Source organism: Streptomyces sp. NPDC048623, from assembly GCF_040650755.1.
Classification (GTDB): Bacteria; Actinomycetota; Actinomycetes; order Streptomycetales; family Streptomycetaceae; genus Streptomyces.
In genome coordinates this window covers 170,879-228,549 of record NZ_JBEZHV010000002.1, presented here as the reverse complement: position 1 = coordinate 228,549, position 57,671 = coordinate 170,879, and the positions used below count along the sequence as shown (strand labels likewise).

The 57,671-nt window shown below is 71.1% G+C and carries 47 protein-coding genes and 1 pseudogene (2 of these 48 running past the window's edge); 24 read left to right on the top strand and 24 right to left on the bottom strand.

Annotation, left to right across the window (positions count from 1 at the left end; translation table 11 throughout):
- Positions 1-530: the 5' portion of a lysozyme gene (locus AB0C73_RS04070; RefSeq protein WP_362524277.1), read on the bottom strand. Its footprint begins 328 nt before the window's first position; the window shows 530 of its 858 coding nt (coding positions 1-530); its start codon is at positions 528-530; the stop codon falls past the left edge of the window.
- A gap of 302 nt (positions 531-832) precedes the next feature.
- On the opposite strand from AB0C73_RS04070, the gene AB0C73_RS04065 reads away from it, so the two are divergent.
- Positions 833-1,267: a MarR family transcriptional regulator gene (locus AB0C73_RS04065; protein WP_362524275.1), complete on the top strand. Its 435-nt coding sequence runs from the start codon at positions 833-835 to the stop codon at positions 1,265-1,267.
- 133 nt (positions 1,268-1,400) lie between these two features.
- On the opposite strand, the gene AB0C73_RS04060 is transcribed toward AB0C73_RS04065, so the two are convergent.
- Positions 1,401-2,183, bottom strand: a complete 783-nt coding sequence (locus tag AB0C73_RS04060; protein ID WP_362524273.1) for a hypothetical protein — start codon at positions 2,181-2,183, stop codon at positions 1,401-1,403.
- Positions 2,184-2,555: 372 nt separating this feature from the next.
- Between AB0C73_RS04060 and AB0C73_RS04055 the strand changes: the two genes are divergently transcribed.
- From AB0C73_RS04055 to AB0C73_RS04035, 5 genes are read left to right on the top strand one after another with little or no spacing between them, the layout of a single operon-like run.
- Positions 2,556-5,447 (top strand): nitrate- and nitrite sensing domain-containing protein, encoded by a 2,892-nt coding sequence (locus AB0C73_RS04055; protein ID WP_362524271.1) that lies wholly within the window; start codon positions 2,556-2,558, stop codon positions 5,445-5,447.
- Positions 5,444-5,935 (top strand): roadblock/LC7 domain-containing protein, encoded by a 492-nt coding sequence (locus AB0C73_RS04050; protein ID WP_362524269.1) that lies wholly within the window; start codon positions 5,444-5,446, stop codon positions 5,933-5,935. Before AB0C73_RS04055 ends, AB0C73_RS04050 begins: the two co-directional genes overlap by 4 nt.
- Entirely contained in the window at positions 5,932-6,345 is a 414-nt protein-coding gene (locus tag AB0C73_RS04045) for a DUF742 domain-containing protein (RefSeq protein ID WP_362524267.1), read from the top strand. The genes AB0C73_RS04050 and AB0C73_RS04045 overlap by 4 nt, the downstream gene beginning before the upstream one ends.
- A gap of 46 nt (positions 6,346-6,391) precedes the next feature.
- Complete coding sequence (locus AB0C73_RS04040) at positions 6,392-7,030, top strand: ATP/GTP-binding protein (protein ID WP_362524713.1); 639 nt, start codon at positions 6,392-6,394, stop codon at positions 7,028-7,030.
- Positions 7,031-7,068: 38 nt separating this feature from the next.
- On the top strand, positions 7,069-8,334 hold the full coding sequence (locus tag AB0C73_RS04035) for a styrene monooxygenase/indole monooxygenase family protein (RefSeq protein WP_362524265.1): 1,266 nt from the start codon (positions 7,069-7,071) through the stop codon (positions 8,332-8,334).
- Here AB0C73_RS04035 and AB0C73_RS04030 read toward each other — a convergent pair.
- The 4 genes from AB0C73_RS04030 to AB0C73_RS04015 form a co-directional block, all read right to left on the bottom strand.
- Entirely contained in the window at positions 8,277-9,485 is a 1,209-nt protein-coding gene (locus AB0C73_RS04030) for a C40 family peptidase (RefSeq protein WP_362524263.1), read from the bottom strand. The genes AB0C73_RS04035 and AB0C73_RS04030 overlap by 58 nt on opposite strands.
- A gap of 86 nt (positions 9,486-9,571) precedes the next feature.
- Complete coding sequence (locus AB0C73_RS04025; RefSeq protein WP_362524261.1) at positions 9,572-9,862, bottom strand: hypothetical protein; 291 nt, start codon at positions 9,860-9,862, stop codon at positions 9,572-9,574.
- A 25-nt stretch (positions 9,863-9,887) separates the two neighbouring features.
- Complete coding sequence (locus AB0C73_RS04020; RefSeq protein ID WP_362524259.1) at positions 9,888-10,610, bottom strand: TetR/AcrR family transcriptional regulator; 723 nt, start codon at positions 10,608-10,610, stop codon at positions 9,888-9,890.
- 561 nt (positions 10,611-11,171) lie between these two features.
- Positions 11,172-12,107, bottom strand: a complete 936-nt coding sequence (locus AB0C73_RS04015) for a diiron oxygenase (RefSeq protein WP_362524257.1) — start codon at positions 12,105-12,107, stop codon at positions 11,172-11,174.
- Between the two features lie 213 nt (positions 12,108-12,320).
- On the opposite strand from AB0C73_RS04015, the gene AB0C73_RS04010 reads away from it, so the two are divergent.
- Positions 12,321-13,394 (top strand): ferritin-like domain-containing protein, encoded by a 1,074-nt coding sequence (locus AB0C73_RS04010; RefSeq protein ID WP_362524711.1) that lies wholly within the window; start codon positions 12,321-12,323, stop codon positions 13,392-13,394.
- 81 nt (positions 13,395-13,475) lie between these two features.
- On the opposite strand, the gene AB0C73_RS04005 is transcribed toward AB0C73_RS04010, so the two are convergent.
- Positions 13,476-16,667: a DNRLRE domain-containing protein gene (locus AB0C73_RS04005; RefSeq protein WP_362524254.1), complete on the bottom strand. Its 3,192-nt coding sequence runs from the start codon at positions 16,665-16,667 to the stop codon at positions 13,476-13,478.
- A gap of 610 nt (positions 16,668-17,277) precedes the next feature.
- On the opposite strand from AB0C73_RS04005, the gene AB0C73_RS04000 reads away from it, so the two are divergent.
- Both AB0C73_RS04000 and AB0C73_RS03995 read left to right on the top strand, forming a co-directional pair.
- Positions 17,278-25,248 carry a ricin-type beta-trefoil lectin domain protein gene (locus AB0C73_RS04000; RefSeq protein ID WP_362524252.1) on the top strand — a complete coding sequence of 2,657 codons (7,971 nt, stop codon included), beginning with the start codon at positions 17,278-17,280 and terminating at the stop codon, positions 25,246-25,248.
- Positions 25,245-25,853 carry a hypothetical protein gene (locus AB0C73_RS03995; protein WP_362524249.1) on the top strand — a complete coding sequence of 203 codons (609 nt, stop codon included), beginning with the start codon at positions 25,245-25,247 and terminating at the stop codon, positions 25,851-25,853. The genes AB0C73_RS04000 and AB0C73_RS03995 overlap by 4 nt, the downstream gene beginning before the upstream one ends.
- A 133-nt stretch (positions 25,854-25,986) precedes the next feature.
- On the opposite strand, the gene AB0C73_RS03990 is transcribed toward AB0C73_RS03995, so the two are convergent.
- From AB0C73_RS03990 to ligD, 7 genes are all read right to left on the bottom strand, one after another.
- The gene (locus AB0C73_RS03990) at positions 25,987-27,468 is read right to left on the bottom strand and encodes a penicillin-binding transpeptidase domain-containing protein (protein ID WP_362524247.1); all 1,482 of its coding nucleotides are present in this window, start codon (positions 27,466-27,468) and stop codon (positions 25,987-25,989) included.
- 24 nt (positions 27,469-27,492) lie between these two features.
- The gene (locus AB0C73_RS03985) at positions 27,493-28,893 is read right to left on the bottom strand and encodes an FtsW/RodA/SpoVE family cell cycle protein (protein WP_362524245.1); all 1,401 of its coding nucleotides are present in this window, start codon (positions 28,891-28,893) and stop codon (positions 27,493-27,495) included.
- Between the two features lie 27 nt (positions 28,894-28,920).
- Positions 28,921-30,312: a HAMP domain-containing sensor histidine kinase gene (locus AB0C73_RS03980; protein WP_362524243.1), complete on the bottom strand. Its 1,392-nt coding sequence runs from the start codon at positions 30,310-30,312 to the stop codon at positions 28,921-28,923.
- A complete protein-coding gene (locus AB0C73_RS03975) occupies positions 30,309-31,079 on the bottom strand; it encodes a hypothetical protein (RefSeq protein WP_362524708.1) in 771 nt (256 codons plus the stop codon). The genes AB0C73_RS03980 and AB0C73_RS03975 overlap by 4 nt, the downstream gene beginning before the upstream one ends.
- An 815-nt stretch (positions 31,080-31,894) precedes the next feature.
- Positions 31,895-33,982 carry a PBS lyase gene (locus tag AB0C73_RS03970; RefSeq protein WP_362524241.1) on the bottom strand — a complete coding sequence of 696 codons (2,088 nt, stop codon included), beginning with the start codon at positions 33,980-33,982 and terminating at the stop codon, positions 31,895-31,897.
- 359 nt (positions 33,983-34,341) lie between these two features.
- Positions 34,342-35,313, bottom strand: coding sequence for a DNA ligase (locus AB0C73_RS03965; protein ID WP_362524239.1), 972 nt, complete (start codon positions 35,311-35,313; stop codon positions 34,342-34,344).
- 326 nt (positions 35,314-35,639) lie between these two features.
- Positions 35,640-36,533, bottom strand: coding sequence for a non-homologous end-joining DNA ligase (gene ligD, locus AB0C73_RS03960; protein WP_362524237.1), 894 nt, complete (start codon positions 36,531-36,533; stop codon positions 35,640-35,642).
- A gap of 67 nt (positions 36,534-36,600) precedes the next feature.
- Between ligD and AB0C73_RS03955 the strand changes: the two genes are divergently transcribed.
- The 3 genes from AB0C73_RS03955 (at position 36,601) to AB0C73_RS03945 (ending at position 40,482) form a co-directional block, all read left to right on the top strand.
- Entirely contained in the window at positions 36,601-37,683 is a 1,083-nt protein-coding gene (locus AB0C73_RS03955) for a Ku protein (RefSeq protein ID WP_362524236.1), read from the top strand.
- Between the two features lie 94 nt (positions 37,684-37,777).
- On the top strand, positions 37,778-38,500 hold the full coding sequence (locus tag AB0C73_RS03950) for a 4'-phosphopantetheinyl transferase superfamily protein (protein WP_362524234.1): 723 nt from the start codon (positions 37,778-37,780) through the stop codon (positions 38,498-38,500).
- A 485-nt stretch (positions 38,501-38,985) separates the two neighbouring features.
- Positions 38,986-40,482 (top strand): M4 family metallopeptidase, encoded by a 1,497-nt coding sequence (locus AB0C73_RS03945; protein ID WP_362524706.1) that lies wholly within the window; start codon positions 38,986-38,988, stop codon positions 40,480-40,482.
- A 95-nt stretch (positions 40,483-40,577) separates the two neighbouring features.
- Here AB0C73_RS03945 and AB0C73_RS03940 read toward each other — a convergent pair whose 3' ends face one another.
- Both AB0C73_RS03940 and AB0C73_RS03935 read right to left on the bottom strand, forming a co-directional pair.
- Positions 40,578-41,999, bottom strand: coding sequence for a hypothetical protein (locus AB0C73_RS03940; protein WP_362524231.1), 1,422 nt, complete (start codon positions 41,997-41,999; stop codon positions 40,578-40,580).
- Between the two features lie 224 nt (positions 42,000-42,223).
- Positions 42,224-42,691, bottom strand: a complete 468-nt coding sequence (locus AB0C73_RS03935) for a GtrA family protein (protein WP_362524228.1) — start codon at positions 42,689-42,691, stop codon at positions 42,224-42,226.
- Between the two features lie 133 nt (positions 42,692-42,824).
- Here AB0C73_RS03935 and AB0C73_RS03930 point away from each other — a divergent pair, with 133 nt between their 5' ends.
- The 5 genes from AB0C73_RS03930 to AB0C73_RS03910 all read left to right on the top strand — a co-directional run bounded on the left by AB0C73_RS03930 (position 42,825) and on the right by AB0C73_RS03910 (position 48,157).
- Positions 42,825-43,829, top strand: coding sequence for a glycosyltransferase (locus AB0C73_RS03930; RefSeq protein WP_362524226.1), 1,005 nt, complete (start codon positions 42,825-42,827; stop codon positions 43,827-43,829).
- Positions 43,830-44,171: 342 nt separating this feature from the next.
- The gene (locus AB0C73_RS03925) at positions 44,172-44,546 is read left to right on the top strand and encodes a hypothetical protein (RefSeq protein WP_362524223.1); all 375 of its coding nucleotides are present in this window, start codon (positions 44,172-44,174) and stop codon (positions 44,544-44,546) included.
- A 14-nt stretch (positions 44,547-44,560) separates the two neighbouring features.
- Positions 44,561-46,870 carry a hypothetical protein gene (locus AB0C73_RS03920; protein WP_362524221.1) on the top strand — a complete coding sequence of 770 codons (2,310 nt, stop codon included), beginning with the start codon at positions 44,561-44,563 and terminating at the stop codon, positions 46,868-46,870.
- Positions 46,871-47,013: 143 nt separating this feature from the next.
- Positions 47,014-47,403 carry a hypothetical protein gene (locus AB0C73_RS03915; RefSeq protein ID WP_362524218.1) on the top strand — a complete coding sequence of 130 codons (390 nt, stop codon included), beginning with the start codon at positions 47,014-47,016 and terminating at the stop codon, positions 47,401-47,403.
- A gap of 22 nt (positions 47,404-47,425) precedes the next feature.
- Positions 47,426-48,157: a GNAT family N-acetyltransferase gene (locus tag AB0C73_RS03910; protein WP_362524215.1), complete on the top strand. Its 732-nt coding sequence runs from the start codon at positions 47,426-47,428 to the stop codon at positions 48,155-48,157.
- A gap of 118 nt (positions 48,158-48,275) precedes the next feature.
- Here AB0C73_RS03910 and AB0C73_RS03905 read toward each other — a convergent pair whose 3' ends face one another.
- Positions 48,276-48,605, bottom strand: coding sequence for a rhodanese-like domain-containing protein (locus AB0C73_RS03905; RefSeq protein ID WP_362524213.1), 330 nt, complete (start codon positions 48,603-48,605; stop codon positions 48,276-48,278).
- Between the two features lie 94 nt (positions 48,606-48,699).
- On the opposite strand from AB0C73_RS03905, the gene AB0C73_RS03900 reads away from it, so the two are divergent.
- Positions 48,700-49,164: a MarR family transcriptional regulator gene (locus AB0C73_RS03900; RefSeq protein ID WP_362524211.1), complete on the top strand. Its 465-nt coding sequence runs from the start codon at positions 48,700-48,702 to the stop codon at positions 49,162-49,164.
- Here the strand turns inward: AB0C73_RS03900 and AB0C73_RS03895 are convergent.
- The 5 genes and pseudogenes from AB0C73_RS03895 to AB0C73_RS03875 form a co-directional block, all read right to left on the bottom strand.
- Positions 49,109-49,633: a DUF5954 family protein gene (locus tag AB0C73_RS03895; RefSeq protein ID WP_362524208.1), complete on the bottom strand. Its 525-nt coding sequence runs from the start codon at positions 49,631-49,633 to the stop codon at positions 49,109-49,111. The genes AB0C73_RS03900 and AB0C73_RS03895 overlap by 56 nt on opposite strands.
- A 67-nt stretch (positions 49,634-49,700) precedes the next feature.
- Positions 49,701-49,877: pseudogene (locus tag AB0C73_RS03890) on the bottom strand (DUF5954 family protein); the annotation flags it as partial.
- Positions 49,878-50,352: 475 nt separating this feature from the next.
- Positions 50,353-50,913: a PIN domain-containing protein gene (locus tag AB0C73_RS03885; protein ID WP_362524206.1), complete on the bottom strand. Its 561-nt coding sequence runs from the start codon at positions 50,911-50,913 to the stop codon at positions 50,353-50,355.
- A 3-nt stretch (positions 50,914-50,916) separates the two neighbouring features.
- A complete protein-coding gene (locus tag AB0C73_RS03880; protein ID WP_362524204.1) occupies positions 50,917-51,378 on the bottom strand; it encodes a helix-turn-helix domain-containing protein in 462 nt (153 codons plus the stop codon).
- Between the two features lie 592 nt (positions 51,379-51,970).
- The gene (locus AB0C73_RS03875) at positions 51,971-52,609 is read right to left on the bottom strand and encodes a hypothetical protein (protein WP_362524202.1); all 639 of its coding nucleotides are present in this window, start codon (positions 52,607-52,609) and stop codon (positions 51,971-51,973) included.
- 109 nt (positions 52,610-52,718) lie between these two features.
- On the opposite strand from AB0C73_RS03875, the gene AB0C73_RS03870 reads away from it, so the two are divergent.
- Together AB0C73_RS03870 and AB0C73_RS03865 are read left to right on the top strand one after the other, a co-directional pair.
- A complete protein-coding gene (locus AB0C73_RS03870; protein ID WP_362524200.1) occupies positions 52,719-53,165 on the top strand; it encodes a winged helix-turn-helix domain-containing protein in 447 nt (148 codons plus the stop codon).
- 11 nt (positions 53,166-53,176) lie between these two features.
- On the top strand, positions 53,177-53,746 hold the full coding sequence (locus tag AB0C73_RS03865; RefSeq protein ID WP_362524198.1) for an HD domain-containing protein: 570 nt from the start codon (positions 53,177-53,179) through the stop codon (positions 53,744-53,746).
- Here the strand turns inward: AB0C73_RS03865 and AB0C73_RS03860 are convergent.
- Both AB0C73_RS03860 and AB0C73_RS03855 read right to left on the bottom strand, forming a co-directional pair.
- Positions 53,734-54,207 carry an NUDIX domain-containing protein gene (locus AB0C73_RS03860; RefSeq protein WP_362524195.1) on the bottom strand — a complete coding sequence of 158 codons (474 nt, stop codon included), beginning with the start codon at positions 54,205-54,207 and terminating at the stop codon, positions 53,734-53,736. The two genes, AB0C73_RS03865 and AB0C73_RS03860, sit on opposite strands and share 13 nt — an antisense overlap.
- Complete coding sequence (locus tag AB0C73_RS03855) at positions 54,204-54,974, bottom strand: helix-turn-helix transcriptional regulator (RefSeq protein ID WP_362524193.1); 771 nt, start codon at positions 54,972-54,974, stop codon at positions 54,204-54,206. Before AB0C73_RS03855 ends, AB0C73_RS03860 begins: the two co-directional genes overlap by 4 nt.
- A gap of 710 nt (positions 54,975-55,684) precedes the next feature.
- On the opposite strand from AB0C73_RS03855, the gene AB0C73_RS03850 reads away from it, so the two are divergent.
- The 4 genes in view from AB0C73_RS03850 to AB0C73_RS03835 are tightly spaced (each overlapping or abutting the next) and all read left to right on the top strand, a layout consistent with a single transcriptional unit that may run on beyond the window.
- Positions 55,685-55,978, top strand: a complete 294-nt coding sequence (locus AB0C73_RS03850; protein WP_362524191.1) for a hypothetical protein — start codon at positions 55,685-55,687, stop codon at positions 55,976-55,978.
- The gene (locus AB0C73_RS03845) at positions 55,975-56,988 is read left to right on the top strand and encodes a DUF2637 domain-containing protein (RefSeq protein ID WP_362524189.1); all 1,014 of its coding nucleotides are present in this window, start codon (positions 55,975-55,977) and stop codon (positions 56,986-56,988) included. Before AB0C73_RS03850 ends, AB0C73_RS03845 begins: the two co-directional genes overlap by 4 nt.
- Entirely contained in the window at positions 56,985-57,635 is a 651-nt protein-coding gene (locus AB0C73_RS03840; protein WP_362524187.1) for a GGDEF domain-containing protein, read from the top strand. Before AB0C73_RS03845 ends, AB0C73_RS03840 begins: the two co-directional genes overlap by 4 nt.
- Positions 57,635-57,671: the beginning of an RRQRL motif-containing zinc-binding protein gene (locus tag AB0C73_RS03835; protein ID WP_362524185.1), read on the top strand. The gene runs 350 nt beyond the window's last position; 37 of the gene's 387 nt are visible here — the first part of the coding sequence; it begins with the start codon at positions 57,635-57,637; its stop codon lies beyond the right edge, outside the window. Before AB0C73_RS03840 ends, AB0C73_RS03835 begins: the two co-directional genes overlap by 1 nt.

The following is a 57,671-nucleotide window of genomic DNA, read 5'->3' as shown; positions in this document are numbered from 1 at the left end:
TTCCACTCGATGTCCAGCGCGCCGGGCAGCGTCTTGCCGTCCTTCGACCAGCCGCCGCCGTTGTTCACGAAGTAGTCGGCCTGCGCCGCGCCCGTCGTGGTGTCCGGCGTCGCGAAGTGGTACGAGCCGCGGATCATGCCCACGTTGTACGAGCCGTTGTACTGCTGCGCGAAGTAGGTGTTCTTGTAGTACGTGCCTTCCGTCGCCTTGACGTAGGCCCACTTCACCCCGCTGTTCCATAGGGTCGACCAGGCGACGTTCCCCTGGTGGCTGGAGACGTCGACGCCCTCGGTCTGGACGGCCTGGATCGAGACGCCGCCGGGCGCCGCGCCCTGGCCGTCGTGCGCGATCACGCCCATGCCCATGTACGCGGAGCCGCGGGCGGGGACCTGCTGACCGGTCTTGGCGCCCGCGCCCGCGCCCGGGTCCGGGGCGGCGCTGGCGGTGCCGGAGAGGGTGAGGGGGAGGACGAGGGTGAGGGCCGCGAGAGCGGCGCCGGCGAGAGTCGTTCCGGATCTGTGCACACGCATTGCGTGCCTCCGAGGGGCTCGGTGGGGGGGAGCGGGAACGGGGGAACCAGGACGGAGCTGCCCGCGTCAAAGATGGCGCGGACATGTCATGCGGTGTCGCCGGACACGACGCTACGCACGTAGACCCACCGGACGGAAGAGGGCCCGGGGGCTGCCGTTGGTCTACTCCTGCGAAATACTGAAAGAGCTGCGGCGATGGCCGCCGCCGTAAGAAACTTTCAGCGAGCGGAAAGCGCGCGAGGGGTGCTGACGTGCACGTAAGCGGTACGGGGAATGAAGCCGGACCCAAGAGTGGGAGTGGTGTGGACCAGGAATTCCTCGCCCTGGAGCGCGAACTGTCGGTCTTTCTGCGTCGCGCCCGCGCCCAGTCCGGCGAGATGGCCCGCGAGGTCCACCCCGAACTGGAGCCCGCCGCCTACGGTCTCTTCGTCCGGCTCGACGAGGCGGGGCCGCAGCGCGCCACCGATCTGGCCGGCTGGTTCGGCGTCGGCAAGGCCACGATGAGCCGCCAGCTGCGCGCCCTGGAGGACCTCGGGCTCGTCGCCCGCGACCCGGACCCGGCCGACGGCCGCGCCTCCCTGGTCCGGCTCACGGAGGAGGGCCAGGGCCGCTTCCGGCACGTCCGGGACGCGCGCCGCGAGCGGTACGTCCGCAAGCTCGCCGACTGGGACCGCGCCGAGGTCGCGGAACTGGCCCGCCTCCTGCACCACTTCAACATCCGTTCCGCGGAAGGGTGACCCCCCGGGCGAGTGAGCCGAAGGGGCGCGGCCGGGGGAACAGTGACGAGCGCGCGCAGTCCCCGAGGAACGAGGGGGCGAGCACGTACGGCGCTGTGAGTCCGGCTCAAGCGCCCCGGAGGCGAACCGAGCCTCAAAAAAGGGCGTACACGGCCGTCGCGTCGTCGTGGAGCTTCCAGCGGTGCGCGCCGCCCGCCTCCGCGTCCGCCGTCTCCAGCGCCCGGACCCGCCGCAGCAGGCCGTGCGCGCCCTCCTTGTCGAGGACCGCGAAGAGGTCCGTCCAGTCGCCCGCCCGGAACAGCTCCACCCAGCGGGTCGCGCCGTCGCTGAGCGCCGCCACCGCCCGTACCGCGGACCTCGGGCTCGTCCCGGTCACCGCGCGGGCGGCGACGGACGGGTCCGCGGCCGCCGTGAAGAAGCCGCCCTCCCGGTTGCGGAGCCGGTCCGTCGCCGCGAGCGAGCGCCGCACCTCCTCCGGCACCCGGTCGAGCCGGTCGTCGAGCACCGCCCGTACCGCGCCGTCCGGAGCCGCCAGGAGCAGGGCCGCGTCGGACAGCACCAGGTGCTCCACCACGGCCTCGTCCCAACGCGCCAGGGCCACCGTCGCCTGAGGAGTACGCACGTGAGAAAGGTCACAGGTGTTTCGATGGGCGTCCGCGGTGCGCCGGATTGCCAGCGACAGAATCCCGGCCAGCGTCAGATCGCGCCGCGAAGCGGACAGTTCCGTCAAAGCGCCACCCAGCCGGGCGGTGAACCAGGGCACCCCGTGCACACAACCGTCGTCGCCCGCCGGAGGGGTCACCCCGTCCAGGACGACGATCGCGCCACCCGCCCCCGAGGCGGGCAGAACTGCGGCCGCCCAGTCCTCATTGGGGCGTTCGGGACTGCCGGGGAGGGTCGCCGCTTCCGTACGCATGATCCGCAGTCTGCCCCCGGGCGGCCCGGTCTGCATCTCTTCTTCACATGCCCTCCAAACGGCCGAAAATGGCCTGTACCAAAGGGGTCTGACGGTGCCCGAGGGGCGGAAGTGAAGGATCCGGGAAGCTGTGGGCGGGCATCCTGCCAAAGCCCGCGCGGAAGATCCAACCGGCGGTACGCGAGGCACACCCGCGCCCGCGGGCGGGAGTTGTTCGCCAACTCGGGAGTGTTGTTCACTCGTTCGGGTGGCGGAGCGGCACATGCCAGTCCCCTGACCAGAACCGCTGAAATGGTCGTGAGACACACCAGGGGTGGGGGCTCTTACATGTGACCGGTCGTCACCTCTGCTTCATGGGCGGACGAGTCAAGAATGCGAGCACCGGTGCAGAAGAAGCGGCCTCGGAGCAAGAACGGCGCGCGGAGCCAGACCCCCGGTGACCCGCAGAGCTCCGGGCTGCCCGGACACCCCACGGCGCAGGAGTCCGCGGCGCAAGAGCACGCGGCCCAGGAGCCGGCGGCCCCCGCCGGCCGTACCAAGCGGGTCCGCAGTCGGCTCGTCGCCGGAGTCGCCCTGGTCGGCGTCACCGTGCTCGCCGCCGGCGCCCCCATGGTCCTGACCGCCTCCGCCGACCTCGACGAGTCGGTCAACCTGGTGACCCTCGCCGAACTCGACCGCCAGGCCGTCACCCTCGCCCACTCGCTCTCCGACGAGCGCGACGAGGTCGTCGCCTACATCGCCGCCGGCCGCGACGAGCAGAGCGGCGACGCCAAGGACAAGCGCCGGATCACCGACGCCCGCTCCGCCCGGGTCGACCGCCAGATCGACGAGATCCGCGCCGCCGCCCCCGTCGAGCTGCGCCGCGACCTGGCCGGCGTGCCCTCCATCCGGCGCACCGCGCTCACCGGCAAGGGCAGCGCCCTGGAGGCCCACAAGGCCTACACCGACGTCATCGCCAAGCTCCAGGCCCTCGCCGACCAGCTCGCCGAGCGCACCCCGCCGCGCGCCGCCGAGGCCCTGCGCGCCCCCGCCGCCCTCGGCCGCGCCACCGAGCAGGCCTCCGCCGAGCGCGGCCTGCTGCTCGCCGCGCTCGCCGTCCCCCGGCCCGACTCCGACGGCAGCACCCACTACGACCCCACCACCGGCACCTACGTCACGGACCGGCCCGCCGGAGCCGAGGACGCCGACCGCGCCCGTAACGCGCTCACCGCCGCCGCCCAGCAGTCCCGGGTCCGGGAACTCGCCGCCCTCGCCGACTTCGACCAGGCCGCCACCGCCCCGGCCCGCGACTCCCTCGCCGCCACCGTCACCGGCCCCGACGTCAAGAACGCCGAGCGCCAGCTCGCCCGGCTCACCGACCGGCCCGAGCTCTCCGAGTCCGAGCTCGACACCGACCCGGTCAAGCTGGACGCCGCGCTCTCCGCCCGTATCGAGCAGATGCGCGGCGTCGAGTCCACCCTCGCCACCCAGCGCGTCGAGCACCTCTCCGCGCTCCGCGCCGACGACGTCACCGCCCTGGAGATCCGCATCGCCTTCCTCGGCGGCTGCCTCCTCGTCGCCGTCGGCATCGGCACCTACGTCGCCCGCACCATGACCCGGCCGCTCGCCGTGGTCCGCCTCGGCGCGGCGCGCCTCGCCGCCTCCGGCGAGCCCGAGCGCGAGGAGCCGATCCGCTTCACCGGCCGCAACGACGAGTTCGCCCAGGTCGTACGGTCCCTCAACGCCCTCCAGGGCCGGCTCGCCGCGCTCTCCGCCCAGGTCGGGCGGCTCGACGGCGAGCGGGCGGACCTGGCCGGCGCCCGCGAGGCCGTCGCCGCCGAGCTCGCCGCTCAGCGCGCCGAACTCCAGGGCCAGAACGCGCTGCTCACCGCCGAGCTCGAACGGCTGCGCGGCACCGTCCAGCACACCTTCGTCAACCTCTCGCTGCGCAGCCTCGGCCTGGTCGAGCGCCAGCTCGGGGTCATCGAGAAGCTGGAGGAGCGCGAGCAGGACCCGGACCGGCTCGCCACCCTCTTCAAGCTCGACCACATGGCGACCGTCATGCGCCGCCACAGCGAGAACCTCCTGGTCCTGGCCGGCCACGAGCACCACCACGGGCACCCCGGCCCGGTGCCGCTCGTCGACGTGCTGCGCGCCGCCGTCAGCGAGATCGAGCGTTACGAGCGGGTCAGCATCCAGTCCCTGCCGCCGCACGCCCAGGTGGCCGGCTTCGCCGCGGACGACCTCAGCCATCTGATCGCCGAACTCCTGGAGAACGCCACCTCCTTCTCGCCGCCCGACACCCAGGTCCAGCTGTCCGGCTGGCTCCTGGAGTCCGGCGAGGTCATGCTCTCCGTCCAGGACGGCGGCATCGGCATCTCCGCCGCCCGCACCGCCGAGCTCAACGCCCGGCTCGCGGACCCGGCCGGCAGCGGCGCGGACGGCGAGGGCCTGGGCATCCGGGTCACCGCGCTGCTCGCCGCGCGCCACGGCGTACGGGTCGAGCTGCGCGAACACACCCAGGGCGGCACCACGGCCGTCGTGGTCCTCCCGCTGCCGCTGCTGCCCTCCGCACCGCCGGCCACCGTCCCGCCGACCGTCACGGTCGCCGCGGGCGGACAGCCGCAGGTACTGACCCTCCCGGGCTCGGTCGCCGAAGCCAACTCCAACGCCCTGCCCTCGCGCCACCGCGACCCGCTGGTCGAGGCCGCGGAGCGGGCGATCGCGGAGGCGGAGGCGGAGGCCCCGGTTCAGCCGGCCCCGGCCCCGGCGCCCGCCCCGGCGCCCGCCCTCGGCCTCGGTGAGTCCGTCTCCGAGGCGACGCTCCAGGTGCGCCTGCCCGACCCGCCGCCCGAGCCCGACGCGCACGAGCGCGCGGCCGAGGCAGAGGCCCCGGTGCTCCAGGAGCCCGCGCCCGCGTACGTACCCGAGCCCGTGTACGTACCGGAGCCCGAGCCCGCGTACGTACCCGAGCCCGCGCCCGACGCCGAGGCCCAGGACGAGCCCGAGGACGAGTCCGTCGCCGGGCCGCGGTCCGGCCGGTGGGAGCGGATCACCGACAAGGGACTTCCCAAGCGCACCCCGCGGATAGTGCGGCAGGCCGGTGCCCCCGCCGCGCCGATACGACGCGGTGGCGTGGACGCGGAGGCGCTGCGCAGGCGCCTCGGCGGCTTCCAGCGAGGAGCCGAGAACGGCCGCCGCGACGTGGCGGCCGAGATCCGCGCCGCTGACTCAGCACGTACCGAGGAGAAAACGGGGGACACAGTCGAGGAGGCACGCAGTTGACTGCGACCGGAACATTCGGACTGAGCAGTGAGGCCCGCAACCTGCAGTGGCTGCTGGGCAATCTGGTCGAGGAGGTGCCCGGCGTCCGCTCCGTCGCCGTGGTCTCCTCCGACGGCCTGCCGCTGCTCTCGTCGGACCCGGACGCCCCGGCCGGGCCGCCCGTGGCCGGCCGGGCCGAAGGGCCGAGCGGCTCCAGCGCCGATCTCGCCACCATCGTCTCGGGCATCGGCAGCCTCACCGTCGGCGCCGCGCGTCTGATGGACGGCGGCGGGGTCAAGCAGACGATGGTCGCGATGGAGGAGGGCAGCGTCTTCGTGATGTCGATCAGCGACGGCTCGCTGCTCGGCGTCCACGCCACGCCGGACTGCGACATGAGCGTCATCGCGTACCACATGGCGCTCTTCGTGGGCCGGGCCGGGCATGTGCTCACCCCGGAGCTGCGCAGCGAACTGGCCAAGTCCGCCCAGTCCGTGGAGAGCGCGCGGTGACCGCCGCGTCGTCCGCCCACCGGCTGCCGATACGCGGGGAGGGGCGCCGCCCCTCCCGGGTCCGCCCCTACTCGCTCACCGGCGGCCGCACCCGCTTCGGCCACGTGCTCCTCGTGGAGACCTTCGTGGCCGCCCTGGAGGCCGCCCCCGCGCGCAGGGTCCTCACGGACGGCGGTCCGGCCGCGCGCGGTCTGATGCCGGAGATGCGGGCCATCGTCGAGATCTGCCGCCGGATGCGGACGGTGGCGGAGATCTCGGCGCTCCTGAAGATGCCGTTGGGAGTCGTCCGGGTGCTGCTCAGCGACCTGGCCGACCAGGGAAAGATCCGTGTGTACGGGACCGGTCACGGCACCGGCCAGCCCGACCGCGCGCTGCTCGAAAGGGTGCTGAGTGGACTCCGCCGTCTCTGAGGCGACTGCCGTCTCCGACGAAACCGATGCGCCGGTGCTCACCGGCATCCCCGCCCAGCCCACGGCCGCCGAGCCCGAACCCGCGGCCGAGCCGGATCCCGACGAGGGCGCCCAGGACTGGCAGCTGGATCACACCCGTGCCCCGATCGCGACCAAGGTCGTCGTCGCGGGCGGCTTCGGCGTCGGCAAGACCACCTTCGTCCGCGCGGTCTCGGAGATCACCCCGCTCCAGACCGAGGCGCTGATGACGCAGGCGAGCGAGGAGACCGACGACCTCACCGCGACGCCCGACAAGATGACCACGACCGTCGCGATGGACTTCGGGCGGATCACCCTCGACGACGACCTGGTGCTCTACGTCTTCGGCACGCCGGGGCAGCAGCGCTTCTGGTTCATGTGGGACGACCTGGTGCGCGGCGCGATCGGCGCCATCGTCATGGCCGACACGCGACGCCTCACCGACTGCTTCCCGGCGCTCGACTACTTCGAGAGCTGCGGACTGCCGTACATCGTCGCCGTCAACCACTTCGAGGGCACCGAGCGCTTCGAGGTCCCGGACGTCCGGGACGCCCTGACCATCGCCGAGCACGTGCCGGTCCTGATCATGGACGCGCGCAAGCGCTACAGCGTGGTCGAGACGCTGCTCGCGATGGTCGAGCACTCCCTCGAAGCCACCCCCGAATAGCCCCCACTGTTCGAAAGTTCGACAGGAGCCTCCCCGCCATGCGGAAGATACTCATCGTCGGGGCCGGTCAGTCCGGCCTCCAGCTCGCCCTCGGACTGCAGTCGAAGGGCTACGAAGTCACCCTGATGTCCAACCGCACGGCGGACGAGATCCGCGCCGGGCGGGTCATGTCCACCCAGTGCATGTTCGACACGGCGCTCGGCCACGAGCGCGACCTGGGCCTCAACTTCTGGGAGTCGCAGGCCCCGCGGATCGAGGGCCTCGGCGTCTCCGTCGCCGCGCCCGACTCTTCCCGCGCCATCGACTGGGTGGGGCGGCTCGGCGGCTACGCGCAGTCCGTCGACCAGCGGGTCAAGATGGCCGGCTGGCTGGAGACCTTCGCCCAGCGCGGCGGCCAGCTGGTCATCCACGGCGCGGCCGTCGGCGACCTCGACTACTTCGCCCGCGGTTACGACCTGGTGCTCGTCGCCGCCGGCAAGGGCGAGCTGGTCTCCATGTTCGGCCGGGACGCGGAGCGTTCCCCGTACGCCGAGCCGCAGCGCGCGCTCGCCGTCGCGTACGTGCACGGGCTCGGCCCGCGCCCCGAACACCCGGACTTCGACGCGGTGCGCTGCAACCTGGTGCCGGGCGTCGGCGAGTTGTTCGTGATGCCGACCCTCACCACCTCCGGCCGCGCCGACATCCTCTTCTGGGAGGGTGTCCCCGGCGGCCCGGTCGACGCCTTCCGCGGCGTCAAGGACCCGGCGGACCACCTGGCGCTCACGCTTGAGCTGATGGAGAAGTTCACGCCGTGGGAGTACGCGCGTGCCACGAAGGTCGAACTGACCGACGCGGGCGGCACGCTGGCGGGCCGTTACGCCCCGACCGTACGCAACCCGATCGGGCGTCTGCCCGGCGGCGGCCTGGTGCTCGGTGTCGCCGACGTGGTCGTCGCGAACGACCCGATCACCGGCCAGGGCGCCAACTCGGCGGCCAAGTGCGCCGCCGCGTACCTCGCCTCGATCGTCGAGCACGGCGACCGCCCCTTCGACGAGGCGTGGATGCAGGCCACCTTCGACCGCTACTGGGAGACGGCGCGGCACGTCACCAAGTGGACGAACGCGATGCTCGGCGTCCCGCCGGAGCACGTGCTCAACCTGATCGGCGCGGCGGGTCAGCTGCAGCCGGTCGCCGACCGCTTCGCGAACGGCTTCGACAACCCGGCGGACTTCGAGAACTTCTTCTTCGAGCCGGAGAGGACGGCGGCCTACCTGGCGTCGGTGGCGGGTGCAGGTTCCGGTTCCGGTTCCGGTTCCGGGGTCTGATCGCCGGAGAAACCCTCGCCCGAGACACCTTCGTCCGCGCCGTCCGTGGCTCCCGCCGGGAGCTCGGGCGGCGCGAACGTGTCCAGGGGCGGGGCCGCCGGGTCCGGGCGGACCGCGCCGAGCAGGGGGTTGGCGGCGATCGGGGAGACCTTGACCCGGGCGCCGGGGCGCGGGGCGTGCACGACCAGGCCGTCGCCGAGGTAGAGGGCGATGTGGGTGGCCTCGGGGAAGTAGACCACCAGGTCGCCCGGGCGCAGATCGGCCAGGGCCACGTGCGGGAGGGTCTCCCACTGCTCCTGGCTGGTGCGGGGGATCTCCTGGCCGGCCACCGCCCAGGCCTGCTGGGTGAGCCCGGAGCAGTCGTACGTGTCGGGGCCCTCCGCGCCCCACTCGTACGGCTTGCCGATCTGCTCGACGGCGAAGCGCAGCGCCTCGGCGCCGGCCGCGGAGGGGGTGGTGAGGGCGTGGTCGAGCGCGCCGGAGCCGAGCAGGGCGCTCTGGGCGCCCGCGGTCTGCTGCGTCTCCAGGGAGGAGAGCCGGGCGAGCTGGTCGGGGGAGAGCGCGGCCAGCAGGCCCTCGACCTCGCGGAGCTTCCCCTCGACCGTCTCCTTCTGCTTCTGCTGCCCGCCGAGCAGCGCCTTGCGGCGGTCGACGGCGGTGCGGGAGGCGGCGGCCAGGGCGTTGGCCTTCTTCTCGGCGGTGCGGAGGCGGGTGACGGCGGCGCTGCGCTCGCGGGCGGCGCGGGCGAGCAGCCGGTGCTCGTCGAGGACCTGCCCGGGGTCGGCGGCGAGCAGCAGTCCGAGGTACGGGGAGAGGTCGCCGCGGCTGCGGTACTGCAGGCGGGCGAGCCGCCCCACCTCGTCGCGGCCCTTCTGGAGGGCGGCGCGGGCGGCGGTCAGTTGGGCGCCGGTCTTCCGGGCCTCGGCGGTCTGCTTCTTCAGCGCCTCGTCGGCGGCGTTGTAGGCCTCGGTGGCGCGTTCGGTCTCCTGGTAGAGGGCGCGGAGCCGGGTGAGGAGGCCGCCGACGGAGCCGGCGCCGGCGGGTCCGGTGGGGTCGGGCGCGGCAGTGGCTGTTCCGGTCAGCGTGGTCGTCAGGGTCAGGGCCGCCGCGAGGGCTCCCGTACGGACCATGCGCAGCAGTCGTCCCGGCACGTCATCACCTCCAGGTGGATCTCCAGGTGGATGATGACGTGCCGAATGGTGTGATTACCGGACGAGTGGGTCGGTGTTCGGTGTGCTCACTCGTCCGGAGCAGCAGATCCCGGTGACGGCTTCGACCACGGCCACTTCAGCTCGCGCCGCTCGCGCCCGTCCGGCGCGTACTCGTACACCCAGCCGCGCTGGAGCCCGAGCCGCTTGGTGTAGCCGGCCGGCTCGCGGCGGTACGCGTGGACCGTGGCCGGGTGCCCGTCGTGGGCCGGGACCGGCACCTCGTACCACTTCGGGGGGTGCCCGGTCGGTCCGACGAGCACGGGCAGCACCCGGCCGTCGAGGGGGCCGCCACGGAAGGGGGTGTTCTCGCTTCTCACCCCACCAGTGTCCCCTCTGCCTGGTTCAGAGGAGGTGCGCGGCCTGGCTCACCACCGGGATCACGCTCCGGGCGAGGCGTCCCACCGGGCCCGCGGCCCGTTCCTGGGCGAGCAGCCGGGTCACCACGTCCGCGGTCTCGGCGTCCCCGGTGGCGGTGACCGCGAGCAGGGCGACCAGATGGTCGACGAACCAGTCCCGCAACTCCGCGGCCGGCGGCCGCTTGCCCTCGTCGACCCAGATCAGCGAGCCCGCCTCGACGGCCGCGATCCAGGTGCGCACCATCATCCCGAGCCGCGGCCCGGGCGCCTCGGCGCCCAGGTGGAGGAGGATCTGCTCGGCGGCGGCCCGCCGCACCTCGTCCACGATCGCGCTGGTCCGGGAGGTCTCGGCGACGCTGCCGCCGCGCAGCAGGGCGGCGAAGCCCGCGTCGTGCTGGTCGACGAAGGCGAGGTAGCGGTCCAGGACCCGGGCCAGACGCTCGGTGGGCGGTCCCTCGGGCGGCTCGGCGAAGCAGCGCTCCAGGGCGTCGGCGGAGGAGCGCAGGGCCGCCTCGTACAGCTGCTGCTTCCCGCCGGGGAAGTAGCGGTAGACGAGCGGCCGCGAGACGCCCGCGGCCTCGGCGACGTCGTCGAGCGACACGTCCTCCGGCGGCCGGTGCGCGAACAGCGACAGCGCGGCGTCGAGCAGCTGCACCCGCCGCGCCTCGACACTGAGCCGGCGGTAGGCGGGCGAGGCGGCACTGGTCATGCGGGCAGCGTAACGCGGTGGGGTGAGCGGCAGGGGGGCCTGGCGTGGCCCCGGTGCGGTGCCCGCCCGTTGCGGGGCGCCTCGCCGCCCCCCCCGTTGTGGTCCTGCGCCCGCTGGGCGGTGCTCACCCGTACGGGCTGCGCCCCTGCCACCCCCGTTGTGGGCATACGTTCCGCAGGGGCGGAACGGGTGGGCACAACGGACGGCGCCCCTTGCCGGGCCTAGGCTCCCTGTGCCTGGACGTTCACCGGTTGGGCGCCGCGCTGGTGGTGCGGGTCCAGGCACAGGTGCGGAACGCGCCCGCATGGGCGCCGTCCCGTGTGCCCACCCGTCCCGCCCTGCGGGACGAATGCCCACACGGGGGGTGGCGACGGGCCGCAGCCCATGCAGCGCGCAGGCCCACACGGAGGTGACGACGGGGCACCGCCCCGTGGGGGGAGGACCGTGCGGGGGTGGGCGGGCGCCGTCCCGTGTGCCCACCCGTCCCGCCCCTGCGGGACGAATGCCCACACGGAGGTGACGACGCGGCACCGCCCCGGCTTCGGCCGGCTCGCACCGCCCTCAGGGCAGCAGGCCCGACGACTGCCACAGGCGTCGTCCCGCGCCCCGTAGGACGCCGATCTCGTCCAGGAAGTCCGTCAGGCGCTTCGCGGCCGACTGCATCACCTCGCGGCGGTGGGTGCTCGCCTTCACCTGGGACAGCGCCTCGCGGCGGTCGAGGCCCACGTGGTCGTACACCGACGGGTTGATGAAGCAGGTGGAGAAGACGCGGGCGGCCTCGCCGCAGCTGAGGCGGGTGAACTCCTGCTCCCAGCGCGGCGCGGTGATCATCTGGCGGCGCAGTTCCTCGCGCGCGTAGCGGACGTGCCGGGCCTCCTCGACCACGTGGATGCGGGTGACCCCGCGCACCAGCGGCTGTACCCGTTCGTCCGGGAAGGTCAGGCGCTGCATCCAGTCGAGGATCTCCTCGCCGAGCAGGGTCGCGGCGAAGGAGCCGGGGGTGGTGGAGACGGTCTTCAGGACGCGGCCGAGGTTGTGGTAGATCCGCGGCACCGGGTACTCGAGGGCGCCGCCGCGCCGGATCAGCCGGGCGAACATCATCGAGTGCCGGCACTCGTCGGCGATCTCGGTGAGCGCGTAACGGACATGACTGCTGGTCAGCGGCTTGTCGTAGATGTGCCGGACGAGCAGCTGCATGAGGATGACCTCGAACCAGATGCCGAGCGAGGCGAGCGATGCGGCCTCGTGCCGCGACAGGTCGATCCGCTGCTCCTCGGACATCCGGCGCCACAGCGGGGTGCCGTAGAGCGAGACGAGCTCGGGCGGCCAGAACCACTTGCCGTCCTCGAAGGGCGCGTCCCAGTCGAGCTCGGTCTCGGGGTCGAAGGAGTGCTTGAGCGAGGACTCGAGGAGCCGCTCGGCGACCTGCTCGCGGTCGCGCAGCGGACCCAGGGCGTCCCGGAGGAGGCTGAAGTCGGGCTCGGTGAGACGGGGCATGACACTTATGAGACTCCCCGTCAGTAACGTGGTCAATCCCTTGCGCACGACTTGTTGACCCTGCGTCTACCAACGTGTGAGCCTGTGGAAAACCGCCGGAAGGAGCCGTCAGTGTCGACGCAGGACCTGTACGTCCAGCCCCCTGGGCAGACCCCCGGCCAGACCCCCGGCCGGACTCCCGGCCACGTCCCCGGGCAGCCTCCCGAGCCGCCGATCTGGCCCGTCGAGGCCTCCGGCGCGGCCCGCTTCACCTGGGAGTACGACGGGGGACGCGACCGCCTCCTCGCCCTCTACCAGAAGGGCAAGGACAAGCAGTGGGACGGTGCCCGGCGCATCGACTGGGACCTGGAGGTCGATCCGTACGACCCGCTGGGCACCCCCGACGAGATGACGGTGCTCTACGGCTCCACGTACTGGCCCAAGCTGACCGACAAGGACAAGGCCGAGCTGCGCCGGCACTACACCTCCTGGCAGTTCAGCCAGTTCCTGCACGGCGAGCAGGGCGCGATGATCTGCGCCGCCCGGATCGTGGAGTCCGTGCCCGATCTCGACGCCAAGTTCTACTCGGCCACCCAGACCATGGACGAGGCCCGGCACGCCGAGATCTACGGGCGCTTCCTGCACGAGAAGATCGGGATGCTCTACCCGATCAACGACGACCTGCAGAGCCTGCTCGGCGACACCCTGCGCGACTCCCGCTGGGACATGCCCTACCTCGGCATGCAGGTGCTCATCGAGGGCCTCGCGCTCGCCGCCTTCGGGCTGATCCGGGACACCACGCCCAAGCCGCTGCCCAAGCAGATCCTGGCGTACGTGATGCAGGACGAGGCCCGGCACGTGGCCTTCGGCCGGATGGCGCTGCGCGACTACTACAAGCAGCTCACCGACGCCGAACTGCGCGAGCGCGAGGAGTTCGTGATCGAGGGCTGCTACCTGATGCGGGACCGGCTGAGCGGGGTCGAGGTCCTGGAGAACTTCGGCATCGCGCGGAAGGAGGCCCAGGAGCTCAGCGAGCAGAACGAGTTCCTGCACCTCTTCCGCAAACTGCTCTTCAGCCGGATCGTGCCCTGTGTCAAGGACATCGGCCTGTGGGGCCCGCGGCTCCAGCGGGCCTATCTCGACCTGGGCGTCTTCGAGCTCGGCGACTCCAACCTCGACCTCCTGATGACCCAGGACGAGGAGATCGCGGAGGCCCTGGACCGCGAGCGCTTCGCCGCGGAGGAGGCCCAGCGGGTCGCGGAGGTGGCGGAGGCCATCGCGGAGGGGGAGTCGGGGGAGTCCGCGTGACAGGTGCGGGAAAGGGGCGAGCCCCGGCCGCCTGCCAGGAGGCAGGTGACCGGGGCTCGCTCTCTCAGCGGGCGGCGGGGATCAGCCGAACGCCTTGACGGTGGTCCAGTCGGTGGACAGGACCGTCTTGACGGGGGAGTTGGTGTTGGTGGTGGACGGGTAGTACAGCTTCATGGTGCCGGTGGCGCCGTCGCGGGCCCAGATGTCCGGGATCCCGTCCTTGTTGACGTCGGGGATGCCGATAGCGGCCGAGATGTTGGTCTCGGTCCAGCCGGTGCCGAAGGCCACGTCGCCGTCGACCGCGTTCGCCGCCAGCTTGATCGACTCCAGGTCGACGCTGCCGGAGACGGTGCCGGGCTTGCCGTGCCGGACGTACATGTTGCCGTTGTCCAGGTTGCGCCAGAGCAGGTCGGGCGTCCCGTCTTTGTTCATGTCCGCGATGTTGACGATGTCGCGGCGGGCCCAGGCGGTGCCCTCCATGAGCGTGGCGGTCTGGAAGGTGGCTCCCGAGTAGCCGGACAGGACCCAGAACGCGGTGCCGGCGCGCAGGGCGAGGTCCGGGTGCTTGTCACCCGTGACGTCGCCGATCGCCTTCATCGCCGTCCACGTGGACGGCGCGGGGGCGTTGGCGGGCAGCCGGATCCTGATGCGCTGGTCCACGTTGAAGGTGCCGTAGCCGTCGCCCGGGTAGAGCCAGAACTGCTTGTCCGGGGTGACGGCGAACAGGTCGGTCGACCCGTCGCCCGGGTAGGCGTCGTCGTAGTGCGCGATCAGCGAGGGCGTGCCGGCCGTGTCGATCCAGTGGTTCGGCGGATCGATCTTCTTGCCGGCGGTGACGTAGGACCCCGCCAGGCAGTTGTAGAGCTCACCGCCGGTGCCGGGGACGGCCGGGTCGGCGGGGGCGCCGACGCAGTTCTTCAGCCTGCCGTCCGCGTAGAGGACGAGCAGGTCGGGGATGTCGTCGCCGCCCGTGTCCATCGGGCCGTCGGCGGTGTCGCGCGGCTGCAGGTAGAACTTGTAGTCCCCGCGGATGCTCTGGTTGCCGTTGGAGTCGTAGGCGTAGACGTTGACCGTGACCGGGCCCGCGTGCGGCGGGGCGACACCGGTGAGGGTGACCTTGCCGTTGACCGGCGTCGGCGTGTCGACGTAGCCCTGGCCCTCGAAGGCGTACCGGAACCTCGACGCACCGGCGGCGGTGAAGGTGAGGTCACCGCTCTCGCCGAACTTCACCTTCGCCCACGTCTTGCCGTCGTCCGTGGCCTCGGTGAACACCGTGCTGGTGATGTCCGGCTGCGGCGGGGCGGTCGGGTCGACGGTGAGCTGGCAGGGCTCGGTGCCGTCCGGGAAGAAGGTCGAGGTGGAGCCCGTGTCCGGGTACGTGGAGTCCTCGGACCGCACGTCCCACTTGTAGAGGGTGTTGGTGGTGATGCCGGTGAGCAGTGCGTCGCTCGACGGGATGACGGCGCTGGCGTAGCCGGTGGAGTCCGGCGTGGCCAGGATCTCCTTCTTGGTGGTGTCCGTGGACTTCCAGAACCGGAAGCGCAGCTTGGACAGGTTGCCGTCGGCGTCGTAGCCCTTGGCCTTCAGGGTGATCGTCGTACGGCCGATCAGCGCGCTGTTCGTCGGGCCGGCCACACAGGCGCCGCCCGGGGAGGAGGTGCCGGAGGTCGGCTGGTTCGGCGCGCGGTTGAACTCGCCCGTGAGGGTCGCGCCGGTGGCGGCGAACTTGCGCCAGGTCTGCGTGTCGCTCTCACTGGTGGCACGCATGCCGAAGGTGATGTTCGACCAGCCCTTGTCCGCCGCCTCCTGGGCGGCGGAGGTCACGGTGAAGGACTCGTACTCGTCGGGGCAGGAGCTCGACCAGCCGTGGGCGAAGGACTTCTTCTGCAGGACCCGCGACCAGCTCGGCTGCGCGTTCCACGTCGTGCCCGAGGAGATGCCACCGGTCAGCCAGAACTCCATCTGACGGTCGGTGCAGGACCACGAGTGGTTGTTCTTCACCTTGAAGGTGGCCCAGCTGAACTGCGCGCCCTTGTAGCTGGAGGAGAAGTTCATCCGCCAGAAGGAGCGGGCCAGACCGCCGGTGTCGCTCTCGTAGCCGACGCGGGCGTCGGAGGTGCCCGAGGAGAAGTTCGTACCGTTCCAGAAGCTGGAGTTCGGGTACTTCTTGTACGCCACGGTCCAGGCCAGCCAGGCGGAGTTGAGCGGCGGGTCGACGAAGACCGGGTACGCCGTGTCCTCGCGCGTCAGCAGACCGGTCTCGGCGACCTTCAGACCGACGCGGACGTCGCCGGTGCCGTCACCGTCGAGCGCCACCGGCAGCTGCGCGGACTTCGCGCCCGGCTCGATGCCGGTCAGGCCCGACAGCCTGAGCACGTCGGCCGGGGTGGCGACGGCGGTACGCGGCGCGACGTCCGGCGCGTCGGAGTCGCGGCCGGAGGAGTCCCAGGCGAACGGGGTCGGGATGGAGCCGACCTCCTGGCCCGCCCTGTCCAGGACACGGATCAGGTTGGCCCTGGTGTCCTGGCGGAAGACGGCGGTCCTGGAGCGCACGCCGTACGTGACGGTCGCGAGGTCCTTGTTCTGCGCGGCCTCGCGGTTCTTCACGATCAGGAGCTGGCCGAAACCGCCCTCCTCCCGCGCCACGAGCAGCAGGTCGACACCCGGGAGGACCTCGGGGTAGAGGGCGCGCGGGCCGTCGAGGACCGGCTCGGGCAGCACGCCCGGCCAGGTGTAGGCGAGGGTGTGGCCGCCGAGGTCGACCTCGGCGAGCAGGGTCTCCTGCTCCGCACCTGCACCCGTACCCGCACCCCCGGCCAGCGGCAGACGGGTGTGGGTGCGGTCGGCGCGCCCGGCCCCGGTGCCGCCGGCGAACCGGATCGGAAGGGCGGCGTTCACCGGGCGGATGCCGAGCGGGCCGGCGTTCTTCGCCCGGCGCAGCGTCGTGTCGATCGGCGCCCAGCGGCCCTGGGCGTTCTTGGCGCGCTGGGGCAGGGCGTCGATCTGGGTGCGCAGCCTGCCGTTGGGCATCGCCCAGACGAGCTGGGTCTGGGTGGTCGCCGAGTCGACGAGCACCTTCTTGCCCGTCCGCCTGGCCTCGGCCAGCGCGGCGGCCTCGTCGAGCGGACCGGTCGACGTCTGCCGGGCGTCGGTGGCGGACGTGCCGCCGTGGGCGGTCGGGGCCGCGCTCGGCTGCCACCAGGGCAGGAGCGCGGCGGTGAGTGCGGCCAGGACGAGGCCGAGAGTGATGCTCAGCCGTGTGCGCGTGCGCACGAATGGGCTGAGATATCGGGGATATCGGGGCGGCGCGGTCACGGCGGTCTACTCCCGTGGGGACCAAGCGGATTGAGGACAGCACAGGCGGCCCCGGTCGGCAGGCCGCGGGGCAGAAGGCGCGCACACGATCACACACGTGAAGCGCCCCGTCCACGAGGAGCGAAGTTGTGAATTCGTTATGCAAACGCGGAACTGATTCGACGCGAAACCAACTGGGTCCGGTTCGGGGGGATTCGGGGGTCGTGATGATCGTGTTCGGCCTTCTATCGCCCAAGGACCTGAAAGGTCGTCAGTGGAACGATCTACTCCGTTTCGCCGTGTGACGCAGATCACCTGAACCCTCTTCAGGGCCTTCCTGGCGATCTTGAAGTCTGTGCCGGACATGACAGAGAGTGCGCACGCACGCGCCTGATCCGGGCGCGTGCTCTTTGGTGTTTCCGCACCTCATCCGTTGTCTTGTTCGTCTGGGTGGGAGTCGACGCGTATGCGTGCTTCAGGTCCACTGTCATGGCTGGGGCGGAACCGCCCAGCCATGACAGAGTCACAACGACGGCGCCGTCGGCGAAGCCGCACGGCGATCGTCCTATTGTTGTCATCGACATTGACGGTGACCAGCCTGGGTTCCGAGGCCCTGGCCGTCCCCGGCGACGGGATGTCCCGCGAGGAGACGACCTCCCAGGTCGACCTCCCCGACATCCCGCCCAGCACCACGCTGGACGACAACGCCGAGGCTCCGAAGACGCTGAGCACGGCGCCGGAGCAGCCGGTCACCGCGTACACCCCGGTGGCGGTGGACCCCTGGGCGGCGGACGCCGGCCAGGCGGACCCGTCGACGGCGACACCGGGCACGACGGTCCAGGTCGTCAACTCGTCGACCTCGACCCTCCTGCCGGTCGGTGTGGGTGTGCCGGTGGGCCAGGACCCGGCGACGATCGCCGGTGACTGGCAGGTCGCGATCAAGTCGACGACGACGTCCGAGGATTCGGGCGTGCCGGGCATGGTCATGGAGGTCGTGCCTCCGGCGACCGCGGACCCGGCCGCGCAGGTGCTCCTCGACGTCGACACGACCGGCTTCAAGGACCGCTACGGCCAGCTGGCCGCCGAGCGTTTCGGCCTGGTGCTGCTGCCGAGCTGTGTCCTGGACTCCCCGGACACCGGTGACTGCGCCCCGGACACGGGCGTCGAGCCCATGTCGGGCCAGGACGAGCCGGACCTGCAGGCCGAGCGGCTGCGCAGCACCGTCAAGGAGGTGCCGGCGGCCAAGGCCGGGCTGAAGGCGGCCTCGGCGAAGACCAGGAAGTCCGCGACCCGCCAGATCCTGTCGGGTACGGTCCCGGTCGCCAGCCTGCTCCCGGACACGAGCACGTCGTCGAAGGCCTCCGGCGCGTCGGTGCACAAGGCCTCCTTCCCGTCGACGGACGGCCGCCAGGTCGTGGACGCCTCCGGCCGCCAGGTCGTCGGCGCCATGGACACCGGCTCCTCGGCGGCGGGCGACTACACCGCCTCGCCCCTGCTGTCCTCGGGCTCCTGGGCGGCCGGCTCGTCGAACGGCGCGTTCACCTACGCGTACCAGGTGCAGACCCCGGAGACCGCCGGCGGCCTGATGCCGAAGGTGAACCTGTCGTACAACTCGCAGTCGGTCGACGGCCGCACCTCGGCGACGAACAACCAGGCTTCGTGGATCGGTGACGGCTGGGACTACAACCCGGGCTCGATCAGCCGGACGTACGTCAACTGCCGCCAGGACTCCAAGAAGGACGGCGCCAACAACAAGGACCACCGGACGGCGGACCTGTGCTGGGGCTCGAACAACGCCACCCTGTCCCTCGGCGGCATGACCACCGAGCTGGTGTGGGACGACACCCAGAACAAGTGGTTCACGGCCAACGGCGACGGCTCGAAGGTCGAGCAGGTCACCGGCCAGGCCACCGGCAGCGGTGCCCGTAACGGCGAGTACTGGGTCGTCACCACCAAGGACGGCACGAGGTACCACTTCGGTCTGAACAAGCTCCCCGGCTGGTCGGACCACGGCACCGACGCCGACGACCCGACCACCGACTCCGTCCTCACGGTCCCGGTCTACGGCAACCACGCGGGCGAGCCCTGCTACGCGGGCCCGACCACCGACGACTGGAAGAAGTCCTTCTGCACCCAGGGCTGGCAGTGGAACCTCGACTACGTCGAGGACATCCACGGCAACGCCATGTCCCTGTGGTGGAAGAAGGAGCAGAACTACTACGCGAAGAACTTCTACTTCAAGGGTCCGGTCAAGTACGACCGCGGCGGCTACCTGTCGCACATCTACTACGGCCAGCGCAGCGACTCGATCTTCTCCGCGACCGCCCCGGCCCGCATCGGCTTCACCGTGGCCGAGCGCTGCTACGACGAGGGCGCGCTGACCTGTACGGACGCCAACTTCACGTCGACCGACCCGGGCAAGTACCGCATCTGGTACGACACCCCCGCCGACCTGCGCTGCCAGGCGGTCACCTCGACGTACACGCGGAAGTGCTGGAACGCCGGCCCGACGTTCTGGACCACCAAGCGCCTGGACAAGATCACCACCTCCGCGCAGCGCCGTACCGACACCACCGCGCGCCAGGTCGTCGACGAGTACCAGCTCAAGCAGAGCTTCCCGGTCCTGAAGACGGGCGCCAACACGGCGCTGTGGCTGGAGTCGGTCCAGCGCACCGGCTACGCCCGCATGGGCTCCACCGACGCCTCCGTGACCCTGAACCCGGTGCGGTTCGAGTCGAACGCCGACGACATGCCCAACCGCGTCTACCGCGGCGGCAGCGGCCTGACCGACCCGCGTCCCGGCTTCTCGCGCCTGCGCATCGCCCGCGTCGTCAACGAGTACGGCGGCGAGACGGTCGTCACCTACAAGGACCGCACGGGTGACTGCCTCGCCGGCACGAACCTGCCGGGCAAGACGGACACCGCGGCGCTGAAGGCCAACACCCGCCTCTGCTACCCCTCGTTCTGGCACCCGGACTCCGAGATCGAGGACATCGACTGGTTCAACAAGTACGTGGTCGACTCGATCGAGGAGCTGCCGAACGTCGACGGCTCGTTCTCGACGCTGACCGCGTACGACTACAAGAACGCCGGCTGGAAGCTGGCCGAGGCCGAGTTCACGAAGAAGTCCACCCGGACGTACTCGCAGTTCGCGGGCTTCGAGCAGACCACGGTCACCACGGGCGAGCGGAAGGCCGCGGCCGACAGCGGCGAGGGCACCGCCCCCGCCGAGGAGGTCCCCGGCGTCGACGGTCCGAAGACCAAGGCCGTCACCCGCTTCTACCGCGGCATGGGCGACACCGTCCCCATGAAGGACATCAACGGCGACCCGATCACGTACAACGGGCAGCCCGTGTACGACCGTGACGCCTTCGCCGGCCGCATCGCGGAGGAGCTGTCCTACTCCGACGCGGCGGACGCCGACACCGCGTGGCTGACCCGCAGCTTCACCGTCCCGCAGGCGACCGAACTGGCCAGCCGCGACCGCGGCGACGGCCTGACCCCGCTGAAGGCGTGGCGGGTGACGGAGCCGGAGGAGATCGCGTACACGAAGTCCTCGGGCACGGGTGACGACACCCGCACGCTGCGGACGGTCAAGTCGAGTACGACCTACGACCCGACCTACGGTCTGCCGACCCTCGTCGAGTCCCTCGGCGACGCCGATCCCACCAAGCCCGACGACGACAGCTGCACCAAGCTCGAGTACCTGCACAACCCGACCAAGAACCTCATCGGTCTGACGAAGCAGGTCCTCGTCTCGCCGACGAAGTGCGCGTCGGCCGACTGGACCGACCTCACCTCGCTGAGCGGCGGCTCCCGTACCACGTACGACAACACGGCGTACGGCACCGCCATCGCCGACACCAGCCGCGGTCTGGCCACCGAGACCTGGTCGCTGAACGGCACCGGCACCGGCTGGCTGAGCGGCGGCACGGTGGCCTTCGACGCCATCGGCCGCGTCATCAGGCAGACGGACCCGGACGGCAAGGCGTCCACGCTCGCCTTCGACCCGCCCACGGGTCAGGCGTTCAAGGTCACCGAGACCAACCCGCTGGGCCACACCCAGGTCCAGGAGCTGGAGCCGGGCCGCGCGGTCACGCTGAAGACGACCGACGCCAACGGCCATGTCAGCACCGCGGTCTACGACCCGCTGGGCCGGCTGGCGGAGGCGTGGTCCCCGGGCCGCACCCCGGGTTCGGGCGTGCCGGACTTCCGCGCCGAGTACGTGATCCCGGCGGAGGAGACCGACCCGAACGACCCCAACGGCGGCAAGGTCCGCAAGCCTCCGTACGTCACCACGTACGCGCGCGGCTACGAGGACCGGGTCGAGAAGTCCGTCACCATCTACGACGGCCTGGGCCGTGAGCGCCAGGAGCAGGAGGAGGCGGACGGCGGCGGCCGTCTGATCACCGACACGCTGTACAACAAGGCCGGCGAGGTCTACCAGACCAACAACGCCTACCTGAACGAGGCCGAGCCGAGCGGTGAGCTGTTCACGCCGCTCGCCGACACCACGGTCCCGAACATCACCCGGTACACGTACGACGGCCTCGGCCGCGTGCTCACCGAGATGCCGGTCCTCAAGGTCAAGCTCCCGGGCACGACCGAGGCCATCTCCCAGGAGGTCCCGGAGAAGGCGACCCGCTACGAGTACGGCACCGACTGGTCGAAGGTGATCCACCCGCAGGGGGACTCCTCCTACCGGGTGTTCACCGACGCGCTGGGCCGCACCGTCCGCACGGACACCATCAACCCGGTCACCAACGGCTTCACGTCGACGCGCTACGAGTACGACGACCGCGGTCAGCTGGTGAAGGCGACGAGCTCGGCCGACCCGACCCACCCGTGGTCGTGGACGTACGACAAGCGTGGCCGGATGGAGACGGCGACCGACCCGGACACGGGCACCACGCGGACCACGTACGACAACCGTGACCGCGTCCTGACCACGACCGACGCGCGCAACGTCACGCTCTGGAACGGCTACGACGAGCTGTCCCGGCCCAAGGAGCAGCGCATCGGCGGCTCCACGGGCACGCTGCTCGCCTCGTTCGCGTACGACACCGTCCCCGGCGGCAAGGGCATGCCCGCCTCCGCCACCCGCTACACCGACACCCTGGCGTACACCCAGAAGGTCAACGGCTACACGAGCGACTACCAGCCGACCTCGACGACCCTGTCGCTGCCGTCCACCGTGGCCGCCGCGTGGGGTCTGCCGGCGGACTACCAGTACGACTACAAGTACTCCGACAACGGCATGCTGGACGAGGCGACTCTTCCGAAGGCCGGCAAGTTCGACTCCGAGAAGCTGGTCATCCGTTACGACAAGGACGGCAACCCGGTCTCGATCTCGGGCAAGGACTGGTACGGCTCGGAGACGGTCTACTCGCCGTACGGCCAGGTCATGCGCTCGACCCTGGGCGCGCTGCCGTACCGCGTGTGGGCGCAGAACTCGTACGACGAGTCCACCGGCGAGCTGCAGAACCAGATGGTCTACCGCGAGCAGACCGGCGGCGGTCTGGTCGGGGGCAACCTGGTCTCGAACCGGTCGTACACCTACGACCCCTCCGGCAACGTCACGGGCATCCGTGAGGAGGCCACCGGGATCGAGGAGCGTCAGTGCTTCACGTATGACCCGCTGGGCCAGCTGAAGGAGGCCTGGACCTCCAAGGACCAGTCCGCCTGCACCGCTCCGAAGAACACCGACGGCACCCTGAACGTCACCGCCGGCACGGACGACTCCGGTTACTGGCACCAGTACGAGTACGACCTGCTCGGCAACCGGAAGAAGCTGGTCGAGAAGGACCTGTCGGGCAACGCCGGCAAGGACGCCACGACCGACTACACCTACGGCAAGACGGACGGCTCCCAGCCGCACACCCTCACCAAGGTCTCCAAGACCTACACCACCCCCGCGGGTGCGCAGGTCAAGGCCGAGGCCGAGCGGCTGTACGAGCTGACGGGCCAGACGAAGTCCGTCACGTCGATCGACAACGGCGACAAGCAGTCGCTGCTGTGGACGCCGGACGGCAAGGTCGACCGGATCACCGGCGCCGGCAGCGGCGGCCAGACCCCGTACGTGGGCCTGGCCGACAAGTGCCTCGACCTCAAGTCCGGTCTGGCGGCGGCCGCGCAGCCCATCCAGCTCTACAGCTGCAACGGCTCCGTCGCCCAGAACTGGAAGTTCACGCCCACCCCCCGTCCCGCGGGCGGGTCACAGACCGACCCCGACCGGGGCGCCCTGTCGGTCTACGACGACTGGTGCCTCCAGCCGGCGGCCAACGCGGTCGGCTCCGCGGTCCAGCTGCAGAGGTGCAGCGGTACCGCCGCGCAGGAGCTGAAGCGCAACGCCGCGGGCCAGCTCACGCACCTGTCGTCGAACCTGTGCCTGGCGGTCCAGAGCGCCAACTCGGCGAACGCCACGCCGATCGTCCTGGCCACCTGTGACGCCGCCTCGGCCGCCCAGCTGTGGGCGCCGCAGAACGACACCCGTCACATCTACGGCCCCGGCGGCGAGCGTCTGATGACCGTCAAGGGCAAGACGGCCACGCTGTACCTGGGCGACACCGAGGTCACCGTCCAGCAGGGCGGCGTCCTGGTGAGCACCCAGCGCACCTACACCACCCCCGGTGGTGCGGTCATGCGCTACGCGTACGGCACGGGCTCCGACCAGCTGGTCGCCCTGACCAGCGACCACCAGGGTTCCACCTACGCCGAGGTCGCCATGAGCGGCACGATGGCGGTGCGGATCCGGAAGCAGGACCCGTTCGGCAACCAGCGCGGTGCCGACACGGCCGGCGTCAACATGCAGGCGCACACCGGGTTCCTCGACAAGACCCGGGACGACTCCTCCGGCTACACGCTGCTGGGCGCCCGTCTGTACGACCCGGTCGTGGGACGCTTCATGTCCGCCGACCCGCAGATGGATCTGAACGACCCGCTGCAGGCCAACGGATACGTCTACGCCCACAACAACCCGGCCACCTACGCGGACCCGTCGGGTGAGGCGATCACCCTGAACGCCTCCGAGCGGGCCGCGGCCCTCGCGGGCGCCGGACTGTCGGCGGCGCAGGTGGCCCAGGCGCAGGCGATGCAGGGCAAGTCCCTCACCTCCGTGATCCTCGCGGTCGCGTGGGAGACGCTGAAGGACTTCATCGGCATCAACGACGCCATGGCCTGCTTCGGCGGTGACATGTGGTCCTGCGCGAGCATCATCATCGACGCGATCCCGTGGGCGAAGCTCGGCAAGATCCCGGCCGTCATCAAGGCGGTCAACCGCACCATCGACGCCATCAAGGCGTTCAAGGCGGCCAAGCGGGCGGCGGAAGCGGTCCTGAAGGCCGCCAAGGCAGCCGAGACGGCGGCCTTGAGAGCCAAGAAACTCGCCATCGAGAAGGCCAAGAGAGAGGCGGCGCAAAGAGCCAGGAAGAAGGCGGCCGAGGCCGCCAGGCGCAAGGCCGAGGCGGCGGCGGCCGCCAAGAAGAAGACCGGTAACCCGGTCCACAAGCAGGCCCAGTCCAAGGCCGCGCCGAAGTCCTCGTCCCAGGCCGCGGGAGGCCACGGCGGCGGAGGCAAGGGCGGCGGAGGCAAGCCCGGAGGCAGCTCCGGCGGTTCCTCGCGCAGCCACGGCGGATCCAGCGGCAGCGGTGGCTCCGGCAAGTCCGGGTGCAACAGCTTCGCGCCCGGCACCAGGGTGCTGATGGCCGACGGCTCCACCAAGCCGATCGAGAAGGTGAGGACCGGCGACAAGGTCCTCGCGACCGACCCGAAGACCGGGCAGACCCGCGTCGAGACGGTCACCGCCGAGATCAAGGGCCAGGGCCTCAAGCACCTGGTCGAGATCACCGTCGACACCGACGGCAAGGCCGGCTCGAAGACCGCTCGGATCACCGCGACCGACGGCCACCCGTTCTGGGTGCCCGCGCTGCGCAAGTGGGTCAGGGCCACCGACCTGGAGTCCGGCCAGTGGCTCCGGACCAGCGCCGGCACCCGGGTCCAGATCAGCGCGATCCGGAGCTGGACCGCCCAGGCGGCGACCGTCCACAACCTGACGGTCTCCGAGATCCACACGTACTACGTGATGGCTGCGGGCACCGCGGTCCTCAACCACAACGAGTCCTGCCCGAGCGGCGGGGACGGGCCGCCGGAGCGTGACCCGTACTCGCCCTCGGAGACCAAGAAGCGTCAGGACCAGAACGCGGCCGACTGGTCGCAGATCCCGCGCGAGGTCCACGAGACCGTGAACCGTGTCGAGGACGGCCGGATCACCCAGCGGGTCAACAACAACGGCCTCGACTGGTACGACGCCCGCCGGACGAACGCCAACGGCCACATCACCGGCTACAACACCAACAACCCGTGGTACGACGCGACGGTCTACACCGGTGTCAACGGCGGCCTGACCCGCATCCTCGTCCGCTCGGACGGTGTCGTCGGGTACGTCCTCGGCCACAACTACAATCAGGTGTTCGAGTACGGGTACGCCGGGCGGCTGCCCGGCAGGTGGAACCAGCCACCATCCGGTTGGTACTCCAGCCATGGAGGTGGGTCACCACGATGACGACGCCGGCCGCAGCGGGGCTGCGCATCGTGGAGGAGTGGACCGCGCCCGACGGGCTCGTTCCGCCCACCGTCACCGGCCAGGCGCCGAGCGTCCCGTTCGAGGACGGGCGCGTCGAGGCGATGGTGGACTTCCTCGATCCGCAGCTGCGCGAGAAGGCGAACGCCGACTGGTACCGGCTGGCGGTCGAAGGAGGACTCTTCTCCGAGACCGACCGCAGGTTCCTGATCGCCCTCCACCCCGGCCAGGACCGCCTCGCGCGGTGGCACTGCGTCGAGCTGATGAGCGAGTGGGACATCATGGGCAAGGGCGCTGACGGGCTGCTCGGCAGCGCCCCCTACCGCCCCGAGTTCCGCATGCTGTCGCTCGACGGGAACGTGCTGTGCTTCGCCACGACGTGGGAGCACGCGATCAGCACCTCGGTGCTGAAGGCGCCGCACCGTTCGCAGGTCCTCCGCCGCTGGGCCGAGGGGCTGACGGACGGCTCCATGGACGACATGGGCGATCCGGACGATCCGCCGCTGAGCGTGGCGGCACGCCGCTGGCTGGACAGCCACGAGCTCGACAGCCACGAGCTCGACAGCCACGAGCACGACAGTCGATAGCTCGACAGTCACTGGCTCGACAGCCACGAGAAGGATCCGGGAGCCCCGGCCGAGACATCGGCCGGGGCTCCCGGCGTTTCGGCTTCGGGCCGCCCACGGCCGCCTACGGGCGCCCACGGCCGCCCACGGCCACCTACGGCCGCCCCCGCGCCTCCGCCTCAAGGCGCAGCCCCTCCTCCATCACCGCCCGCGCGATCGGTGCCGCGTTGCCGCCGCCGCTGATGTCCGTGCGGTTCGCCTCCGCGTCCTCGACCACCACCGCGACCGCGACCGCCGGCTGGGCCGAGTCCGCCGCCTGGGCCCAGGCGATGAACCAGGCGTACGGGGTGCCCGTGTTGCCGAGGCCGTGCTGGGCGGTGCCGGTCTTGCCGCCGACGCGGGCGCCGGGGATGGCCGCGTTCGTGCCGGTGCCGTCCTCCACCGCGCGGATCATCAGGTCCTGGAGGCGGGTCGCGGTGGAGGGGCGCATGGCCTGGCGGTAGCTGCGGCGGGGGGTGGTGTCGACGGTGGTGCCGGAGGAGGTGGTGGTGCGTTCGACCAGGTGGGGCTGGGCGATCTCGCCGTTGTTGGCGACGGCGGCCGCGACCATCGCCATCTGGAGCGGGGTGGCCGCGGTGTCGAACTGGCCGATGGAGGAGAGGGCCAGCTGGTCCTTGGACATGTCGGTGTCGAAGTTGGACTTCGCGACCCAGGACGGGATGCGCAGCCCGGTGTCGTTGAAGCCGAAGTTCCCGGTCGTCCCCACCATGTCCGCGAGCCCCACCTTCACCCCGAGGCCGGCCATCACCGTGTTGCAGGACCACTGGATGGCGTACGCGAGCGAGGCGTTCGCGCAGCCGGTGGCCTCGTTCGGGAGGACCTGGCGGGTGCCGGGGAGAACGAACGGGTCGGGGGTGTCGGTCGGGGCGTCGGGGTCGGTGACCACGTCCGCGTCCAGGGCCGCCGCCGCGGTCACGATCTTGAAGGTGGAGCCGGGCGGATAGGTCTGGCGGATCGCGCGGGCCAGCATCGGCTGATCGGGGGAGGTGTTGAGCCGTTGCCACGCCTCCTTCACCGCCGGGCCCGTGCCGGACAGGACGCCCGGGTCGTACGAGGGCGAGGACACGAGCGCCAGGATGCGGCCGCTCGACGGCTCGATCGCCGCCACCGCGCCCCGCTTGCCGGCGAGACCGCGGTAGGCCGCCTCCTGCATCCGCGCCCGGATGGTCGTGACGACGTCGCCGCCCGGCTGGAGGTCGCGGCTGATGTCGTTCCACAGGGGGAGCGGGGCGAGCTTCGGGTCGGTGCCGGACAGGACGGAGTCCTCGGCGTTCTCGACCAGGGTCGTGCCATACGTCTGCGAGGCGTAGCCCGTCACCGGCGCGTACAACGGGCCCTGGGTGTACGTGCGTTCCCAGCGCAGTTGCTGCCGGCTGTCGCGCGAGCCGGTCACCGGGTGCCCGTCGACCACGATCTCGCCGCGCGGCTGTCCCCAGCGGGTGATCGCGATCCGCCGGTTCGCCGGGTTGGCGTCGTACGAGTCGGCCTCGAAGACCATCACCCGCGCCGCGTTCACGAGCAGCGCGACCAGGAGGAGGAAGCACAGGGCGGCGGCCCGCCGGATGTACCGGATCATGCGGAGTCCTTCACGTCATGCCCCTCACGCCGCGTCCTCCGTGATCGGGGCGATCACGCCCGTGTCCGCCATGTCCGGGCGCGGCGCCCGGGCCGAGTCCGAGACCCGTACGAGCAGGGCCACGATCACCCAGTTGGTGACGACCGACGAACCGCCCTGCGCGAGGAACGGCATCGCCATGCCGGTCAGCGGGATCAGCCCCATCACCCCGCCCGCGATGACGAACACCTGGAGCGCCAGGATCGACGCCAGGCCGATGGCCAGAAGGCGCCCGAACGGGTCGCGCAGCGCGAGCCCCGCCCGGTAGCCGCGGGCGACGAGCAGCGCGTACAGCAGGAAGAGCGCGGTCAGGCCGACCAGGCCCAGCTCCTCGCCCACCGTCGCCAGGATGAAGTCCGACTTGGCGGCGAAGCCGATGAGCACCGAGTGCCCGAGGCCGAGGCCGGCGCCCAGCATCCCGCCCGCGGCGAACGCGAACAGCGACTGCGCCAGTTGCCCCGGCCCGTCGCCCGCCCGGATCGACGCGAACGGGTCCAGCCAGTCCGTCACCCTGCTGTGCACATGCGGTTCGAGCGAGCCGACCAGGAAGGCGCCGGCCGCCGCGAGCAGCAGCCCGACCGCGATCCAGCCGGTGCGCCCGGTCGCCACGTACAGCATGATCACGAACAGGCCGAAGAACAGCAGCGAGGTGCCCAGATCCCGTTCGAGGACGAGGACACCGACGCTCAGCACCCAGATCGCCACGATCGGGCCGAGCACCCGGCCGGTGGGGAACTGCAGCCGCCAGACCTTCCGCCCGGTGTACGCGAGCGCGTTGCGGTTGGCGGCGAGATACGCGGCGAAGAAGACCGCGAGCAGGATCTTGGCGAACTCGCCCGGCTGGAAGGACAGTCCGCCGATCCGGATCCAGATCTTCGCCCCGTTCACGGCGGGGAAGAAGATCGGCAGGATCATCAGCGCGAGCGCGGCGGCGACGGAGAGATAGGCATAGCGCTGGAGCAGCCGGTGGTCCCGGATCAGCACCACGACCACGATGAACAGACCGACGCCGAGCGTCGACCAGACGAGCTGCGTGGGCGCCGCCGTGTCGTCCGGCGTCTCCAGGTCGAGCCGGTAGATCAGCACCAGGCCCAGCCCGTTGAGCAGCACCGCGATCGGCAGCAGGAGGGGATCGGCGTACGGGGCGCGCAGGCGTACGGCGAGATGCGCGAGCAGCGAGAGCAGCCCGAGGCCGGCGCCGTAGCGGGCGGCGTCCGGCGGTACGGCTCCGTTGCGGGCGAGCCCGACCTCCGCGTACCCGAGGACCGAGATCAGGACCGCGCCGACGAGCAGCGAGAACTCCACCCCGCGCCGCTTCGGGATCCGGACCCCGGGCGGGGGCGCGTCCCTGAGGTCCTTCGCGTCCGTCGGCGGCGGTGCGGTCATGGACCGCAACGTAGCAAGCAGTAAGCCTTATGTCCCTTTTGTGTGACGGTGTGCCGCGTCCGGGCCGGAACCGGCGTCGGGACCCCCGGAGTCCGTGTTCGGGTCCGCGAGGCGTACGTACTCCGGCAGCGTCAGCCGCGCCACCGCCCCGCCGCCCTCGTCCTCCTCCGGCGCGTCGGCGAACACCAGCTCCGCGCCGATCACCTCCGCCTGGCCGGCCGCGATGGTGAGCCCGAGCCCATGGCCCTTGCCGCCGCTCTCGGTGCGGAACCGCTGCGGGCCCGCGGCCAGCAGATAGTCCGGATAGCCCGCGCCGTGGTCCCGGACCGTCACCACCGGCCCGTCCACGGTCAGGACCACCGGCGGCGCGCCGTGCCGGTGCGCGTTCGCGACCAGGTTGCCGAGCACCCGCTCCAGGCGCCGCCTGTCCGTCTCCACGGTCGCGTCCCGCACCACCCGCACCTCGGTGGGGGTGCCGGCGGCGCGCACCACCCGCTCGGCCAGCGGCCCCAGGTCGTGCACCGCCAGATCGACCGTCTCCGTGCCCGCGTCGAGCCGCGAGATCTCAAGGAGGTCCTCGGTGAGCGCCCGCATCGTCCGCACCCGGTCGCGCACCAGCTCCGCGGGCCGCCCCTCCGGCAGCAGCTCGGCCGCGGCGGACAGACCGGTCAGCGGGGTGCGCAGCTCGTGCGCCACGTCCGCCGTGAACCGCTGCTCGGTCTGCAGCTTGCGCTGGAGCGAGGACGCCATGGTGTCGAGCGCCGCGGACACGGCGGCCACCTCGTCGAGGGGGCGCGAAGGGTCCTTCGTGCGGGGGTCGTCGACGCGCGCGTCCAGGTCGCCCGCGCTGATCCGGCGCGCCACCGTCGCCGTCGCGTGCAGACGCCGGGTGACCCGCGTGACGGCGACGGCGCCGACGAGCAGGGTAGCCCCGATGGCGAGCGCGGACGAGCCGAGGATCGAGCGGTCCAGACGGTCGATGGCCGCGGCGCTCTGCGTGTAGTCGAGGCGTACGGCCAGGGCGCGCCCGTCCGCCGGAGCCGCCGCCCACATCGTCGGCCGCCCCTCGGACTCGGCCACCATCGTGCCCCGCTCGCCCCGCACCGCGAGCGCCCGCAGTCCGGCGGGCAGCCCGGCCGGGTCCACCCCGGCGGACCGGGGCAGCGGCTCGCCCGCCTCGTACAGCCGGCTGACCTCGTCAAGGCGTGTCAGCGCCCTGTCGCGGGAGTCCCGCACGGTGTGCCCGGCCACCGAGACGTGCACGAGCATGCCGAGCAGCGCCGCGAGCGCGCAGCACATCACGGCGATGAAGAGGCCGGCCTTCCAGGTGAGGGTGGCGGTCCAGGCGGGCTGCCGCGGCAGCCTGCGCCGGGCGGTGTCCGTGGCCGCCTTCGGGGCCCGGCTCGCGGCGCGGCTCACGGCCCGCCCTCGGTGGTCGGGGCGGGGAGGAAGGGGGAGGGCGTCGGGCTCACGAAGTCCGGTGCGGGGGCGGTGGCGGTGCCCCGCGGCTTGACCCGGACGATCTCGTCGAGCGCCGGCAGCATCGTGCGCTGCTGCTCGTCCCAGGACCAGGCGGTCCGGTACTCGTACCCGGGGATCCCGGCCGAGCTCGCCCGGATGATCAGGTCCCGGCCGGCCACCTCGATGCTGACCACCTGGTCGACCGTGGACATGATCCGGGTCACCCGGTCGTTCTCGGCGAGATAGACCCGCACGCCGAGCTGCTGCTCCGGCATCCGGATGCCGACGATCAGCTCGTCGCGGCCGTTGCCGGTGAGATCGCGGTAGTACGGGGCGAGCACCGGGCACCCCTTGCGGTCGGTGCCGCACTTCTCGACGGCCCGTACGGTCTCCTCGTACAGCCCGTCCTGCCCGGAGCGCGCCTGCTCGTGCCCGCGCACCTCGGCCTGGACGACGGCGACCGGATCGACCGAGCGGATGTCGTTGTCCCGGACCGCGATGCCGGGGACCCGCTCGGTGGTGTTCTCGCCGTAGTCGATCGGCGGATCGGTCGCGGGCGGCAGATCGGGCCACAGCCGCAGCGGCCCGACGGCGTCGGGCGTCCGCCCGGCACTCTCCAGCCCGCCCTGCCGGCCGCACCCGGCGAGCACGACGGACAGCACCGCGGCGACCAGAGCGGTGAGCAGCACGGCAGTGGCAACGGCGGCGGGCCGCCCACGGCGCATTCCCACGCGCTGCTCCTCGCTGCTCGGGACGGTAGGTCTTCCTCTCGACCTTATGTCGATAGACGTATAGACCCTATGAGCGGGGAAGTCCTATTTGTCCACTGGTCCGGGATGGCCGGGTGACCCGAAGAGCCAGGCGGCCCGGTGCGCCGGGGGCCCTGTGCCCCCCGGGCTGCCTGCCCGGCGCTTGTGGGCCTGCCCGTCCGCCCGGCACCCGGCCTGCCGACCGGCCCGCCCGGCCCTTGGCCGGGTGTCGGTTGTGCCTGTCTGACCGGCCTGCCTGGTGCCGTCCCGGCCGCCGACCGGGCCTGCCCGCTATGGCCCCCGTGGCGGGGCGCTGGCCGCGCCCGTCCGGGCCTGCCTCGGCCCGCCCCGGCCCTTGGCCGGGTGCCAGCGGACTTGCCCGGGTCGCCCGCGCCCCTGGCTGGGCGATGGTCGCGCCTGTCAGACCTGCCTGCCTGGCCGGCCCACTGCCCGGACGTGGACCGGGCCTGCCCGCCACGGCCCCCGGCCGGGGGCCGGTTGCGCCTGTCCGGCCGTCCTGCCTGGTGCCGTCCCGGCCGCCGACCGGGCCTGTCGGGTCTGCCCGCCCCGGCCTACGGCCCCCGTCCGGCGCCGCCTCGACCCCTGGCCGGGTGTCGGTTGTGCCTGTCGAACTGGCCGGCCCGGTGCCGTTCCGCCTGTCGGGCCTGCCCGCACCGGCCCACGGCCCGCCCGGCCCGCCTGCCCGGCGCCGCACCGGCCCCTGGCCGGGTGCCGACCGCGTCTGCCCGGGCCTGGCCCTTGGCGGGGCGCCCGGCACGCCCCGCCGGGCGTCACACCGCTCGGCGCTCCAGTTGCGCAAGGGCTGCGCGGCACAGGGTCAGCAGTTTCTCGTCGTCGTGGACGTCGTGGGAGCCCGCGCCGTCCTCGCGGGCGTTGTGGCGGCATCTTCGGGAGAGTTCCGCGCGGATCGCGGGCTCGGCGCCCGCCGCCGCGGGGCCCATCTCCGCCAGACACTCGGCCACCGCCACCCGGGTGTGCCGGTTCTCCTCCCAGGCCGCGAGCAGGACCGGCAGGGTGTCAGCGGCCTCGCCGGTGATCCGCCACAGGGCCGCCGCGGACCGCACCCGTACCCACAGCTCCCGCGCGCCGAGCCCGGCCCGCAGCGCCGGGGCGGCCTGCGCCGCCGCCGGGCCGATCGCGCCCAGGGACAGGGCCGCCGCGCACCACTCGTCGCCCGAGGTGCCCGGCCGCAGCCAGCGGCCGAGGGCGGCCAGGGCCTCGTCCAGGGAACCGTCGAGCGACCACACCGCGCGCCCCGCCATCGCCGAGACCGCCGCCGACGGCGAGGCGAGCAGCGGCCGGACGTCCGGCAGCGCCTCGCGCGCCACCGGGCCGAAGGCCGTGAGCGTCCGCAGACACGCCTCGCGCACCCAGTCCCGCCGGTTCGCCGGGGCTCCGCGCAGCACGCGCAGCACCTCCGGGAGCGCCTGCGCGCCCCGTATCGAGCCCAGCGCGAACAGCAGCGGCGCCGCCCGGTCGTACAGCAGGTCGTCGAGCTCCACCTCGGCGAGCCGGCGCCGCAGTACGGGGGCGAGCGGCTGGGCCGCCGGGCCGAGCGAGTCCACCGCGTACAGCAGCTCGCGCCGCACCTCGCGCTCCTCCAGCGCACGCGCGAGCAGCGGGATCGCCCGCGAGTCGCCCGACCGGGCGAGCGCGAGCAGCGCCCCGCCCCGGCCGGCCCGCGGGCCAGGGGCCGCAGGCCCGCGCGGACCTGCCGTCAGACGGGTGGTGAGCGCGTCCGCCGCCGGCGCGGCCAGCTCGAAGAGGCGCTCAAGGAACGACGTGGCCGCCTCCCGCAGCCGCGGCTCCGGGTCGCCCAGCTGCGCCCCGACGAGCCGCACGACCTCGTCGTACCGCCCGCGCCACACCCGTATCAGACCGCCGCACAGCCAGATCGCGTCCGAGCGCTGCCCCCAGTCGGGGCTGCGCAGCTGGGCCAGGATGAGCGCGATGCGGTCGTCGACCCGGTCGTCGAGGGCGCAGTGGAGCGTGCGGAGCAGCTCCTCGGTCCAGGGGGTGGGGCGGCCCGCCGAGTGCTCTTCGAGGAGTTCGCGGACCTGGCCGATGAGGGTGGGCGCTGCGACGGTACGGGCGGCCGGCTCGGCGTTACGGTCGGCGGGCGCCGTCCGTACCTCGTCGAGCAGCACCGTGACCCGCTCCACCACGTCGTCCGGGATCCGGTCGGGCGCCACCCGGGCCAGCTGCGCGAGCGCGGCGAGCCGCAGCCCCGGCGCCTGCGCGACCCGCGACAGCCAGTCCAGCCACTCCACGGTCTCGGCGCGCAGCGACTCGTGGCGCAGCGCGATCCGCCCGAGCGAGGCGACGAGCGCGAGCCGTACCTCCGTGTCCCGCTCCACGGTGAGCCGCTCACGCAGCAGTTCGAGTACGTGGACGGGGTCGCCGTGCAGCGAGGCGAGCGCGCACGGCGCCGCGAGCCGCACCTCGGGGTCGGGGTCGTCGACCAGGCCGAGGAAGACGTCGGCGCCGGCGGCGACGGCGGCCGCGGCCATCGCGTAGTTCGCGGCCGGGGTGAACTCGGCGTCGTCCGGGTCGAGTTCCTCCAGCTCCTCGTCGCCGCACAGATCGATGCCGCCGATGCTGGTGAGCAACTCCACGATGCCGCCCCGGTCCTGGACCGTGGCGTCCGCGACGAGTTCGAGGAGGAAGGGGATGCAGGCGAGGGTGGAGTCGTAGACGTCGCCCTGGTGGTGGACCGCCCCGTACATGCCGTCCAGGGCGTTCTCGCGCTCGGCGGGGTCGGCGGAGGCGAGGCCCCGCAGCAGCTCCGGAACGTCGTCGGCGGGGCCGTAGGCATGGCTCAGCGAGGCCCAGTCGACCTCCTCGATCCCCGTCAGCATGCAGGCCGCCTTCCCCGTGAGCCCTGTACCAGGCAGCAAGTGTGCACCAATGGACCCTTCCCAACGCCCTGCCCGCCGGACGCGGTCCCGCGGGGCCCGCGCGGCCGCTCGCTTTGCGCCATCCGCGGGTCCGCCGGGAGCCCCGGCGAACCCCCGCCCCGCCCTTCCGACGCCTCCGCGAGGCCCCCGCGACCCTCCTCCGCCCGGCTCGCGCGCCCGCCCGCGCCCGCCGGACATGCGCACTTGTGCGCCGGAGCACGCCCCGGGCCCTCCGCGCAGGGCGCCCGGGGACTTTGTCCGGAACGGACCGTCGGGGGGTGGGGGTGGGAAATCGGCCAGGGGGCTCGTTCGAACAGGCCCTAGGGGTCGGGGGCCGCGTCCGGATCGGGGTCGGGGGCCGGGTTCGGGTCGGGGTCGGGGGCCGCGTCCGGGTCCGCGTCCGGGTCCGGCCAGGGTTCCGCTTCCCGCACGCGGACGAAGCGGGCGGTGTCCTGGCGCCCGGAGATCAGCAGCAGCTCGACGGGGAGGGGCGCGGTCAGGGGACGTACGGTGCCGTGCTCGGGATGCTCCACAGGTTCTTCCACGGCCTGTCCCGCGCGGGCGCCCGTGGAGGTCCCCGCCAGTTCGGCGACCTCGTGGGCCTGGCGCCCGGTGAGCCGGGGGGTGGTCCGCAGCTCGCGCCCGTCGGGCAGGCGGACGAGCAGCGCGTGCGGCCGGTCGGGCGGCCCGAAGAGCCCGATCAGCTCGGCGTCGACGGTGTCCGAGTGCCGTACCTTCCGCCAGGCCCAGGTGCCGCCCGGCCGGTACGCCGAGTTCCAGGCCTTCGCCACGACCCCCTCGACCCCGGTGTCGCGCAGCGCGTCGAACCAGTCGCGGGCGGTCGCCTCGTCCTCGGTCGCGAGCACCCGCTGGAGCGGCGGCCCGATGCCGGCGAGGGCGGCGCCGAGCAGCTCCCAGCGCTCGCGCAGCGGCCGGGTGCGCAGGTCGTGCCCGGGGAGGGCGAGCAGATCGAAGGCGATGTACGAGACGGGGACGCCGGCCCGCTCGCGGTCCCGGTGCGTACGGAGCAGGTCGGTGAAGCTCAGCCGCCCGTCGCGGTACGCGCAGAGCTCGCCGTCCAGGACCGTTCCGGGCGGCAGCCGCTCGCCCAGGTAGGCCGCGATCCCGGGGAACTCGGGCGCCAGATCGCGCCGGGCCCGGGACTGCAGGAAGACCTGCCCGCCGTCGAGGACGAAGGCGAGGGCGCGGAAGCCGTCGAGCTTGAGGGAGTACTGGTAGCCGCCGGGCACCCCGCCCTGCCGGGGGAGCGCGTCGGCGGCGCGCGGCCGCATGACGTCGACGGGCGGCCGGAGGACGACGTCGGGTCCGGGACCCGGACCTGGACCTGGACCCGGGTCTGGGGCGGGGTCAGGGCTGGGGTCGGCGTCAGGGGCGGAGCCAGGGGCCGCGGCAGAGCCGTCGGCCTCCGTGTCCGTGTCCGGGGCCGTGTCCGTGTCCGGGCCCCGGTCGGGCTTCCGGGCGGAGCCGGGCTCGGCCTCCGGGGCGCGAGCAGGGTCTTGGTCCGGACCGAGGTCCGGGTGCGGGTGGTGAGCCGGCCCACGACCGGTACCCCGGGCCGGAGCAGGACCCCGCCCCGTACCCCGCCCCGCGCCGGCGCTCACGGCACGGGCCCGGCGACGGCGGTGTCGAACAGCGGGGCGAGCAGCTCCCCGTACCTCTCCAATCGCGGCCCGATCGCGTCCATCAGCAGGACCAGCCGCTCCGGCGCCCCGCTCTCGGCGGTCTCGGCGACCTCGTCCCAGGTCACCGGGGCGGAGACGGACGGCAGCGGGCGGGCCCGCAGGGTGTAGGGGGTCGCGGTGGTCTTGGCGGCGGCGTTCTGGCTGTGGTCGACGAAGACCTTCCCGGGCCGCAGGGCCTTCGCCATCCGGTGCACGACCAGCCGCGGCAGCTCCGCCTCGGCCTCGACGGCGAGCCGGCGCGCGTATGCGGAGACCGTCTCGGACGGTGTCGGCGTGACGGGGACGAGGAGGTGAAGTCCTTTGGCGCCGGAGGTCTTCGCGTACGCCGTGAGTCCGTCGGCCGCGAGCCGTTCCCGCAGGTGGAGGGCGACCCGGCAGCACTCGACCACGGTCGCGGGCGGCCCCGGGTCGAGGTCGAGGACGAGCCGGTCGGCGACGGCGGGGGAGCCGGCCCGCCACTGCGGCGTGTGGAACTCGACGACCAGGTTCGCCGCCCACATCAGCGACGGCAGGTCCTGGATCATCACCTGCCGCGCACGCGGCGCGTCGGAGCGCGGCACCGGGGTCGTCTTCACCCAGGCGGGCGTGCCGGGCGGCGGGTTCTTGGTGAAGAAGAGCTGCCCGTCCGGGCCGTCCGGGTAGCGCAGGAAGGAGACCGGCCGATCGCGCAGATGGGGCAGGATCGCGGGCCCGACGGTGGCGTAGTAGTGCAGCAGCTCGCCCTTGGTGGTGCTGGTGGCGGGGTGGAGGACCTTGCCCAGATTGCTGAGGGCCAGCCGGCGCCCCTCCACCTCTGTGATGGGCGTCATACGATGAGAATCCCACGGATACCGGGACGTAGTACCAGGAAGCGGAACCAGTGTGAAGGGGTCGAGCGTGCGATCCATCTGGAACGGGGCCATATCCTTCGGCCTGGTCAGCATCCCGATCAAGCTGGTCAACGCCACCGAGAGCCGCTCGGTCTCCTTCCGCCAGGTGCACACCGAGGACGGCGGCCGCATCCGCTACAAGAAGGTGTGCGAGCTGGACGGCGCCGAGGTCACCCAGGCGGAGATCGGCAAGGCGTACGAGGACGCCGACGGCACCATGATCCCGATCACCGACGAGGACCTGGCCGCGCTGCCGCTGCCGACGGCGAAGACGATCGAGATCGTGGCCTTCGTGCCGGCCGGCGAGATCGACCCGCTCCAGATGGACGCCGCGTACTACCTCTCCGCCAACGGCGTGCCGGCCGCCAAGCCGTACACCCTGCTGCGCGAGGCGCTGAAGCGCAGCGACCGGGTGGCGGTCGCGAAGTACGCCCTGCGCGGGCGTGAACGGCTCGGCATGCTGCGGGTCGTGGAGGACGTGATCGCCATGCACGGGCTGCTCTGGCCCGACGAGATCCGCGCCCCGGAGGGCGTGGCGCCGGAGACCCCGGTGACGGTGCGGGAGGCCGAACTCGACCTGGCGGATGCCCTGATGGCCACCCTCGGCGAGGTCGACATCACGACCCTGCACGACGACTACCGCGAGGCGGTCGAGGAGATGATCGCCGCGAAGGCGGAGGGCGGGGAGGGCGTCGCACCGCCGGAGCCCGAGGAGGGCGGGGGTGGCCAGGTGATCGACCTGATGGCGGCCCTGGAGAACAGCGTACGGGCGGCGAAGGAGGCCCGGGGCGAGGCGGGTGAGAAGGCTGGGGCGTCGGCGTCGGCGTCGGCGGCGGTGACGGAGCTGCGGCCGCGGAAGCGGGCGGCGGCGGCGACGCCGAAGGAGACGGGCGCGAAGAAGTCGACGGCGAAGACGGCCGCGAAGCGGGCGGCGGCGGAGCCGGCCCGGAAGTCGACGACGGCGAAGAAGCAGCCGGCGAAGAAGACGGCGGCCAAGTCGACGGCGAAGAAGACGGCAACGAAGAAGACGGCAACGGCGAAGAAGGGGACATCGGCGAAGAAGGCGACGCCGCGCAAGCGCACGGCCTGAACCCGGCGCTCGTAGAGGAGTTCGACAGAGGCGTGCGTGTACGGTCGGGGCCGGACCGGATCGGTCCGGACCGAAGGGACGAGGACACCCGCCGATGCGCGCCGATGCCTGGCTGCTGGAACTGGACGAGACCGCCGACGCGCCGCCGCTCGCCCCGGCGTTGCTCGACCCGGGCGTGCTTGACGCGCGCGAGCGCGAGCGGGCGGCGGCGTTCGTACGGCCCGCCGACCGCGTCCTCTACATCGCCGCGCACGTCGCGCTGCGCACCGTGCTCGCCGGTCTGCTCGGCGAGCGGCCGGCCGACCTGGAGTTCACGCGTGAGCCGTGTCCGTGCTGCGGCGAGCCGCACGGCCGCCCGGCCCTCGCCGACCGCGCCGGGCCGCCGCTGCACTTCTCCCTCTCGCACACGCACGGCCGGGTGCTGATCGCCACCGCGCCGGTCCCGGTCGGCGCGGACGTCGAACGCCGCCCCGAGCCCGCGGCCGTACGGGACCTGATGACCGTCCTGCACCCCGCCGAGCGCGCCGAGATCGAGGCGGCGGACGGGACAACGCCCGGCGGCGCGGCGGCCTTCGGGCGCATCTGGGCGCGTAAGGAGGCGTATCTGAAGGGCCTCGGCACGGGCCTCGGCCGGGCGGCGGACCTGGACGACCTGCGCGGGCTCGCGCCCGCCCCGCCCGGCTGGAGCCTGTACGACCTGCCCTGCGGCCCGTCCCACGACGCCGCCCTCGCGCTCCGGACGCCGGCCGGCCCGGACGCCGAACCCCCGTCGCTGCACTCCCTGTCGGGGGCCGACGGACTGCTCACCCGCCGCTGAGGGTGCCGCACGAGCGGGCGGCGGGCTCGTACGCGTAACGGATCGACGCGGGAAGCCGGCGTAAGAAGTCGGGGCGGAAAGTCGGCGTAAGAAGTCGGCGCGGGAAATTGGGGCGGAAAGTCGGCGGAAGCAACCCCTCCGTCACCCCTCCGTCGCCCTTCCGACGCCCTTCCGACGCCCTTTCGGCACCCCTCAATCACCCCTCTATCACCCCTATGTCCACCCTCGTTGACCCTCGGTACGGTCAGCGCCCCGCATAACGGACGGAGTTGGCCGCCCTTCGGACAATGAATGGTCAAATCCTTGTTGCATACCTGTCAATCAAGGCTGCTCGCTGGCACGCTCACACCCGCATCACCGCACCACCCCCCACGTACCAACCCCCACGCTTCATCAGCGAAGGAGCCCGCGTGACCCGCCAGCAGTCCTCGCGCCGTACCTCTCGTACCACCGCACGAGCCGCCGCCCTCATCGCGTCCGCCGCCATGGTCGTCGTCGGAGTCCAGACCGGAACCGCCAGCGCCGATGCCCAGCGCGAGGCCGGCGCGACCGCTCTCGTCCTCAGCGCCTCGCAGCGCGCCGCCGCCATCCAGGACGCCCAGGGCGGCGCTGCCGCCACCGCCAAGGCGATCGGCCTGTCCGACCAGGAGAAGCTGGTCGCCCGCGACGTCATCAAGGACGCGGACGGTACGGTCCACACCCGCTACGAGCGGACCTACCAGGGCCTGCCCGTGCTCGGCGGCGACCTGGTCGTGCACCAGAAGAAGGACGGCGCCCGTTCCACCACCAAGGCGACCAACGCCCGGATAGCCGTGGCCAGCACGAAGGCCGCCGTCGCCGTGGCCGCTTCCGCCGACGCCCGCAAGGTGATCTGGGCGGCCGACGGCAAGCCCGCCCTCGCGTGGGAGACCGTGGTCCGCGGCACCCAGCACGACGGCACCCCGAGCGAGCGTCACGTCATCACCGACGCGACCTCCGGCAAGGAGCTCTACTCCTACGAGGCCATCGAGACGGGCATCGGCAACACCGAGTACAGCGGTCAGGTCACCCTGGGCACCTCCGCCGGCTACACCCTGACCGACGCCACGCGCGGCGGCCACAAGACGTACAACCTCAACGGCGGCACCAACGGCACCGGCACGCTGTTCACCAACAGCACCGACACCTGGGGCAACGGCTCGCCGACCAACCCGGAGACCGCGGCCGCCGACGCGCACTACGGCGCGGCCGTCACCTGGGACTTCTACAAGAACGAGCTGGGCCGCAACGGCATCCGCGGCGACGGCCAGGCCGCCTACAGCCGCGTCCACTACGGCAACGCGTACGTCAACGCCTTCTGGTCCGACTCCTGCTTCTGCATGACGTACGGCGACGGCACGAACAACCTCAAGCCGCTGACCTCGCTCGACGTGGCCGGCCACGAGATGTCCCACGGCCTGACCGCCTCCACGGCCGGTCTCAACTACCGCCGCGAGTCCGGCGGCCTCAACGAGGCCACCTCCGACATCTTCGGCACCTCGGTCGAGTGGTACGCGAACAACACCACGGACGCCGGTGACTACCTCATCGGCGAGAAGATCGACATCCGCGGCAACGGCACCCCGCTGCGCTACATGGACAAGCCCAGCAAGGACGGCAACTCCGCCGACTACTGGTCCTCCACCGTCGGCCGCCTCGACGTGCACTACTCCTCGGGCCCGGCCAACCACTTCTTCTACCTGCTGTCCGAGGGCAGCGGCGCCAAGACCATCAACGGCGTCAGCTACAACTCCCCGACCTACGACGGCTCCACCGTCACGGGCATCGGGCGCCAGGCGGCGTACAAGATCTGGTACAAGGCGCTGACCACGTACATGACCTCCTCCACCGACTACGCGGGCGCCCGCGCCGCCACCCTCTCGGCGGCCACGGACCTGTACGGTGCCGGCAGCACCCAGTACAACGCGGTCGCGTCGGCCTGGAAGGCGATCAACGTCAACTAGCGGTAAGGGATTGACGTACGAGGGGCCGTACGGCAGTGATGCCGTACGGCCCCTCATACGTTTCCTGGCGCAGGTCTGCGACCGTCTACGACCGTTTACGACCGGGAGTCCGCCCCGGACAGCACGAGCCCGGTCTGCTCCTCCGCCTCGGGGGCCTTCTCCCCGTCGGCGTGGGCCGCCTTCGTCCGCCCCGCCCAGAGCAGCACGAGACCGAGCGTGCCGGCGAGCGCGGGCCAGTAGAAGTACCGGAAGTCACCGGCGGGCACCGTCGGCAGATAGCCCGCCATGTACAGCGCCGCGCTGATCCCCAGCACCCGCACGGGCATCGCGTACCGCCCGCGGCCCGGCCGGATCGACAGCGTGACGCCGACGGCCAGCCAGAACCAGCCCGCGAAGAGGATCGGCAGGTCCTTGGCCATGCCCACCACGTAGTAGCGCAGCATCGCGGTGCGGCGCTCGTCCGGCTCGCCGATGCCGGGGATGTGGTCCAGGCTGCCGTTCTGGAACTGGTACCGGCCCTGGAACATGACCTTCGAGAAGACCTGCAGGCGGTACTCGGCGTACTGCGGCAGATGGCTGGGCATCTCGCTGATCCACATCGAGTTCAGCTCGTCCGCGTGGCGGGCCAGGTCGGCCAGGCCGGCCGAGAGGTCGCGCGGGTAGCAGCGCCAGTACGCGTCGGACAGATTGGCCTCGGGCTTGCACCGCTGGGCCGTGGTGACCATGGCCTGCTGGAAGTCCGGCGTCGTCGCGGCCTCGCCGGCCGCCTTCCGCACCTCGTCCACGCTCAGGACGTGGACCAGGTCGTCCAGCAGGACCTGCGAGAGCTGGCGGGTCTCGACCGGCTTGGCGACGGCGGAGACGACGCCGCTCGCCACCGCGGCGGCGGCGATCAGGGCGCCGGCCGAGATCAGCCACTTCCGGCGCCCGGGCGTCGGCCACAGGGCGCGTACGAGCAGATAGAACACCGGGACGCCGGCCAGCACGGCGTTCTTGCGGACCAGGATCGCGTAGGTGATGAAGAGCACTCCGACGGCCAGGAGCACCCAGCGCGTACGGGTGCGGTCGGCCGGCAGGTCCCGGGCGACGAAGGCGACGGCGCAGGCGGCGAGGAGGGTGAACGCCATCTCGACGTCCTTCCACACCACACCCGTGAAGTTGACGATGTAGGGGGCCACGCCGATCGCGAGGATCGCGAGCGAGGCGCCCTTCCGGCCGGTGCGCGCCCAGACCCGCCAGGCGATGACCCACAGCGCCGACCACAGGACGGCGGACTGGAGGGCGGCCAGAGCGCCGGGGCGGCCGGTCAGCTCGATGAGCGCGCGCCACAGCAGGGCCATGACAGGCGGGTGCCAGTCGGTGAGGGTCTGCTTGCCCAGCGCCTGCTGGAGCTGATTGACGCTGTCCAGGCTCAGGAAGCCGGGGGAGAACACGAGGGCGGTGCCCCAGCCGCAGAACGCGGCGATGGCGGCGAGGGCCCACGGCCACAGCGGTCGATCCGACAGATATGACCTCATCCGCAAGATCGGTCGCGTGGGTCCTTCAGATGTCATGGGGAGGGAGCCTAACAGCACGGGGTCGACACCTCGCAGGCACCGAACCTGCACGTTCGTGCCCGGCTGTCAGGACCCTCCGACGGCCTCGCGGACGGCCTCGCGGACGGTCCCGCGGACGGCCTGCGGACGGCCCTCGGAAGGCCCTCGGACGGTCTCGGAGGGCCTCGGGACGGCCTCAGGCGACCTCAGGCCGCCTGGAACACATAGCGTCGATACACCACGAAACGGACCAGCGTGGCCGCCGCCCACCCGGCGAGGCGCGTGATGTTGTCGGTGAGGGCCGAGTCGAGCCCGAGCAGCTCGCGCGAGAGGTAGACGGGTGCGGCGGTGATCAGGATTCCCGCGATGTTCACCAGGATGAACACGACGACCTCGCGAGGTGTCGTCTCGGTGCGCTGGGCGCGGTACGTCCAGTGCCGGTTGCCGTACCAGCCGACCACCATCGCCGCGGCCGTGGCGACGACCGACGCCATGACCGGGAAGGACGCCATGGGTCCGCCGCCGAGGCCGGGAAGGCCGAAGACGAGAAGGTTGTAGCCACCGGCGTCCACGACGAAGGCGACCGCCCCGACGACTCCGAACTTGGCCACCTCGCGCCAGAGACCACGAACGAGGTCGCTCAGGCGGAGACGCAGGGACAGATGATCCGACATGAAAGAGAGCCTAACCGCAGGGTATTCTCGCGTGACTCCACACATGACCACCCCGTCACTGCCTCGTCGTCTCAGGTGACCGCTCGCGGCGTGGAGCTGGAGCTGGAGCTACGACAAGCCTAAGGATCAAGACATGAGACCCACGATCGCCTGCGTCGTCCCCTGCTACAACGAGGAGGCGGCCATCGGCAAGGTGGTCAGTGATCTGCGTGCGGCGCTTCCCGAGGCCGAGATTTACGTGTACGACAACGCCTCGACCGACCGCACGGTCGAGGTCGCGCTGGAGGCCGGGGCGATCGTCCGGCACGAGCGCCGCAAGGGCAAGGGCAACGTCATCCGCCGCGCGTTCGCCGACGTCGACGCGGACGCGCTGCTCATCATCGACGGCGACGACACCTACGACGCCTCGCGCGCCCGTGACCTGGTCGACCTGCTCTTCGAGGGCCCGTACGACCACGTCGTCGGCGCCCGCCGCGAGACCGTCGAGGGCGCCTACCGCCCGGGCCACGCGGTCGGCAACAAGATGCTGACGGGCGCCGTCCGCAAGCTCTTCGGCAACGACGTCACCGACATGCTGAGCGGTTACCGCGTGTTCTCGCGCCGCTACATCAAGTCCTTCCCGGCGCTGTCGCACGAGTTCGAGACCGAGACCGAGATGACGGTCCACGCGCTGAACCTGCGGCTCCCCACGGCGGAGATCCCCGTCGACTTCAAGGACCGCCCGGCCGGCAGCGAGAGCAAGCTGCGCACCTACCGGGACGGCTGGCGCATCCTCAAGATGATCCTCGGCCTGGCCCGCCGCCAGCGTCCCTCGCTCTTCCACAGCGTGCTCGCCGGCCTGATCGCGCTGATCTCCCTCGGTCTCGGCACCCCCGTGATCGTCGACTACATCAACACCGGCACGGTGCCGCGCTTCCCCACGGCCATCCTCGCCGCGGCGATCATGACCATCGCGGTGCTCGTGCTTCTGGTGGGGTACATCCTCGAGTCGTTCATGCACCTGCGCCAAGAGCAGTCCCGCCTCGCCCACCTCGCCTACCCCGCGCCGACCCGCTCCCCGAAGGGCCTCGACGCGGACCGCTCGGCGAAGCCGACCAGCTCCGCCGACCGCCCGGAAGAGACCCTGGCCCGCTCGTAACCCCGGCTGGCCCCGCCTCTCGGGCCCCAGCACCGGAAAGCCCCCACCGGATCCGTCCGGCGGGGGCTTTTTCGTCGGCGTGAAAGGCCGACCGGTGCCGGAGGCCCAGATCCGCGAACGACCGGGTCGACGGTGATGCCGTACGACACCGCAAACGTTCATGGCGCAAATGCATCGGTCGCCCGGTGGTCACCCGGCGGCCGCGTCTTGGACGGATGGGCCGGCGGCTAGGATCGCCCGGTCGGCGGTACGCATCGGGGGGACCGCCAGGGGGAGGGGCTCGACGTGACGTTTGCAGAGGAATGGGCAGTCGCGAAGACGGCCGCAGCCGAGAACACCCGAATGCGTCTCAATCAGGCGGCACCCGCCGCCGGTGGCGCGGGCGGTGCCGCCAACGCCGATCTGAGCGTGTCGCGCGACGACCTCGGAGCCATCGGCGGAGACGCGTACGAACTGCGCCAGCGGCTCTCGAAGGACGGGGACCACGCGCGGCCGCAGACGTTCGAGGCGGCGCTCGCGCTCACGAACGGGAACTTCGGCAGTGGTGCCGCACTGCTCCAGGTGCACGACCGGTGGAACGAGCAGCTGCACACGCTCCTCGACGCCGTCGCGCACATCTCCAACCATCTGGACTACTCGGCCGCGGCCCACGACAAGGACGACGCGGACATCATCACCGACCTGTCCGTGTCCAAGATCGATCAGTACTTCACGTAGGGCGGAGCCGAACCATGACGGGACCGCGATTCGACGACGTCTACCACGCGCCTCTGGACAAGCTCCAGGCCGCCGTGGACGCCTGGTCGGAGATGACGGGCAAGCTGGACAAGCTGGCCGAGGACGCCCGCACGGGCATGACGGCGAAGTCGGACAAGGCCGACTGGCGCGGCGTCAACGCCGATGTCACCAAACCCTTCATCACCAAGACCGCGAAGGAGTTCGCGGACGCCGCAGCGGCGGCGAAGGGCATGCACCAGATCCTCTCCGACGGACACTCCGCCATCAAAGTCGCGCGCGACGCGCTGAAGGCGGTCGTCGAGGAGGAAGCCCCCGCGGCCGGGATGCACGTCGACGGCAACGGCAAGGTCAGCGTGGTCGACCCCTTGGCGAACCACTACCGGGAGTATCACAACGACCCCGAGTACGAGGGTGCGGTCCGGCGCGAGGAAGCCCGGATGAAGGCGCTGCAGCAGCGCATCGACCGGCTCGTGGAGGACGCGGCGGACGCCGACGACTCCCTCGCCAGGGCCTTGCGGGCCAACAACACCGACGACCACGACTTCCGTGCCCCGACGTACCGGAGCCTCGACCAGGAACAGGCCGCCCGGGCCGCCGCCCTGCTGAAGCAGACCACCGGAGAGGGCGGCACGGCGCGCAATGTCGCGGCTCTGCACGAGCTGGAGGACCTGCTCGACGACAACCGGAACGACAAGGAGTTCGCAGTCGCGTTCTACCGGGGGCTGGGCGCGGAGGGCACGCTGCAGTCGTACGCGAAGCTCTCGCTCGACTCGACCGGGCTGGCACCGGTCGGCCAGGACCGGGTCGCGCTCGTCGCCGGCATCCAGGGGGACATGGGCAACATCCTCGGCCTGGCCACGCAGAAGAGCACGCCCGGACATCTCGACGCGGCGTGGACCGCCGAGCTGATGCGTGCGGGACGCAAGGAGATGGACATCACGGGCATCTCCGGGGTCAACTCGCGTGTGTACGGGTACCAGGCGCTCGGCGCGCTGCTGCGCGAGGGGACGTACGACAAGGAGTTCCTGACCAGCGTCGGCCGCGACATGATCGCGATGGACCGCAAGGACCCCAAGGCCTGGGAATGGGGCCTGCCGCACAACCTCGACCAGCGGCTCAACCTCGGCGAGGAGGGCGGAAAGGGCTTCTACCCGCTCACGGGCCTGATGGAGGCGCTGGGCAACAACCCGGAAGCCGCCACGGCCTTCTTCAACGAGCCCGTACGGGAGGACAGCAACGGGGACGGCATCGTCACCACGGCCGACAAGGCTGTCGGCGGGCAGCACGGCAAGGCGCAGGGCATGGTCGACTACATGCTCGACAAGAAGCACGGTGACTGGTACGACGGCCCGGGCCTCGGGGAGCCCGGACCGGCCCAGGCCGCGGTGGGCGACGCGCTGGAGGCCGCGGTCACCCAGCGCAGCCCGGGTGACGATGACGCGGCTCCGGTGAAGCACACCAAGGGGATGGCCGACGTCATGGAACGCGTGGTGGCCAAGATCGGCGAGAACCCGGAATTGGTCGTCGCGAAGCCTGATGCCCCCGACGACGCCCCACCGCCACCGCTGGCGGAACTGTCCGGCAACTTCGGCCAGATGGCGGCCGAATACATGCCGGACATCCAGGCTTCGGCCGAGAACGGGGCCCACATGATCAAGCCGTTCGGCGCGCTCGCCGATTTCGACAAGTCCCACATGTCCCGCTTCCTCGGCGCGGTCGCCCAGGACCCGAGCGCGTACGGCGCGATCACCAACGCCCAGCAGGCGTACACGACGGCCCTGGTCCACGACGTCCTCGTCCACCGTGCCGACCATCATGAGCTGGACGCGGCCATCACCAACGCGGTGCACCCGGGCGGCGAGATCGCGGGCATCATGTCGGAGGCCCGGGCCCAGGCGGTGCACGAGAACCATCGCCACGAGGACGACGAGTTCAACAAGGCCGCCGCCGAGGAGGCGAAGTGGGTGAACCGCACCATCAGCGCGGCCGGCGCCAAGTACGTGGAGCTGATTCCCGGTGCCGGTGACGTCGTCGAATGGCTGCAGGAGGACATCACGGAGTCGACCCTGGAGACCGGGAAAAATGACACGACGCTTGAGGCGCGCAGGGAGTCGTCCGAGGGTTACGCCGATGCCGAGAAGGCGGCGAAGGAGGCTGCCGCGAAGGCTGTGGCGGCGGGGGCGCGCGGTACGGACATGAGCGCCACCGACATCCAGGACTTGGCGGGTGTCGCCTCTGTGGCGACCGGGACCGCGCATTCCGCCGGGCGCGATCTGGTGGCCACCGAGAAGGGAACGCCATGAACAGCGGATCTGCACGGCTGGCCGCCGCATGCCTGGCGGTCCTCGGAACGGCATCCCTGCTCAGCGGCTGTTCTTCCTCTCCGGAACCGCAGCGGCCGAAAGTGCCGGCACGGGTGTGCTGGGACGCGTTCGCGGGTTCGGAGGTGGAACCCTTCCTTCCTGACGGGGAGAAGGCCCGCTCCGACGAGGGGTATCTGTTCAATCTGTACGGGAGCAGAGACGCGGTGACCTGCGTCGTCTACGTCGATGGCAACAACCACTTCATGGCCTCGGCGAATCGGGGGTACCCGATTGAATGGAGCACTGAGGAGCGAGCCGGAGGAACCCGCCTCGCCGTGGGGGAGCGGGGGCTGATCTGGGACTCCGGGACCGTGACGTATTTCGTCTGCAAGCGGCCGGACTCCAGCGACAAGATCCAGCTCCACCTCTCCGGTGACATCCCCGAGGACGTGCCGAAGGCGCGGCGCCTGCTCGCCGACCTGACGAAGAAGTACCTCGCCTTCGCCCAGAAGCAGCTGGGCTGCCAGTTCTAGCCGGGCTATGTGTCCCCGCGCGTTGTCAGTCGGTGTCCGCGCGGGGAGTGGACCGGACGACGACGGGCGGCGCCGGTACTGGCTGCTCGACGCCGACCATGCGGTCATCGGCACGATCACTGTCGACACTTGGCAGCGCGGTTGGAGCTGCCTCGGCGTCTCTTCGCTGGCCGTCCGGCCCGCGGCCCGCGGCGCCGGAGTGGCGCGACAGGCCTTGGAGTCCGTGTACGACGCAGCGGTGGCCTCCGGGCTGAACGGTGCCCAATTGCATACCCATTGGGCGTGGCAGCCGACTGTCCGCTGGTATCTGAGGCGTGAGATGTGGGTGACGAGCTGGAAACACGATCTCGGTCTGTCCCGGGTGAGGCATCTGCCGCCGTACGAGGTCACCCGTGTACGACAGGGCTTCGCCTTCTCGGTCGAGGAAGGGGGAGTGAGGGAACCGCTTCTGATCGCCGGGCGAAAGGGGGATGTGCTTCGGCTTCGGCAGGCAGAGGCATACCGCCGGAGGGCGCGGCAGGGCGGCCGCCATGACAGCACGCTCTTCTACGCCGGTACGACGTTCGCGCTGCACCTCGCCCTTGCCGGGTGGCCGCTCGTGCGGGGTGCGGCCGAGTGGGAAGCGGCTCCGGAATCGTCGGACATCGGACAGCCAGAGGGGCTGGCCCGCAAGATCCAGCTCTTCGAGGAGTCGGCGCGCCGGGACGGCTGGTCGGTGTGTACGCCTTCCTTGGTGCTTCCGGCCTTCGACTGAAGCGCGCCGTTGAAGTGCGCCGCGCGCAAGCCGGGATGGGTTGATCCTTTCGCCATGGGCGAGGTGTTCCGGAAGCCCGTTCCCGGAACACCCCGCTCCTGACGAAGGGGCCGGAGCCTCAGGCGCCGGACTCGGTCGGCAGGCCGGCCTCGACCCAGTCGGCCTTGCCCTCGTAGTACTCGCGCACGTCGGTGTAGCCGAGCTCCACCAGACGCTCCGCGGCGATGCCCGAGTTGGGGCAGGGGCCGTCGGCGCAGTAGGTGACGATCGCCGCGTCCTTGTCCGGGAGCAGGGTCGGGGACAGCTCGTCCACCTGGTCGAGCGGCAGGTTGAGGGCGCCGGGGAGGTGCTTGTCGGCGTAGTAGGACAGCGGCAGCGCCTCGACGACCGTCACCAGGCCCTCGTCGATCTTCTTCTGCAGCTCGTCGCGGGTGATCTTCTGGACCATGTCCATACCTCCAGCACGTAATGTCAGTAAGTGTGTCCGCACGCACATTAATCAATGCGTGCGCACGCACGCAAGTCCCGTTACACTCGTCCTCGTGAACGAAGGTGAGCACCGAGAGCACCGAGTCGAGGCCTGGCGAGCGCTGCTCCTCGCCCACAGCGCCGCCGTGCGCGCCATCGAGAGCGACGTGGCGCGCCACGGCACCATCCCGCTGACCTGGTACGACGTACTCCTGGAGCTACGGGGCGGCGGCGACCAGGGCCTGCGCATGCAGGAGGTCGCCGAGCGCGTGGTCCTCAGCCGGACCCGCGTCAGCCGCCTGGTCGACGAGATGGCCCGGTCGGGCCTGGTCACCAAGCGCCCGGACCCCACGGACAAGCGCGTCACCTGGGCCACCATCACCGACGCCGGCCGCGCCGCCATCCACGCCACGGCACCCGCCTACATGGCCGGCATCTGGGAGCACTTCTCCCGCCACCTGACCGACGAGGAGTCCGCGACCATCACGGAGGCCCTGCTGCGCGTGGCCCACGCGCACCAGGAGATCCGCCTGACCTGATCCTGAGCGTGACCTCCACTCCTGGTGATGGATCACGCCATGCTCGTCCATGGTCGGATGCAGCTTCATCTGGGCGCGGCCCCTCGGGGCCGTCCGGGCCGACGCGGACCAGCCGCTCTGTCCGGCAGACCCGGAACAGGCGCCCGTCCACGGTGAGTTCGTTCGCGCGGCCGAGAGCCCGGAACTCCTCTGCCGCGCGCGCGTACCGCTCGCGCCGCTCCTCGTCGAACTCGTAGATCATCGGCCAGAGTTCACGCAGCGCGTTGTAGAGGAATGCCCGGGCGTCGTGCGGGCTCACCAGGAGCGAGCCCTGCGGATCCCAGGTCGCCCCGGTCTTCTCGACGACCCCGAAGGTGGTGGGCAGCACCACGATCTCCGGATGCGTCTCCACCGTCCGCCCGGAATCCGCACGCACCTCGGCCGGACAGCACTTCCCGGTGTACGAGAACCCCCGCAGCCCGAGCCGCAACGCCTACGCCATCGGCCCCGCCTCCTGTTCCGGATCGAGGACGAAGCCGGGATCGCGCTCCTCGGCCGCGCTTGCGCGCCATGTCCCAGGAAGGCCGGATCGGTTCCACGTCGGTCGCCCGCGGCGGCTCAAGCCTTTCCTCCCCGCTCCGCGCCACCTCGTCGCCCCGTACCACCCGGAACCGCTCGCCCGGGTCGTCGGTGTCGTCCTTTGCGCGGAACCACAACAGCAAGGGCGACGCCATCCGCCATGCCCCCTGCCGGCGCACCCCCACCCCGAACAGCGCGCCCCGCACGGCCGGCGACGCGCATCCAGCATCGTTCGGCGCCCGCACCCGTGCCCCCGACGACCCGTACGTCTCGTGGACGGGCGCGCCAAGTCCCTTCCTGCACGACAGACCCCATCCTCAGCGTTTCCACCGACGGCAGGGTCTTTCGGCACCTTCTGTGAAGCGCCCCCGGCAGACGAGTGAGCCCTGCACATACAACAAGACCCCGCGTCCAGCGTTTCCGCTGATCACGGGGTCTTTTGGCACTTCCTGCGAAGTGCCCCCGGCAGGATTCGAACCTGCGCACACGGCTCCGGAGTGATTGTGCCGATTGAACGTCGCACCGCCTCTGACCTGGGGTGGAGTCCAGAGCGGATGGTTGCGCAGTCTCGGGTGTGTCGGATGTGTGTCGTACGGAAAGCCGCGGCGGGTTCGGTGCGCTCTCTCGTGATTAGGTCAGGGCTCGAAGCGCTGCGGCGGAAGCAACTAGACCTTCCCGCTCCAACGAGTCGATCACGTCAGCAACGACAGCGTTGGGGGGCCTATCCCAGTCCTCTGCTATCTGCGTGAGCACTCCGTACACCTTGCGGGGGGACAGGTCGACCTGCGCTTCGATGAAGGCGTCCGGGTGGATGGCCTGTACATCCCAAGTGGCCAACTTGTCGGCGGGGAAGTCCTTCAGGTTCGAAGTGACAATCACTTGCGCCTTCGATTTGATGGCGGCCGCCAGGACGTGGCGGTCGTCAGGATCCGGCAGATCAAGTATCTCGATCAGTGGCTCGTATCCCTTGACCAGCACGTCCCGGATCGCGCCAGACATCAACTCCCGTGTCCGGTCCAGTCTCTTCGGATCCAAGTCAGGCCGATTGGCTTTGAGGTTGCGGAAGGTCTCATCGAGGATCTGGTCCGTCCACTTGGCCTGTACCATCCCGGCTTGTGCCACGCGAATGAGCACGTCACGCAGGGTGCTTGGATAGAGGACATTGGCGTCGTAGACGGCGACGAATGCCATGGCCTAGATCATTCCCATCTCCTGGCCGAGCTGGGTGAGCTCAGTAGCTACCTGCCGGCGACGGTGGTCGTCCTTCCGCTGGTACTCCAGCAGGGACGACGCGGTGATTCTGCGGTGCGAGCCAACTGTCCGGTACTGGATCTCTCCGGCCTCCAAGAGGCCGATGAGGAACGGACGGGAGACGTTGAGCATGTCTGCGGCTTGCTGCGTGGTGAGCTCTGCGTCCGACGGAACGATGGAGACGGCCCGGCCAGCACCAAGGTGTGCCAAGAGGGAAGCCAGGAGCTCTACAGCCTCGCGAGGGAGGGCCAAGGGCTCGCGGTCGTCTTCATCCTGAACTGTGACGTTGATCTGGGATGCGTTCTGGTGTTCCGCCAGGTACGCCCGGACCCGCGTGAGGGCGTGGCTTGCAGTCTTCTGCTTGTCGTCAGGGAGTCTCACCGGGCGGATGTCGGTCTTGGTCATTTTGTGCGCCCCTAGATGCAGTGGGTGGGCGCCAGTGATAGTCCGCTGCCTTTGGCACGGCAGCGGGCTGGCGTGACGGCATGGGACCCCGTGGTCGTTGGCGCGGCGACGGGATTTGCTGTCATGGTTACGGTGCGTGATGGATATTGAACTCGTGGTTGTGGTGGGTGCTGCCTCCTCATCGGAGTATCCGCAATAATCGCAACGATCGCAACAGGTGTAGGGGTGAATGGCGCCGGACATCTGTACGCCCTGTTGTGTTGTCGTGATAGAAGTCGGCAGCGCGTGCTGGCCACCGGAGAGCCTAGAGGGAGACGCCGGCGCGTTTGTGGGGCGCGGCAGCCGAGAGCTGGATCCAACGCTTGGGCCTGTTGGGTGGCAGTGTTCGCCGACGGCTGGCAGGTCCAGAGATGTCTGACCGGACAGCCCGGACAGTGGCACATTGAGCTGTCCGGGACGTTCTCGCAGGTGAGAGCCGCAACAGGACACTCGGACACGTGAGACAGCCAGTCGCGGGGAGTGGATCACCTGGCTGAGTCACGAGCAGTACCCCGATGGCCCTTCCGGAATCTCGCCCTTGGCCCGAGCCGCCTCATGGTTGGCTGGGTGGCGGCCGTCTGGGCGTCGTTGCCTTCGTTACTCCCAGCTCCACTCGCACGCACTGCTCGAACGCCGCCAGCGGATCCTTCATCGCAAGCACTGCATCGAACGCCTCGTCGGTGGTCCCCGCAGTGGTCTCCACCGCGCCCGTGGCCTCCCAGGCGGCTTCGAACAGAGACTTGGCGGCCGCTGGCACAGCTTCCTCGGAGAGGATCGATATCTCGGCAACCAAGTGCTCTGCCTCCTCAAGCAGGGCAAAGGCGCGCTCCAACGCCTCCTTGACGATCTCAAGACTGACGGCATCGAAGATATGGATGTCGCCCGTATCGGTGGGGACATCGGTGCCTTGCACGACCGTCAGAGAGGTGTGGCCGGCGCTTCGCAGCCGCCCGCGCTCCTCGGTGTTTGGCAACATGGCGCACGCGCTCCAGAGGATGCGCTCCGTCTCCATCACCTTGTAGAGAAGATCTTTGGACGCTCGGAATCGGTCTGCGTGCCATCGGCGGGCGTCGTCAGCTTCTCGCCGGTCCCGCTCGGCCCTCCGTTGCAGGACTTGAGTGGTAATGGCGGCGGCCAACGTGCCAGTGATGCCGAGGAGGGCGAGAAGGAACTGAACTGTTGATTGGCTCACGTCCGGAGGTTAGCGGCGCTTGCAACTGGATGGGAGAACAGCTTCGGCCCTCAAGCGTGCGCCCGTGGCACCCTTGGCTGCGAGGAATGAGCGACTGAAAGGAGCCGTCGTGCCGGAGGCCAGTCCGCGCGGAACCTACCTGGTCATCTCAGAGGGCTTGCGGAAGGCGATCGAGGAGAGGCAGATCTCCGATGCACTCCCTTCGGAGGCGAACCTCGTGGAGTCGCATGGAGTCTCGCGCAACACGATCCGTCGCGCTCTGAAGATCCTGGAGGCCGAGGGCATGATCGAGTCCGCACCAGGGGTCGGCTGGCGCGTGTCAAAGGGCGGCGATCGTCGATCTCTCGCTGAGCGCATGATCGACCTCATCGCAGACGATGGGCTCTCTGTCGGCGACACCTACCCGTCCGAGGCGAGTCTCTGCGTGCGCTTTGGCGTATCCCGGACGGCTGTGCGTCGGGCCATTGCTCAGATGGAGGGCACTGGGGTGCTGGACACTGTTCATGGGAAGGGGCGGACTGTACGCGCCCTCCCGCCTTCCAAGACGCAGCCGTAGCCTTGGCGTCCATGGGGCTTACTGAGTGGGCGTACTCGCTCTCCGAATCGATGTTGTCCGAGCCGCTGCCGCGTCGTTGGGCGCACTCCCTCGGCGTTGCCAAGCGGGCTCGATCTCTGAGCCCGATCCTTGGCGCTGACGCTGAGCTGCTGGAGGCAGCGGCCGTTCTGCACGACGTCGGGTACTCGCCGGCCATCGCGACCACCGGCTTCCACCCGCTCGACGGGGCCCGGTTCCTTCGGCATCAAGAGAGTGCCGACGAACGGGTGGTGCGGCTCGTGGCGCATCACTCCTGTGCGCTCCTGGAGGCCGAGGAGCGAGGGCTCCGGCATGAGCTTGAGACTGAGTTCGAGCTTGAGCGGCCCGAGCTGGTGGACGCGCTGATCGTCTCCGACATGACGACGACACCAGACGGCGGGCACACCACCCCGATCGCCCGACTGGACGAGATCGTGCAGCGATACGGGCCGGACACCATCGTGGGGCGCTTCATTCAGCGCGCGGCGCCCGAGATCTACGCCGCCAATGAGCGGGTTGAGCGCCGCTTGGCTGCTGCCGCGGCCGGCGCTCAGCCGATGTAGGGCTCCCGCCGCGACTCGTCCAGGCCGTACCGGATGCGCAGCCTCATGGACGGGTGGATGTCCAGGTCATCGAGGTCCGCTGGGTTCACCCAGCGGACCTCCTTCGATTCGCTGCTCGTGCGGAGGGACCCGCCGACCGGGTGGGCTCGGAAGCAGATGGAGAACTGCTGACGGACCTCTCCGTCGTCGTACGCCAGGACGTGGTCCGGGTCCGTGTAGAGGCCGACGATGTTGTCCACCTCCACCTCGATCCCCGTCTCTTCCCGGACCTCCCGGACCGCGGTGTCGCCAATTCGCTCACCGATGTCGTGCCCCCCGCCAGGGAGAGCCCACAGGTCGTTGTCGGTCTTGTGGATGAGGAGGAGCCGCCCCTTGTCGTCGCGTACGACGACTGTCACGGACGGCACCACCGAGTTGGCCTTTGGGGCGGCGGGGTCGCGGAAGTAGTCGATCCGGCTCATTCGTCCGAGCCTCCCAGTTCAGTGGGTGACGTGATGGGGCGGGCACTCTCCCAGACTCGTTCGATGCTCTCGGCGTAAGCGTCGAAGAGCTCGCCGCCGGCCACCCGCTGGATGTGCAGTACCGGCGCCATGTATGCGCCGACGCCGTACAGGTGCCCATTCGCGAGCATCTGGTCGTCTGCGCGATAGAGGGAGTTGTAGAGCGTGGTGGAGTGGAGGCGGAACTCCACGCCAGGGAGCCCGAAGAGAGGCGCATAGTTGACCAGGGCATTTCGGATTTTGCCTGCCATGGCCCCGCCGATCCCTTCGTCGGCTCCGCGTACTGCCACCGCGGCTGAGGTGGGGTCGCCGAGCATGAACCGGACCCGGACGCCGGCGGTCGACTTCTCTTTGACGACCTGATGGAATGCCGCGTCCTCGGTGAGCCAGAAGCCCGAGTAGACCAGGACGTCAAAGTTCCGTTGAGCGCCTGCGTAGAGCTGCGTCCAGAGCCGGTTCGGTACGACCGAGCGGTGGGGGTAGAGCTTGACCAGCTCGGCATTGCCCGCCTCGGTGACCTCTGCGGACGTTCGTTCCTCGGGCCATAAGTAAGACATCTCGCGTTGGAGGAGCGAGGCCGTCGCGTACTTGAATCGGCGGTACGGCTGGCGCTTCGGGTCGTTGATCCAGCGCTCCACTGTCTTCGCCGACACCCCGAGCCGTTCGGCGACCTGATCGAGCGTCATGCCTCTCTCGATGATGGCGCCGCGCAGTCGTTCGTTGGCCATGCCGCACTCTCCCACCCGCGGGACGACTTGGGACGACTTCACCGTAGCCAAGTCGTCCTGCAGCCGTACATGTGTGGAGTCCAGCGTCTGCCCTGATCAGGCCAAGCTTGAGGCATCGAGCGGGGCGGGTTCGCGAACTCCACGAAATCCAAGGGACTTGACGACCCCAACCCGTCTCTCCATGATGAGGAACAGGTAATACATGTACCTCATCGGGCTTCGGTCCGAAGAGAGGTGCTGTCTAGGCACAGGGCGGGGACGCTGCAATCCCGCTAAAGGCCAGGTGGAACAGGGTTTCGGCCCGTACTGGCGAGGTGGCCCGGCGACCGCGAGCAACGGCCGGAGGGTGGGGAGATAGGTCCCCCTTGCAGTGCTTCATCCGATCCGACCGACCCGAGGGGGCTCCATGCATCGACGAAGACTCTGGGCGCCGCCCGTGCTCGACCGGCACGCCGGCCACGCCCGCCGCGTCCCCTGATCCGCCGCTCGACGCACCGGGATGGCCGGTGATTCGCGGACGTCAGTTCACCTGCGCAGCGGTTGCTGCGGCCGGTTGCCTCCCTCGCCCGTCCGGGCCCCTCGCGGGCCGTCGTACGGGCGGGGCTGAGGGGAGCCGGAAGGAACGGCCCCACTTCACCGGGGCGGCTGCCTCTCACCACGGACCGAGGCCGCCCCGAGTGCCCCTTCGACACATCCAGGAGTGAACAGTCATGCGTACGTACATCGGCGGTCATCAGGCCGTCAGCACCGATGACTTCGTGGAACTGGCCCTCGGCACGCCGGTTGAGCTGTGGCTCGGCGTGGAGGGCGAGACCGAGGAGGAGCGCGCGGCCCGCATGGACGCGGCCCGCGACATCCTCGCGGACAACCCGAACCTGCCGGACGACGTGAGCCGCATCGCCGCCGAGGCGATCGAGGCGTACGCGCCGGAGCTGTTCAACGTGGTACCGCTGGCCCGGCCGCCGTTCCGCCGGACGCGTTCCCGCAAGGCGGCGGCGGCATGACGGCCGTGACCGAGGCGGACCGCCCCGGGGTCCCCCCGCTCACGCGCCCTGAGATCGGTCTTGCCGGGGTCGGCGCGCTCGCCGCGGCCGGCGTCGGCGCCCTGGGGCTGATCTCCTCCTTCGACGCAGTGTCCGCTGCCGCTCTGCGGTGGGGGTTCGGTGAGCCGTGGATGCTGCCGGTCGGCATCGACGTGGCGATCCCGGTGTTCACGGTGGCCAACCTGCTCTTGATCCGAATGGACATGGCCCTCGCGTGGGTCAGGTTCGTTCCCTGGGTCCTGACCCTGGTGACCTGCGGCCTGAACGTGGCCGCTGGCCAAGGGGTGTGGGCGAAGGTTGCGCACGGCACGATGCCGCTGCTGTGGGTGGTGTTCTCCGAGATCGGCGCCCACATCTACGCCGTACGGATCGGGGCTGCGACCGGCCGTCGGATGGACAAGATCCGCGCGTCCCGGTGGCTGCTCGCCTTCCCCTCCACGTTCTCGCTGTGGCGCCGGATGACGCTGTGGGAGATCACCTCCTACGCCGACGCGCTCGCCCGTGAGAAGGAGCGCCAGCTCGCCCGCGCCGACCTGCGCGAGACCTACGGGCGCCGGTGGCGGTCGAAGACCCCGCGCCGCGAGCGCGTCTTGCTGCGGCTCGGCGAGCTTGCCCCCGAGGTGCCCGAGCCTGCCGAGGAGGAAGCCGAGGCGGAGCCGGAGGAGCCGAAGGAGAAGGCGCCCCGCAAGCGCCGCCCCGCTCGCCCGAAGAGCAAGAGCGCGAAGGCTCCGCGCACGGCGGGCGAGCTGCTGGACGAGGCCCGAGAGCTGACCGCCGACTGGGCGGACAGTGCGATCAACGCCGAGGCGATCCGGACCGCGCTGCACTGCTCGGCCGCGAACTCCCGTGTCCTGCGGGACGAGTTGCTGGCCGAGCGCAGCAACGGCCGGCCGCTGCACCCGGTCGAGACCGAGACGGAGACCGAGGAGCCCACCGAATTCGCCGAGACGGCCAAGGAGGTTGCCGCATGAACACGCTCTTAACTGTCCTAGCCGCGACCGGGCCGCTCGCCGCCGGATGGTCCGGCCACGTGCTGTGGCTGCGCAAGCGGCTGCACACCGCCCGCCGAGACCCGCTCACCGGGCTGAGGACCCGCGAGGGCTTCACCCACCGCGCCACCGCGCTCCTGCGCGACGACCGGGCGGTGGTGATCCTCGCGGACGTAGACCACTTCAAGCAGATCAACGACCGCCACGGCCACGCCGCCGGCGATGCGCTGCTGAAGGCGACCGCCGACCGGCTCGCCCACTACGTCGGCCGCCACGGTGTCGCCGGGCGCCTCGGCGGCGACGAGTTCGCCGCCGTCGTCATCGACGCCCACGGCACGGTCGCGGACCTCCTCGCTGTCCTCCACGGCGTACTGGCCCGCCCCGCCGACAGCGCGAACCCGCACGTGGCCACCACGGTCTCCCTCGGCTGGGTCCGCGCCGCCGACCACCCGGGCGAAGACCTCTCCGCCCTCCTCGGCCGCGCCGATGAGGCCATGTACGCGGCCAAGCAGGCACGGGCCGGGGTCCGGCGGGCGGGGCTGGGACGGTTGTTCGCCACCGTGGCCGGCCGCCGCTCCGGACGCCGAGGCGCCCGCACCGACGCTCCCGCGATCGTGGCGGCTGCTTGATGTCCCCCACCTTCGGGAAGTGCTTCGACCCGACCG

Excerpts from the sequence above, each read along its gene's own strand:
- AB0C73_RS04060 (WP_362524273.1), bottom strand. The coding sequence starts at position 2,183 with ATGCGTACGGAAGCGGCGACCCTCCCCGGCAGTCCCGAACGCCCCAAT.
- AB0C73_RS04055 (WP_362524271.1), top strand. The coding sequence starts at position 2,556 with ATGCGAGCACCGGTGCAGAAGAAGCGGCCTCGGAGCAAGAACGGCGCG.
- AB0C73_RS04035 (WP_362524265.1), top strand. The coding sequence starts at position 7,069 with ATGCGGAAGATACTCATCGTCGGGGCCGGTCAGTCCGGCCTCCAGCTC.
- AB0C73_RS04020 (WP_362524259.1), bottom strand. The coding sequence starts at position 10,610 with ATGACCAGTGCCGCCTCGCCCGCCTACCGCCGGCTCAGTGTCGAGGCG.
- AB0C73_RS04015 (WP_362524257.1), bottom strand. The coding sequence starts at position 12,107 with ATGCCCCGTCTCACCGAGCCCGACTTCAGCCTCCTCCGGGACGCCCTG.
- AB0C73_RS03995 (WP_362524249.1), top strand. The coding sequence starts at position 25,245 with ATGACGACGCCGGCCGCAGCGGGGCTGCGCATCGTGGAGGAGTGGACC.
- AB0C73_RS03990 (WP_362524247.1), bottom strand. The coding sequence starts at position 27,468 with ATGATCCGGTACATCCGGCGGGCCGCCGCCCTGTGCTTCCTCCTCCTG.
- AB0C73_RS03985 (WP_362524245.1), bottom strand. The coding sequence starts at position 28,893 with ATGACCGCACCGCCGCCGACGGACGCGAAGGACCTCAGGGACGCGCCC.
- AB0C73_RS03975 (WP_362524708.1), bottom strand. The coding sequence starts at position 31,079 with ATGCGCCGTGGGCGGCCCGCCGCCGTTGCCACTGCCGTGCTGCTCACC.
- AB0C73_RS03970 (WP_362524241.1), bottom strand. The coding sequence starts at position 33,982 with ATGCTGACGGGGATCGAGGAGGTCGACTGGGCCTCGCTGAGCCATGCC.
- AB0C73_RS03965 (WP_362524239.1), bottom strand. The coding sequence starts at position 35,313 with ATGCGGCCGCGCGCCGCCGACGCGCTCCCCCGGCAGGGCGGGGTGCCC.
- ligD (WP_362524237.1), bottom strand. The coding sequence starts at position 36,533 with ATGACGCCCATCACAGAGGTGGAGGGGCGCCGGCTGGCCCTCAGCAAT.
- AB0C73_RS03950 (WP_362524234.1), top strand. The coding sequence starts at position 37,778 with ATGCGCGCCGATGCCTGGCTGCTGGAACTGGACGAGACCGCCGACGCG.
- AB0C73_RS03945 (WP_362524706.1), top strand. The coding sequence starts at position 38,986 with ATGGTCGTCGTCGGAGTCCAGACCGGAACCGCCAGCGCCGATGCCCAG.
- AB0C73_RS03940 (WP_362524231.1), bottom strand. The coding sequence starts at position 41,999 with ATGAGGTCATATCTGTCGGATCGACCGCTGTGGCCGTGGGCCCTCGCC.
- AB0C73_RS03935 (WP_362524228.1), bottom strand. The coding sequence starts at position 42,691 with ATGTCGGATCATCTGTCCCTGCGTCTCCGCCTGAGCGACCTCGTTCGT.
- AB0C73_RS03930 (WP_362524226.1), top strand. The coding sequence starts at position 42,825 with ATGAGACCCACGATCGCCTGCGTCGTCCCCTGCTACAACGAGGAGGCG.
- AB0C73_RS03925 (WP_362524223.1), top strand. The coding sequence starts at position 44,172 with ATGCGTCTCAATCAGGCGGCACCCGCCGCCGGTGGCGCGGGCGGTGCC.
- AB0C73_RS03920 (WP_362524221.1), top strand. The coding sequence starts at position 44,561 with ATGACGGGACCGCGATTCGACGACGTCTACCACGCGCCTCTGGACAAG.
- AB0C73_RS03905 (WP_362524213.1), bottom strand. The coding sequence starts at position 48,605 with ATGGTCCAGAAGATCACCCGCGACGAGCTGCAGAAGAAGATCGACGAG.
- AB0C73_RS03885 (WP_362524206.1), bottom strand. The coding sequence starts at position 50,913 with ATGGCATTCGTCGCCGTCTACGACGCCAATGTCCTCTATCCAAGCACC.
- AB0C73_RS03880 (WP_362524204.1), bottom strand. The coding sequence starts at position 51,378 with ATGACCAAGACCGACATCCGCCCGGTGAGACTCCCTGACGACAAGCAG.
- AB0C73_RS03865 (WP_362524198.1), top strand. The coding sequence starts at position 53,177 with ATGGGGCTTACTGAGTGGGCGTACTCGCTCTCCGAATCGATGTTGTCC.
- AB0C73_RS03860 (WP_362524195.1), bottom strand. The coding sequence starts at position 54,207 with ATGAGCCGGATCGACTACTTCCGCGACCCCGCCGCCCCAAAGGCCAAC.
- AB0C73_RS03855 (WP_362524193.1), bottom strand. The coding sequence starts at position 54,974 with ATGGCCAACGAACGACTGCGCGGCGCCATCATCGAGAGAGGCATGACG.
- AB0C73_RS03850 (WP_362524191.1), top strand. The coding sequence starts at position 55,685 with ATGCGTACGTACATCGGCGGTCATCAGGCCGTCAGCACCGATGACTTC.
- AB0C73_RS03845 (WP_362524189.1), top strand. The coding sequence starts at position 55,975 with ATGACGGCCGTGACCGAGGCGGACCGCCCCGGGGTCCCCCCGCTCACG.
- AB0C73_RS03840 (WP_362524187.1), top strand. The coding sequence starts at position 56,985 with ATGAACACGCTCTTAACTGTCCTAGCCGCGACCGGGCCGCTCGCCGCC.